This is a genomic window from Spirillospora sp. NPDC048819, assembly GCF_040650055.1.
Taxonomy (GTDB): Bacteria; Actinomycetota; Actinomycetes; order Streptosporangiales; family Streptosporangiaceae; genus Spirillospora.
On record NZ_JBEZGN010000020.1, the window covers coordinates 55642 to 112508 of the forward strand.

The window sequence follows — 56867 nt, forward strand, 5'->3', positions numbered from 1 at the left end:
GAACCACAAGGAGACCGCCGAGATGGCGGCGACCCTGAGCGAGGTGAACTCCGACCTGGGCATCACCATGCTCCTGGTCGAACACGACATGTCGATGGTGATGGGCATCTCGAACCGGGTCTGCGTGCTCGACTTCGGGCGCCGCATCGCCCTCGACGTCCCGGCCAACGTCGTCCGTGACGAGGCCGTCATCGACGCCTACCTGGGAGGAGCACTGTGAGCACGGCCGACATCACCGTCTACGGAATCGTCGGGAGCCTGCGCGAGCGTTCGTGGAACCGGATGCTGCTGGAATCCGCGGCACGTCTGGCGCCGGACGGGGTCACCGTCACCATCAGCGACCTGGTGGGGCAGTTTCCGCTCTTCAACGAGGACCTGCTCGGCCAGGAGCCGTGGGCGGTCACCCGGATGCGCGAGGAGATCGCCGCCGCGGACGCGTTGATGATCGCCACCCCGGAGTACAACGGCGGGGTCCCGGGCGTCCTGAAGAACGCCTTCGACTGGATCTCCCTGCCCCTGGGCGCCTCGGTCCTCCAGGGCAAGCCGGTCGCCCTGATCGGCACCTCTCCCGGACGGCTGGGCACCGCCCGGAGCCAGTTCGAGCTGAGGAACATGTTCGTCTTCTCCCAGTCCCCGGTGATGCCGGGACCGGAGGTGGTCATGCCCTTCGCCCACGATTGCTTCGACCAGGCCGGGCACCTCACCGACCCGGTGGCCACCGAGCGCCTCGGGATCCTTTTCGGGAAGCTCCGCGCTCACGTGGCCGCGAGCCGGATCGAGGTGGCGGCCCAGTGATCACCCGCACCTTCATCTCCCGCCCCTCCACCGACGCCCCGCGGGCGGGCGCCGGCGGGCATCCCTGCCAGGGTCTCTACCACGCCCCGGAGGGCGGCCGCCCGACGGTGGCGCTGATCGCCACCCACTATCAGATCGACTTCGCCGAGCACTATCTCGCCGACCTGATGGCCGAGCGCGGCATCGGCTTCCTGGGATGGAACACCCGGTTCCGCGGCTACGAGTGGAACTTCCGGCTCGACCAGGCACTGGTGGACATCGGGGTCGGCGTGCGCTGGCTGCGCGAGGAGGCCGGGGTCGACTCGGTCATCCTGCTGGGCAACTCGGGGGGCGGCTCCCTGATGGCCGCCTACCAGGCTCAGGCCGTCGACCCGACCCTGCGGCCCCCGATCGGCCACGGCCCCGTCCCGGGCGTGGACGAACTGCCCGCCGCCGACGGCTACGTGTCCCTGGCGGCGCACCTGGGCCGTCCCGACGTCCTCACGGCCTGGATGGACGCCGCGGTCGTCGACGAGTTCGACCCCGTGGCCACCGACCCCTCCCTCGACCTGTTCAACCCGCAAAACGGTCCGCCGTACAGCGCCGAGTTCATCGAGCGCTACCGGCGAGCGCAGGTCGACCGCAACCACCGGATCACCGCGTGGGCCAAGGCGGAGCTGGCCCGGCTCACCGAGGCCGGCTACTACGACCGCCACTTCACCGTGCCCCGGACCTGGGCCGATCCGAGGATGGTCGACCCCTCCCTGGAGCCCACCGACCGGAAACCGAACAGCTGCTACCGTGGTTCTGTCGAGGCCGCTAACCGAGGCGACCGAGGGATCGCCGGGGAGACGACGGTGCGCAACTGGCTCAACATGTGGAGCCTGAGCGAGTCGCCCTGCCGCGGTGAGGCCAACCTGACCAAGGTCACGGTCCCGTCACTGATCATCAATCCGACCGGGGACACCGGCGTCTTCCCCAGCGACGCCGACCGGATCGCCGATGCCCTGGCCGGCGAGGACAAGACCCGCCGCGACCACCGCGGGGACCACTACTTCCTGGAGCCCGAGGGCGCCCGGGACGCGGTCGCCGACACGATCACCGGCTGGCTCGCCCCGCGCTTCGGGAGCGGGAGCACCCCATGACGGCGTCCGCGGCGATCCAGGGCGCTCGGGGCCAGCACTGGATCGCGCACCTGGCCCGGCATGCCCAGGTCCGGCCCGAGACGGCCGCGCTGCGGTGCGGCGAGGTCTCCTACACGTGGCGCCGGCTCGCCGACCGGGTGCTGCGGTTCAGCCGTACGCTCGCGCGACTGGGCATCGGCTCCGGCGACCGGGTCGCCTTCGTGATGGGCAACGGGGTCGAGTACGTGGAGTCGCTCCTGGCGGTCAGCGCCGCCGGGGCGATCGGGGTGCCGGTGAACCCCCGGCTGGCCACCGGCGAGGTGACCTTCATCCTCCGTGACTGCGGCGCCTCCCTGGTGCTCACCGATGCCGCGTACCACCGGCTGGCCACCGGCGCGGCCGAGGACGACGGCATCCGCGTGGTGAACGTCTCCGGACGAGCCGGACAGCCCGACGCGGACCCGCCCGACGGCCCCGCCACGAGCTCGCCCGCCGACGCCCTGGCGGCGATCGGCGTGGACGAGTCCGCGCCGGCGCTGATCATGTACACCTCCGGCACGACCGGACGCCCCAAGGGCGCGGTGCTCACCCACCGGAATCTGCTCGCCCAGAGCCAGACCAACCTGGTCGCCTTCCGCTTCGAGATGCACGACGAGGTGTACCTCTGCGCCTCGCCGCTCTTCCACATCGGCGCCATCGGCGGTCTGGCCCCGGCCCTGCTCGTCGGCGCCTCCGTGGTCGTGATGCCCACCGGCGCATTCGACGCCGGCGAGCACCTCGACGTGATGGCCGAGCACCGGGTCACCTCCGTCTTCCTGGTGCCCGCCCAATGGCAGGCCCTCGTGGCCGAGCAGCGGCAGCGGCCCCGTGACCTGTCCCGGCTGCGCGTCGCCGCGTGGGGGGCCGCCCCGGCCACCGACGCACTCCTGCGGGAGATGGGCGAGGTCTTCGCCGGCGCCGACATGCTCGCCCTCTTCGGCCAGACCGAGATGTCACCGGTCACCTGCGTGCTGGAGGGCAAGGACGCACGCCGGAAGCTGGGCTCGGTGGGACGACCGGCGCCGGGCGTGTGGGCGCGCGTGGTCGACGCCGAGATGAACGACGTCCCCGCCGGCGAGATCGGCGAGATCGTCTACCGGGGGCCGGGCATGACGCCGGGCTATTGGAACCTGCCCGAGGCGACCGCCGAAGCCTTCGCCGGGGGCTGGTTCCACTCCGGCGACCTGGTCCGCGTCGATGACGAAGGGTTCGTCTACGTGGTCGACCGGCTCAAGGACATGGTCATCACCGGCGGCGAGAACGTCTACTGCGCCGAAGTGGAGAACGTGCTCGCCTCACACCCGGACATCGCCGAGGTGGCGGTCGTGGGCCGGCCGCATCCACGGTGGGGCGAGACGCCGATCGCGGTGATCTCGCCGGTCCCCGGGCGGCCGGCGCCGTCGATCGAGGAACTGCGTGATCACGCCCGGCGCGAGCTGGCGGCGTACAAGCTGCCGACCGGCGTCGAGACGGTCGAACGGCTCCCCCGCAATCCCTCGGGGAAGGTGCTCAAGTTCGAACTGCGAGACGGAAGGATCGATGACAGCGTCCACGGATAGAGTCCGCTGGGTGGACAGCTCCTCCCCAGCTCAGCCTCGTAAGCCGCAGTATCCGATCGAGTCGGTCGACAACGCGCTGCGCATCCTGCTGCTGCTGGGCGAGCGGAAGAGCCTGCGCCTCACCGAGGTGAGCGAGTACCTCTCGGTGGCGTCGTCCACCGCGCACCGGGTGCTGGCGATGCTGCAGTACCGGGGGTTCGTCCGCCAGTCGGGCAGCTCGCGGGCCTACGAGCCGGGTCCGGCGCTCACCGAGATCGCCTTCTCGGTGCTGCGGCGGATCGACGTCCGCGAACAGGTCCGCCCGATGCTGGAGGACCTCGCCAAGCACTACGGCGAGACCGTCCACCTCGCCCGCCTCGACGGCGCGCTGGTGTCCTTCGTCGATGCCGTGGAGAGCAGCCGGGCCGTGCGGGTCGGATCGCGCATGGGCAAGACGCTCCCGGCCCATGTCTCGGCCTCCGGCAAGGCACTGCTGTCGCTGCTGCCGGACGAGGCCGTGGTCGCGCTCTATCCGCAGGAGGAACTAGAGCAGCTGACCCCCCAGTCACTGAGCACTCGGACCGCGCTCCTGGAGGATCTGAAGCGCATCCGGAAGCGGGGCTATGCCACCGGGTTGCAGGAGAGCGAGGACGGGGTCATCGCGGTGGCCGCGCCGCTCGGCACCCATGCCGGCGCCCGGTACGCGGTGAGCATCTCGGCGCCCAGTCACCGCAGGCAGGACTTCACCGAGGTGACCGTGGCCGAGGATCTGCTGCGCTTCGCCGAGGGGAGCCGCAGCTTCTTCTCCTGAGCGAGAGCCCTGACGAACGTACTGCGTCGGCCCGACGCCGAACGGCGTCGGCGGCACCCCGGACATGGCGCAGACCCGGTGCCGGTCGTGCGTCGCCCGACCGGCACCGGGTCCGCCTCGGCGCTCAGGCCGCGAGGACGACGGCGAGCTGGCTGCGATCGAAGTACTCCTCGATCCGCCGGATCCTGCCGTCCTCGACGTACACGCGCAGGATCGCCGGGATCGCGGCCGACCGGCCGTTGCGCTCGACCTCGATCACGTGCTGGCGGAGGAAACCGTCCTCGAGTGCGGTGTGTCGAGGCTGGGCGTAGCCGAACTTGTCGTAACGGCTGGAGATGCTTCCCAGCGTCGCGAGGTTCTCTTCCTTGGACTGATCGACGTCGTCATAGTTGTGCCAGACGGTGACGTCGTCGTGGTACAGGGCGGAGACCGCCTCGATGTCACCGGCTTCCACGAGCCGGAAGAACCTCTCGGCGTACTCCACCATCGACTCTCCGCTCATGCGGAGGCGCCCTGGGCGGCCGGGACACCCGCGGCGGTCATCGGCGCGAGGTTGACGTCGTCCTCGTTCAGCTCACGCGTCCAGGCGGCGAACTCCAGCAGCACACCGTCCGGGTCGAAGAAGTACATCGAACGGACGAAGACACCCTCATGGAAGGTCTCCGCCACACCGCGCGGGCTGTCGTCGTGCTCAAGGACGGGACCGGTCTCGACGCCCTTGGCATCGAGCTTGGCCTTGTACTCATCGAACTTGTCGAGCGGGATCTTGAATGCGACGTGGTTCATCGAGGCGTGGGCCGTGGCGATGTCTCCGAGACCCGGCAGCACCGCGGACGAGGCGATGCCGGGGGCCCGCTTGGGCGCATCGGGGAACCAGAAGAAGGCCAGGAACTGGTCGCCGCCCATGTCGAAGAAGAAGTGCTGACCGCCGTTGGGCATCTTGATCGTCTTCTTCAGCTTCATGCCGAGGACGTTGGTGTAGAAGTCGACGGTGCGCTCCATGTCCTCGCAGACCAGCGCGAGGTGGCAGAGCCCCTGGAGCTCGAACTCGGAGTTGGCGCCCATGGTGATCCTCCCGTGAAGTGACCCGCCCACGCTATCGGAAAGTGTTTCTGTCCACCAGACTTTTTCTTGAACGGTCTGGACAATTGGGCCGCGGCGACACACCCGCCCCCAGTCTCCGCAGGCTATGTCAGCCGCGACCGCGCTCCAGGTCAACGGCATACTCGAACCGATCAGCGGGGTGTACCGAGACCGTGATCTCGAAGGGGTCCCCGGCGCGATCCAGGTACCGCCGCATCATCTGCAGCACCGGCGAACCGGCGGTGGTGCGCAGCAGATCGACCATGGCGTCCGGCACCGTCGCCGCCCGCATCCGCTGCTCGATGGTGTGCACGGTGCGGCCGGTCGTCTGCTCGACCATGTCCGAGATCAACCGCTTGGGGTCCAGCACCTGGTCGCCCACGGCCTCGGCGATGTCGGGCTCGAGGTAGACGTCGGTGCAGCACAACGGCCAGCCATCGTCGACCGGGTCGATGCGCAGCATCCGGATCTTGGTCCAGCGCTGCCCTGGCCGGCAGCCCAGGACCAGGGCGTCGACCTCGTCGACCACCACGTCGGCGATCGACAGCACCTGGCGGTCCGTCTCCACGGAGTACTGCATCAGGTCGCCCACCGAATGCACGGAACGGGCGAAGACCGAATGCGGCTTCAGACGCTCGACGCGGGTGCCGCGCCGAGGCCGGCGAGAGACGAGCCCCAACTCCTCCACGATGTCGAGCGCGGCTCGGATCGTGCCCCGGCTGACGTCGAACTCCGCCGCCAGGTCCACTTCAGGCGCGAACTGCCCGCCGATCGGCCAGCGTCCCGACTGGATCTGCCGGACCAGTTCCTCGGCGACTTCCTCGTAACGCCTCATTGCCCTCTCCCGTCCTCGGGTCCACCGTCCGCAGGACCGAAAGACATTGTGACCTGTAACACCCAGGTGGAGCGCCCCGCGAAACCCACCGGCGCCGAGCACCGGCCGGCCACCGGACAGACGGGCCCGGCCAAAAGGGGCGACAGTGATTAGACTAGACAATTCGAACGGTCTAGATCATAGTCTGAGGGCCATGCGCATCACCGACATCCGCGAAGTCGCGGTCCCCCTCCGTGGGGACATCACCAACTCCGTGGTGAACTTTGCCGAGCACACCGTCTCCCTGGTGGCCGTCCAGACCGACGTCCGCCGCGACGGGGGTCCGCTCACCGGCATCGCCTTCAACTCGATCGGGCGCCATGCCCAAGGGGGCATCCTACGGGAGCGGATGATCCCGCGGCTGCTGGCCGCCGACCCCGACGCCCTGCTCGACCCGTCGACCGGGCTGCTCTCGCCCGCCCGCGTGCTCGGGTGCACCATGCGGGACGAGAAGCCCGGCGGCCACGGCGACCGCGCCGCGGCGGCCAGTGCGGTGGAGCTCGCGGTGTGGGACCTGCTGGCCAAGCACAACGACGAGCCGGCCCATGCCACCATCGCCCGGGCCTTCGGTCGCCGGCCCATGACCGGCGGTGTGCCGGTCTACGCCGCGGGGGGCTACTACCACCCCGACGACTCCCTGGACCGGCTCCGCGACGAGCTCACCGGCTACGCGGACCGGGGCTATCGCACGGTCAAGATCAAGATCGGCGGCATGCCGCTCCCCGAGGACGTGGCCCGGGTCGAGGCGGCCATCGAGGTGATCGGCGGCGGGGACGGGGTGGCCGTCGACGCCAACGGGCGCTTCGACCGGGACCAGGCCCTGGCCTACGCCGCGGCTCTGGCCGGCCTCGGCCTGCGTTGGTACGAGGAGCCCGCGGACCCCCTCGACTACGCGCTGCACAAGGAACTGACCGAGGCCTACCCGGGGGCCATCGCCACCGGCGAGAACCTCTTCTCCTTCCAGGACGTGCGCAACCTGCTCGCCTACGGTGGAGTACGGCCCGACCGGGACATCTTCCAGATGGACGCCGGCCTCAGCTACGGGCTGACCGAGTACGCTCGCATGCTCGACGTCATGGAGTCGCGTGACGTCGACCGGTCCCAGGCGTTCCCGCACGGCGGGCACCTGATCAACCTGCACATCGTGGCCGGCCTGGGGCTGGGCGGCTGCGAATCCTATCCGGGAGTCTTCGAGCCCTTCGGCGGTTACAGTCCGGACTGCCGGCTCTCCGACGGCCTGGTCCACCCCGGCCAGGCGCCCGGGTTCGGCCTGGAGGCCAAACCGGGTCTCGGTGACGAGATCGCCAACCTCCTCAAGGAGCTGGGCTGATGAGGATCTGCGTCGTCGGCTGCGGAGCCATGGGCTCGGTGTACGCCGCACGCCTGAGCCGCGCGGGCCACGAGGTGTCGGTGGTCGACGCGTGGCAGGCCCACGTGGAGGTCATCGCCCGCGACGGGCTGCACGTCCACGGACCGGACGGGGAGTTCCGCGCCGCGGTCGCGGCCCACGCCACCGTGCCCGCCGATCCCGTCGACCTCGTGGTGCTCGCCGTCAAGGCCGCCGACGTGCCCGAGGCCGCAGCCGGACTCGCACCGCTGCTGGAAACGGGGACCACCGTGCTGACCATCCAGAACGGCCTCGGTTCCGCCGATGTCGTGGCCGGTGCGGTGGGCGCCGAACGCCTGGCCGTCGGCATCGCCAGCGGCTTCGGCGCCGGCCTGCGCGGGCCGGGCCGGGTGCACCACAACGCGATGCGCGCCCTGAGGTTCGGCGCCCACAGCTCCCTGCCCCCCGAACGGGTCGAGGAGGTTGCCGCGGCCTGGCGAACCGCCGGGTTCGACGCGGAGGCCGTGCACGACATCATCGCGATGCAGTGGGAGAAGCTCATCTGCAACGTGGCCTACAGCGCTCCGTGCGCCCTGACCGGGCTGACCGTGGGCGAGATCCGCGACCACCCCGAGTTGGCGCGGACGAGCCAGGCCGCGGCGATCGAGGCCTGGGAGACCGCCCGGGCGCGCGGGGTGGCCATCGACGTGCCGGACCCCGTGGAACTCGTGCGCGAGTTCGCGGCCCGGATGCCCGGTGCCGAGCCGTCCGCGCTGCTGGACCATAAGGCTCGCCGGACCAGCGAGATCGATGTGATCAACGGTGCGGTCCCACGGGAGGCGGCCAAGGTGGGCCGCACGGCACCGGTCAACCAGGCGCTGACCGCCCTGGCCCGCCATCGCGAGGCCGCCTGGCGACGGTGACCTCGCCTCGGGCGGGGCGGCGTCCTCGTCCAGGGACCGCCTAGAGATCCGGCAGGGGGTCCTTGGGCAGGCTGTCGCGGTCGAAGATCTCGGCGTCGGCGGCGTTGACGACGGCGGCGTACTCGTCGTCCACCTCGAACACCGCGCCGGCGAACTCGAACGACGCGCCGACGCCGGTCTCCACCGGCCCGATCCGGGTGCCGCGGGGGTAGCTGCCCCAGACGGTCTTCGGAGTGGTGCGGCTCATCGCGCCGGTGGAGATCACCGCGATCTGGTCGTCGGTGACGACGAAGATGAAGCCCGCCCCGCCGCCGTAGGCCATCGCGGGGAAGATGTAGCCGATCTCCCCGTCGATCCCGAGGAACTCGCGGCAGCGTTCGCGCAACGGGCGTGGCACCGGCATGACGGTTGGGGCACCTCCCAGGACGTTGTCTGCGGTCACAATCATGCCCCGGTTCGTCAGGGCGTGGCCAGGGTCAGACCGTCGCGAGAGCCGCGGTCGGCGGCAGCCGCGCCGCGCGCATCGCCGGATACAGGCCCGCGACCGTCCCGATCGCCAGGGTCGCGGCGAGCGCGCCGCCGAGCGCCCAGGCGGGCACGACCGGCGGCCAGCCCTTCCACAGCGCGAACCCGGCGGTGACCGCCGCGCCGAGCGCGACGCCGGCGGCGCCGCCGAACGCCGACAGCAGCAGCGACTCGGCCAGGAACTGCACCCGAACCTGCCCGCGCGTCGCGCCGAGCGACCGGCGCAGCCCGATCTCGCGCCGCCGCTCCAGCACCGAGATGACCATGGTGTTGGCGACGCCGACCCCGCCGACCAGCAGCGCGACGGCGCCGAGCCCGAGCAGCAGCCCGGTGAACGCCCCGTCCGCGGCGGCCCTGGCCTCCAGCGCGTCCGAGGGGCGGCTGACCTCGACCTCCTCGGGATGCTCGGGACTGACCGTCCGCGCCAGGACGTTCCGGACGTCGCCGACCGAGGCGTCCGCCGACCGCTCGTAGATCGTCGTCGGATGCCCGTCGAACCCCAGATACCGCTCCGCGGCGTCCCAGCCGACGAGGGCCGACCGGTCGATCTCGGGCGCCAGCTCGGCGGGCCGCAGCACACCGAGGACGGTGAACCACCTCCCGCCGATCCACACCTGCCCGCCCGCGCGGTCCAGGCCGAGCCGCCCGGCCGCCTGGTCGCCGAGCACGACGCCCGGGTAGCGCCCGGTGGCCGCGTTCAGCCACCCGCCACTCGCCGTGTCCACCTCAAGCGTTCCCAGCAGCTCGACGGTGGCCGCCTGCACCGCGATCCCGTGCGTGACCTCCTCGGGAATCTTGTCGGTGCGGCGCACGGTCGCGTCCACCGAACCCGTCGCCCCGACCGCCGTGACGGGCCCGATCCTGCGGACCATCTCCGGCGCCCCCACTGGCAACGCAGCCTTCTCACCGAACAGCGTGTCGCCGGGCTTGACCGTCAGCAGGTTCGTCCCGAGCCGATCGAGGCGCCGCAGCAGATCCTCCTTGCCGGACGACGAGATCCCGATGACCGCGACCATCGCCGCGATCCCGATCGCGATGCCCAGCGCGGACAGGACCACCCTGGCCGGACGCGCCCGCAGCCCGCCGAGCCCGACGCGCAGCACATCGCCCGCGCTGAGCCGCGCGGGCACCAGCGCGGCCCTCACCGGCTCCCCGCCCGCTCGTCGGCCACGACCAGGCCGTCCCGCATCCTCACCCGGCGCGGCGCCCTGCCCGCGACCTCCAGGTCATGCGTGATGATCGCGACGGTGGTGCCGGCGCGGTTCAGCTCGTCCAGCAGGGCCAGCACCTCAGCGCCCGCCTCCGAGTCGAGGTTCCCGGTCGGCTCGTCGGCCAGCAGCAGATCCGGCTCCCCGACCACGGCCCGCGCGACCGCGACCCGCTGCTGCTCACCCCCCGAAAGCTCATGCGGCCGATGCCCGGCCCTCCCCCCGAGCCCGACCCGCTCCAGCGCCGCCCGCGCCCGCTCCCGGCGCTCCTTCAACCCCGTACCGCTGTAGAGGAGCCCGTCGGCGACGTTGTCGAGAGCACTCACCCCCGCGGCCAGATGGAACTGCTGGAACACGAACCCGACATGCCGCGCCCGAAGGGCCGACAACTCCCGGTCACTCAGCCCCGGCACCTCATGCCCGGCGACCTTCACACTCCCCTCCGTCGGACGATCCAGCGTCCCGATCATGTGCAGAAGCGTCGACTTCCCGGACCCGGACGGCCCCACGATCGCGGCCATCTCCCCCGGCGCGATCACCAGATCGACCCCCCGCAGAGCCACCACACCGGGGTACTCCTTCGTCACTCCACCCAGCTCAACGATGTCCGCACCCTGCACGCTCATTCGGCCGGCACCCCGACCTTCACACCTTCCCGCAGCCCGCCTCCGCCGACCTCGACGCGGCCCCCACCGAACGCCCCGACATCCACCGGGACGAGCCGCCGCCGCGTCCCGTCCACGACCTCGACACCGAAGCCGCCCTCACGCAGCGCCAGCAGCGCCTCCACCGGCACCGACAGGACGTCCTTCCTTCGCTCGCTCTCCAGCTCCACACTCACCGGCGCCTCGTCCAGCCGCCCCGTCTCGGCATCGCCGAGCGAGATCTCGACGTCGACCGTGGTCTTCTTCTCCTGCCCCGACCCGCTGGTCTCCGCGACCTTCCCGACCTCGGTGATCTCCCCCTTGACGCTCCTGCCACCGGGCAACTCCACGGCGACCTCGGCCCCCTTCTCGGCGAGATCCTGCTTGTCGGCATCGAGATCCACATGGACGATGCGCCGCGTCCCCGCCACCGTCAGGACCGGCTGCCCTTCAGCGATCCGCTGCCCCTCGGGCGCCTTGACGTCCCGCACGAGCACGGCCCCGCCCAGGAAGACGACCTGATCCGGGCCGACCGCCCCGGTCTCCTCCAGACCCCGATCGTCCTGCCACTCCTTCACAGCTGCCTCGGTCGCCCCCGTGAACTGCTTGTCCACGGTCATGCCGCCATATCCGAGAGCCCGCAGGTTCTGTTCGAGCTGCCGCACGTCCTTACCCGAGTCCCCCTGCCTGAGCGTCCGGTACATGGGGCTACCGCCGTACATAAGCGTGACCGGCCTGCCGGCCACGCTCAGCAGCGTCCCGCCCCGCTTGACCGTCGCCCCCTGCCCCGGCGTCCACGTCACCACCCCCGACGCACCCGTCCACACCTCGCGGACGCCGTCATAGGTGAGCTTCCCGTCCACCGTCTCCGTATCGACGAGATCGCCCCGGCTCACCTCAGCCGTGGCCAGCCGCGCCTTCTGCCCGGCCTCCGCCTCGTCACCGTCCGCCGTCCAGGCCAACGCACCTCCCCCGCCGACCACCACCAGGCCGGCGACGCCGCCCACGACCACGAGCCGCCTCACTTGCCGACGCCCGGCAGGTCGAGCTCGCATTTCTCCCGGGCCTTCTCCAGCGCATTCCGGTCGATGTCCCCCGTCGGAAGCTTGAACTCCCCGTCCGGCCCCGGATCCGGTATGTCGACCCCGTGCTCGCGCATGCACTGCGCGAACTCGACGTACTGATCACGCACCTTCGGGTCCTTCAGATCGGGCATCCTCCCCCCGGCCTGCAGCCACGACTGGCACTTCTCCAGCGCCGCCTCCAGCTTCTTCCGGTCGCCGCCCTCCCCCAGCCGCCTCGCCTCCGCGTCCCCGCTGCCCGGATCGGGAACGTCCACCCCGTTCTCCCGCATGCACTGCGCGAACTTCAACTGCGCGTCCTCCGGCGAGAGCGACGTACCGGGCGACGCCGAAGCCGTGGAGGCCCCCGCCCCACCGGCACTGGCCACCCCACTCCCACCACCGTCGCCCCCGCACCCGCCAAGCCCGACCAGAACCGGCACCGCAACCACCGCGGCCCAAACCCGAAGTCCCATGAAGCCCTCCCCGCCGAGGACACCCGCCCCGACGAAAAGCCACAAAACCCACCCCCGCGTTAAACCCGCATTAGCCACGCCACTGGGCAGGTGGACGCCGGCCGCCGAAAGCGACCTGTCGGCACCTCAGCTGCGGCGCAGCCCGCTCACAGTCGGTCTGTCGGGCGGGGTCAGGCGGAGGCGGGGGTGCGGGACAGGGCGGTGCGCAGTGCGAAGGCGCCGAGCAGGCCGCCTGCCGTGAACCGCTGGGCGGCCATGACGCGGGGGCGGACGGCCAGGAACCCCGATACCCATGCTGCGCCCAGCACGACCAGCACGTTCACGGTGACCCCCACGATGATCTGCACGCCGCCGAGCTGCAGCAGCTGCGCCCAGGCCGGGCCTGCCTGCGGGTCCAGGAAATGCGGCAGCAGCGCGGCGTACAGTAGCGCGATCTTGGGGTTGAGCAGGTTGGTCAGCAGGCCCATCGAGAACAGGCGGGCGTCGGAGACCGGAGGAAGGTCCTGGTCCGGGGTGAAGGGCGAGCGACCGCCGGGCTTGAGCATGCCCCAGGCGAGATAGGCCAGGTAGGCGGCTCCGGCGAACTTGACCACCGTGTACGCGACCGGCACGGCGGCGAACAGCGCGGACAGGCCCGCGGCCGCGGCCAGCAGGTAGCACAGGAACCCGACGGCGGTCCCGCCCAGGCTGACCAGGCCCGCCCTGCGGCCCTGCGTGATCGCGCGGGAGGCGAGGTAGACCATGTTCGGTCCCGGGGTCAGGGCCATGCCCAGCTCGAGCAGGGCCACCCCCGCCACCGCGGTCAGAGTGATCATCGGCCGGCCTCCCGGTCGCTCCTGAGATACCTGATGCCTCAGAGTATTGGGAACCGCTCGGGAACGCGGTCCTCGTTCGGTTGCCGGGGTGGGCGCGCGTCACGCCATGGATCCGCCCGGCGATGCGGCGCGTCCGTCGTCCTTGTGATCCTCGGGACTGCGCACGGAGGGACCGCATTAGTCGGGTCTGGCGTGTGGGCGGAGGTTGGGGGACGTTGGGGGTATGTGGTCTCGACTGTTCATTTCCGCACTGACGGTTGGGCTCCTCGTGCCGCTTGGGGGGTCGGCGCAGGGCGCTGTGCATGATGAGAGGGGGCGGCTGCCGGACCGGGTTGCGCTTCCGGACGGGTTCCAGCCCGAGGGCATCGCCATCGGGCCGGGGCCTGTGGCGTTCTTCGGGTCGCGGGCGACCGGGGCCGTTTACCGCGCTGATCTGCGCACCGGGAAGGGGAAGGTCATCAGCCCGGGGCCGGGTACGCCGTCGCTCGGCATGAAGACGTGGGGGCGGAGGCTGTTCATCGCCGGCGGGACGGGCGGGGACGCGCGGGTCGTGGATACGCGGACGGGGCGTGTCCTGAAGTCATACGCGCTTACTGAGAAGCCGGCGTTCGTGAACGACGTTGTGCTTACTCGGCACGGTGCGTGGTTCACCGATTCGACCAATCCGGTGCTTTACCGGGTTCCGCTGCATGGGCATGGCAGCGTGGAGACCCTCCCGTTGAGCGGGGACATCGAGTTCGGGGACGGCATCAACGCGAACGGCATCGTGGCCTTGCGAGGAGGTCGGTCGCTTCTGGTCGTCCAGTCCAACACGGGGCGGCTGTTCAAGGTCGATGCCCGGAGCGGGGTCGCCGAGGAGGTCGACCTGCATGGTGAGTCGCTCGTGAATGGGGACGGGCTGCTCTTGGAGGGTCGAACCCTGTACGTGGTGCAGAACCGTCTCAACGCCGTCGCCGTGGTCAGGTTGGACGGGCGCGGTACCGAGGGGCGGGTCGTCAGGCGGCTGACCGATCCGCGGTTCGACATCCCGACCACCGTGGCGCGGTTCGGGCCGAAGTTGTACTTGCCGAATGCCCGGTTCAGCACGCCGCCGACTCCGGAGACGCCCTATGCCGCCATTGCGATCCGGCCCTGAGTTCGTCGTGCGCTGATAAAGACGGCGGGCGAACTGTGTGGTTCGGCGGAATCACTCAATGTGCGCGTTCGGCGATAATCCGTCCGTGCCCATCCGTACCGGTCCCCCGCTGAACGAGGACTTCCGGCTGGCCGTGGCGCTCGAGGCGCGGCGGCCGGACGCGGTCGGCCAGGTCTACAACGTGTACGGGCCCGAGCTGGTCGAGTACGCCGCGGGGCTGCTCGGCGACCATGACGCGGCGGTGGAGGCGGTCCGGGCCGCGTTGTCGGGGCTGCCGGACGAGGGCGCGGACGCGGGGACGTTCCGGGACCGGCTGTACGAGCTGGTGCGCGACGAGTGCCGGGAGCCGCCGGTGCGGCTGCACCGGTGGCTGGTGGTCATCGGGGTCGCGGCGGGGGTCGTGCTGACCGCCGGGATGCTCGTGCTGTTCGAGTCGACGGACGGGGACGAGGCGTCGCCGCCCGCGGCGCCGCCGGTGACGATGGCCACGCCTGAGGCGCCGAGTCCTTCGCCGACGCCGTCCCGGGAGGAGCAGAAGGCGAAGGTTCCCGCCAAGGACGACAAGCCCGCGAAGGCGCCCGCCGGGCCCGGGCGGCTGTCGGTCGATGACGGTGACTGCCGTGGAGTGCGGGCCGTGGGGCTGCCGACGCGGTGCCGGATCCGGCTGACGGCGCGGGGCGGGGCGGTGAAGTGGTCGGTGTCCTCGGTCCGGTCGGGGGACGCGCGCATCAGCGCGGACGGGAGCGGCAGGCTGGCGGCGGGGCGTTCGGCGTCGGTGGCGGTGACGGTGCGTCCGAAGGTGCTGTGCTTCCTGGACGGAAGCGGCAGCGGGACGGTGTCGTTCGCGCCGGGCGGCACCGCGACCGTCACCTACACCTGCTGGCGGCGCTGAATACTTACCGCCGTTTAACCTCCGGCCGGTCATGCTCGGCGGCATGCGCGTACTGATCGTCGAGGACGAGCGGGTGCTGGCGGACACGATCGCCGAGGGGCTCCGGGAGGAGGCCATCGCCGTCGACGTGGCGTACGACGGCGATGCGGCGCTGGAGCTGGCCTCGTACAACGAGTACGACGTGGTCGTCCTCGACCGGGACCTGCCGACGGTGCACGGGGACGAGGTCTGCCGGGAGCTGGTGGGGCGGCGCAGTCCCGGGCGGATCCTGATGCTGACCGCGGCGGGCGACGTCGACGACCGGGTGGACGGGCTGTCGCTCGGCGCCGACGACTACCTGCCGAAGCCGTTCGTGTTCAGCGAGCTGGTGGCGCGGGTGCGGGCGCTGGCGCGCAGGTCGGGGCCGCCGGTTCCGCCGGTGCTGGAGCGCAGGGGCGTCCGGCTGGACCCGCATCGGCGGAAGGCGGCGCGGGACGGGCGGGAGCTGCGGCTGACGAAGAAGGAGTTCGCCGTGCTGGAGGAGCTGCTGCGGGCGGAGGGCGGTGTGGTGAGCGCCGAGCGGCTGCTGGAGCGGGCGTGGGACGAGAACATCGACCCGTTCAGCAACATCGTCCGGGTGACGATGGCGACGCTGCGCCGCAAGCTCGGGCAGCCGCCGGTGATCGAGACGGTGACGGGTTCGGGGTACCGGCTGGAGGCGCGATGAGGGCGATGCCGAGGCTGAGCGTGCGGGCGCGGCTGACGCTGGTGTACGGGTCGCTGTACCTGGTGACTTCGGCGGTCCTGGTCGCGGTGACCTACGCGCTGACCGTCCGGACGATGGACAACCGCTTCACGCGGGCCGACGACCTGAGTCCCGAGATGATGACGCGGCTGCGGGACCTGGCTTTGCGGGGGAACCTGTCGTCGGAGGACGGTTTCGCGCAGCTGATGGCGCTGAGGGAGGAGGCCGACCGGCAGCTCGTCCGGCAGAAGCACGACGTGCTGGAGCAGCTGCTGCAGAGTTCGCTGCTGCTGATGCTGGTCGTCGGCGCCCTCGCCGTGGTGATCGGGTACGTGGTCGCGGGACGGATGCTGCGCCCGCTGCACAGGGTGACCGCGACGGCCCGGCGGCTGTCGGAGAGCAATCTGCACGAGCGGATCGCGCTGGAGGGCCCGCAGGACGAGATCAAGGATCTGGCCGACACGTTCGACCGGATGCTGGACCGGCTGAACCGGGCGTTCGACACTCAGCGCCGGTTCGTCGCGAACGCCTCGCACGAGCTGCGCACGCCGCTGACGATCAACCGGACGGTCCTGGAGGTGGCGCTGGCCAGCCGGAAGAACCCGCCGGAGACCAAGGCGCTCGCGGACGTGCTGCTCGGCAACACCGCCCGGCACGAGCGGCTGATCGACGGACTGCTGACGCTCGCCAGATCGGAGCGCGATCTCGGGACGCGGGTCGAGACGCCGCTGCCGGACGTGATCCGCAGCGCACTCGACCAGCTCGGTGATCAGGCCGCGGACGTCGACGTCGAGGCCCGGCTCGCGCCCGCCGTCGTCACCGGTGATCCCGTCCTGCTGGAGCGCTGCGCGGTGAACCTGCTGGAGAACGCCGTGAAGTACAACGTGCGGGAGGGGCGGGTGTGGGTGCGCACCGGTGTCCGGGGCGGCGAGGCGTTCCTGCGGGTCGTCAACACGGGGCGGCCCGTACCGTCCTACGAGACCGGGACGCTCTTCGAGCCGTTCCGGCGGCTGCGCGCCGACCGGACGGGCTCGAAGGACGGTGCGGGTCTCGGGCTGTCGATCGTCCGGGCGGTGGTGTGCGCGCACGGCGGCACGGTCGAGGCGGTCCCGCGGCCGGGCGGCGGCCTGTCCGTCACGGTCGTTCTGCCGCTCTCCGCGGAGCCCGCGCTGGAGGCCGCCGCGACCTAGCCCGCGTGGCCGGCCTGCTCGGCGCCCAGGGGCGGCCAGTCGACGCGTCCCTCGGGCCGCGGCCGGCCGGGGCGGGCGGTGAGCCAGCGGTGCACGACCTTGCCGGTGGCGTTGCGCGGCAGCTCGGCGATGAAGTGCACGTCGCGGGGCACCGCGTACCGGGCGACCTGCTCGTGCACGTAGTCGCGGACGGCGTCCGCGTCCAGCCGGGCCCCGGGCCGCAGGACGACGTAGGCGGCGAGCCGCTGCCCCCATTCGTCGTCGGGGACGCCGACGACGGCGACCTCGCCGATCTCCGGGAGCCGCAGCAGCGCGTCCTCCACGTCGCGCGGGACGACGTTCTCGCCGCCCGACACGACCAGGCCGTCGCCGCGGCCGTCGACGAACAGCAGCCCGCGGTGGTCGACGTGGCCGAAGTCGCCGGTGGCGAGCATCCCGTCGCGGACCTCCATCGGCTCGCCGGCGGTGTAGCCCTCGAACAGCAGCTCGTTCGCGGCGTAGATCTGCCCGATGGTGGAGCGGCCGAGCCTGGCGCCCTCGGTGTCGAGGATGGCGAGCGAGGTGTTGCGCGGCGGGCGTCCGGCGGTGCGGGGGTCGATCCGCAGGTCGCGCGGGGTGGCGATGGACACCCAGGACACCTCGGTGGAGCCGTAGACGTTGTAGAGCCGGTCGCCGAACACGTCCATGAACCGGGTGGCGAGGTCGCCGGGCAGCGCGGCGCCGCTGATCGCCACGATCCGCAGCGAGGACGTGTCGTAGACGGCGCGGGCCCCGGCGGGCAGTTCGAGGATCCGCTGGAGCATCACCGGGACGGCGAACACGGTGGTGTCGCGGTGGGAGGCGACGGCGCGCAGGGTCTGCTCGGGGTCGAACCGGCGGTGCAGGACGACCGGGGCCCGCAGCGCCCACGCCATCTGCAGGGCGGCGTACCCCCAGGTGTGGAACAGCGGCGCCTCGATGATCATCGTCTGCCGGGCGCGCAGCGGGATCCGGGACGTCATCGACGCCAGCGGCCACAGTCCGGGGCGGGGTGGGCGGCGGGCGCCCTTCGGGCGTCCGGTGGTGCCGGAGCTCAGCATGATCGTGCGGCTCTGGATCTGCGGCGGCCGGGCCGCCGCGGCGTCGGACGCGGGCACCGAGGCGATGATCTCCCCGATGCTCGGGCCCTTCTCCGCCGGGGCGGGCGGAGCGGGCGGGGCGGGCGGGGCGGGCTCGGGGCGCGGCGGGGGCGCCAGCGTCGCGGCGGGGACGGGCGCGGACAGCGGCATCCCGCGCGCCGGGCCGGGGCGCCGGTCGGCCCACAGGACGGTGCGGCGCAGCGCGATGGGAACGGTCCGCAGCAGCGGCGCGAACTCGGCGTCGGCGACGATCAGGGCGGGGCGCAGCTCGCCGAGCACGGCGCGGAGCTGGCCCGTTCCGAAACCGGTGTTGAGCAGGACGACCTCGGCGCCGCGCCGGCTGCACGCGACGAGCGTCAGGGCCATGCCGCGGTGGTTGCGGCACAGCACCCCGACTCGGGGGCGGGGGCCGTGCAGCGGCAGCCCGGCGGCGAGCCGCGCGCCGCGCTCGTCGAGTTCGGCGAACGTGAGGACGCCCTCGTCGTCGATCAGCGCGGGCCGGGACGGGGAGCGGGCGGCGGACGCGGCGACGAGCCCGGCGAGCGTGGTGCCCCAGCGGCGCAGCGTGCCGACCTGCCGGATCATGCGGCGGGGGCCGCCGGCGAACAGCAGGCCGGTGCGGAGCAGGAGCGCGGTGAGGTCGCGGATATGCCCGATCCGCCGGCGTAACCCGGGCCGGTATACGGGCCTCGCGTGCGTCACCGTGCCCTCCTCCGGTGATTTCGAGCCACGTTACCCACCTGCCACCGGCCGGACAAGGGCGCCGGACCTCCCGCCTCCGTCAGTGGTTACTGACGAGTAGCATTTGTGATTACCGGCGAGTAGCATCGCCGTCGCGGGCACTCGTGCCGCCGGGAACAGGCAGGGGCGGCACGAGGCCCGACACCTTCACCCGAGCCCCCACCGCAGGGAGGACGACCCCGTGCCTCGCACCGCACGCGACGTCGTGTTCGTCGACGGCGTACGCACGCCGTTCGGCAAGGCCGGCCCCAAGGGCCTGTACGCGGACACCCGCGCCGACGACCTCGTCGTCCGCGCCATCCGCGAGCTGATGCGCCGCAACCCGTCCCTCCCGCCCGAGCGGGTGGACGAGGTCGCCATCGCCGCCACCACCCAGACCGGTGACCAGGGCCTGACCATCGGGCGGTCCGCCGCCGTGCTGGCCGGGCTGCCGAAGAGCGTCCCCGGGTACGCCGTCGACCGCATGTGCGCGGGCGCGATGACCGCCGTGACCACGTCCGGCGCCGGCATCTCGTTCGGCTCCTACGACGTCGTCATCGCGGGCGGCGTCGAGCACATGGGGCGCCACCCGATGGGCGAGGGCGTCGACCCGAACCCGCGGTTCCTCGCCGACCGGCTCGTCGACCCGTCCGCGCTGGTCATGGGCTCCACCGCCGAGAACCTGCACGACAGGTTCCCCGGCATCACCAAGGACCGCGCGGACGCCTACGCCGTCCGCAGCCAGCAGAAGGTCGCCGCCGCCTACGCGGCCGGCAAGATCCAGCCGGACCTGGCGCCGACCGCGATCCGCTCTGCCGAGAAGGGCTGGGGGCTCGCCACCGAGGACGAGCCGCCGCGTCCCGGCACGACGCTGGACGACCTGGCCAGGCTGAAGACCCCGTTCCGCGTGCACGGCAACGTCACGCCGGGCAACGCCGCCGGACTCAACGACGGCGCCACCGCGTGCCTGCTGGCCGCCGAGGACGTGGCCCGCGAACTCGGGCTCACCCCGAGGATGCGGCTCGCCGACTTCTCCTTCGCCGGCGTGGAACCGGAGGTCATGGGCGTCGGGCCCGTCCCGGCCACCGAGCGGCTCCTCGCCCGCAACGCGCTGACCATGGACGACATCGGCCTCATCGAGATCAACGAGGCGTTCGCGGTGCAGGTGCTGGCGTTCCTGGAGCACTTCAAGATCGCCGACGACGACGCGCGGGTGAACCCGTGGGGCGGCGCGATCGCCCTCGGGCACCCGCTCGCCTCGTCCGGCGTGCGGCTGATGAACCAGCTGTCCCGCCTGTTCGAGGAGCGCCCCGGCGTCCGGTACGGACTGACCACGATGTGCGTGGGCATGGGCATGGGCGGAACCGTGCTCTGGGAGAACGCTAACTGGGAGGAGACGAAGTGAGCAGTCTCGCGGGACTCTTCGCGGACGAGGTCGTCACGCACGCGTACGTCAGGGACGTCACTCTCCCCCACGGCGCGGGCACCCTCGCCCTCATCACACTCGACAACGGACACGACCACACCAAGCCCAGCACCTTCGGCCCGAACGGCCTCGCCGAGCTGAACACCGCCATCGACACCGTCGCCGCGCGCGACGACATCGTCGCCGTCGGCGTCACCGGCAAGCCGTTCGTCTTCGCGGTCGGCGCCGACCTCAACGGCGTCCCGCTGATCGGGACCCGCGCGGACGCGCACGCCATCGCCAAACTGGGCCACGACGTGTTCCGGCGGCTCGGCGAACTGGGCGTGCCGTCGTTCGCCTACTACAACGGCGCGGCGATGGGCGGCGGCGTCGAGATCGGCCTGCACTGCACGTACCGGACGATCTCATCGGGCGTCCCGGCGTTCGCGCTGCCCGAGACGTTCCTCGGGCTCGTGCCAGGCTGGGGCGGGACGTATCTGCTGCCGAGGCTGATCGGCGCGGAGAAGGCGCTCAAGGTCGTCATCGACAACCCCCTCGCCCAGAACCGCACGCTGAAGGGCGGGCAGGCGTACGAGCTGGGCATCGCCGACGCGATCTTCGACTCGGCCGACTTCCTCGAGGAGTCGCTCTCCTGGACGGCCCGCGTCCTGAACGGCGAGATCACCGTCCGGCGGCCCGAGGTCGACACGGGCAAGGCGTGGGACGACGCGGTCGCGATGGCCCGCTGGAACCTGGACGGCAAGCTGCACGGCGCCGCCCCGTCCTACACCCGTGCCCTGGATCTGATCGCCGCGGCCAAGGACCGCACCCGCGACGAGGGCTTCGAGGCAGAAGATGAAGCACTGGGCTCCCTCATCATGAGCGACGAGCTGCGCGCCGGCCTGTACGCGTTCGACCTCACCCAGAAGCGCGCGAGGAAGCCCGCCGGGGCGCCCGACGCGTCCCTGGCCCGCAAGGTGACCAAGGTCGGCGTCGTCGGCGCGGGACTGATGGCCTCGCAGCTCGCGCTGCTGTTCGCGCGCCGCCTGGAGGTGCCGGTCGTGCTGACCGACCTCGACCGGGAGCGCCTCGACAAGGGCGTCGGCTACGCGCACGGCGAGATCGACAAGCTGCTCGGCAAGGGACGGGTGTCCCCCGACAAGGCCAACCGGCTCAAGTCGCTGATCAGCGGCTCGCTCGGCAAGGAGGCGTTCGCCGACGCCGACTTCGTCATCGAGGCCGTGTTCGAGGAGATGTCGGTCAAGAAGAAGGTGTTCGCCGAGGTGGAGGAGCACGTCTCGGCCGAGTGCGTCCTCGCGACCAACACCTCGTCGCTGTCGGTCGGCGAGATGGCGTCCGGGCTGCGGCACCCCGAGCGGGTCGTCGGCTTCCACTTCTTCAACCCCGTCGCGGTATTGCCGCTGCTGGAGATCGTCCGGGGCGAGCGCACCGGCGACGCGGCGCTGGCCACCGCGTTCGCGACCGGCAAGGCGCTGAAGAAGTCGTGCGTGCTGGTCGAGGACGCCCCGGCGTTCGTCGTCAACCGCGTCCTGCTGCGGCTGCTCGCCGAGATCGTCCAGACGGTGGACGAGGGCACGCCGATCGAGGTGGCCGAGCGCTCCGCGGCCCCGCTGGGCCTGCCGATGCCGCCGTTCGTGCTGATGGGCCTCGTCGGGCCCGCGATCGCGCTGCACGTGAACGAGACGCTGCACGAGGCGTTCCCGGACCGGTTCCCGCTGTCGGACAACCTGGCGAAGCTGGTCGCGTCCGGCAAGTCCGGCGTGTACCTGCCGGACTTCTCCGTCGACCCGGAGGTCGTGGAGATCTTCGCCGGGGGCACGAACCCGTCGACCGAGGAGCAGGTCCTCGACCGGGCGCTCACCGCGCTCGCCGACGAGATCCGCATCATGCTGGACGAGGGCGTCGTCGCGGCCCCGCAGGACATCGACCTGTGCATGATCCTCGGCGCCGGCTGGCCGTTCCACCTCGGCGGCATCACCCCGTATCTCGACCGGTCGGGCGTCGCCGGGAAGGTGACGGGTCGCCGCTTCCTGGATCCCGGCATGGCGTCCCTCCCCGCCTAGTCCCGCCGCCCGGTCCGGCCACCCCGTCCGGCCGCCCGGTCCCGTCCGGCCGCCCGGTCCCCCGCCGCTCCCGAACCGGAGCGAGGGCGTCTCGAACGCGAATCGAGACGCCCCCGCTCCGGCGTTCCCGCACTTCACGGGCGCATCCAGGTTTCACCCGCCATAAGTCGCGCACATACGGGCATACGACCGACGGCCGTGTCGATCACCCGGGAGGCGGAGGGGCAACGATGAACCTGCTGCGCACGAAGTCGGTCGAACAGTCGATCCGCGACACCGAGGAACCCGCGCACCGGCTCCGGCGCGCGCTGTCGGCGCTGGACCTGACCGTGTTCGGGATCGGCGTGATCATCGGGACCGGCATCTTCGTGCTGACCGGCCAGGTCGCCCGCGACAACGCGGGGCCCGCGGTCGCGCTGTCGTTCATCCTCGCCGCCGTGGTGTGCGGGCTGGCGGCGCTGTGCTACGCCGAGTTCGCCTCCACCGTCCCCGTCGCAGGGTCCGCCTACACCTTCTCCTACGCGACGCTCGGCGAGTTCCCCGCGTGGGTCATCGGCTGGGACCTCATCCTGGAGATGGCGCTCGGAGCGGCGGTCGTCGCGGTCGGCTGGTCCGGCTACTTCGCCTCACTGCTGGACGACATCGGCGTCACGCTGCCGACAACCATCGCCGATCCGCCGGGCGAGGGCGGGACGGTCAACGTCCCGGCGATCGTGCTCGTGCTGCTGGTGACCGCGCTGCTCGTGCTCGGCATCAAGATCTCCTCGCGGGTCAACGCCGTGGTCGTGGCGATCAAGGTGTCGGTGGTGCTGCTGGTGATCTTCGCGGGGCTGTTCTTCGTCAAGGGCCGCAACTACGACCCGTTCATCCCGCCCTCGGCGTCGACCCCGGAGGTCGCCGGGCTCGACGCGCCGCTGATGCAGGTGCTGTTCGGCGTCACGCCCGTCGCCTTCGGCTGGCTCGGCATCTTCTCCGCCCTCGCGATCGTGTTCTTCGCCTACATCGGGTTCGACATCGTCGCTACCGCCGCCGAGGAGGCCCGCCGCCCGCAGCGGGACCTGCCGATCGGCCTCATCGGCTCCCTCGTCGTCACGGCGATCCTGTACGCGGCGGTGTCGACCGTCGTCGTCGGCATGCAGAACTACAGGGAACTGAGCACCGACGCACCGCTCGCGGACGCGTTCAAGGCCGTCGGGCATCCCGTTTTCGCCACCATCATCGACGTCGGCGCCGTCATCGGCCTCACCACCGTCGTGCTGATCCTGCTGCTCGGGATGAGCCGGATCTTCTTCGCGATGGGCCGGGACGGCCTCATGCCCCGCTGGCTGTCGGTCGTCCACCCGCGCTTCGGCACCCCCTACCGGTCGACCGTCATCATGGGCCTGATCGTCGCGGCGCTCGCGGGGTTCATCCCGCTGGCCGAACTCGCCACCCTGGTCAACATCGGCACGCTGTTCGCGTTCGTCGTCGTCTCCCTCGCCGTGGTGATCCTGCGCCGCACCCGCCCCGACCTGCCGCGCGCGTTCCGCACGCCGCTGGTGCCGCTCGTCCCCATCCTGTCCGTGCTGGCCTGCCTGTTCGTGATGATCAACCTGCCGGTGGAGACCTGGCTGCGGTTCGTGGTGTGGATGGGCATCGGCATCGTCATCTACGCCGCCTACGGCTACCGGAACAGCCGCCTGCAGCGCGCCCACGCCGAGGCGCCCTCCGGAAAGTAGGCCGCCTTTCCGGAAGCGGCGATGAGCGGGACCCGTCCGTCATACGATCTTGGACGACCGGGACCGGCGACCAGCATGGACGGTGACAAGGCGCATGACCGACGACACCACCACCCCCTCCTCCGCCGCGGGCGGGCCCCCGCCCTCCGACCGGATCGACTCCACCCGGCCGCACTCGGCCCGCGTCTGGGACTACTGGCTCGGCGGCAAGGACAACTACGAGGTCGACCGGGAACTCGGCGAGCAGATCGCCCAGGCGAACCCGCACGTCGTCGCCATGGTCCGCGCCGACCGGACGTTCATGCGCCGCTCGGTGGCCTTCCTCGCCGAGCAGGGCGTACGCCAGTTCCTCGACATCGGCACCGGGCTGCCGACCGAGCCGAACGTGCACCAGGTCGCCCAGGCCATCGCCCCCGACACCCGCGTCGTGTACGTCGACCACGACCCCGTCGTCCTCGCGCACGCCCGCGCGCTGCTGAACTCCTCCCCGGCCGGCGCCACCACCTATCTGGACGCCGACCTGCGCGAGCCGGGCCGGATCCTCGCCGAGGCGTCCGCCACCCTGGACCTGGACCGGCCGGTCGGCATCACGCTGATGAGCCTGATGCACTTCGTGACCGACTTCGGCGACGCGCGCGCCATCCTGTGGCGGCTGCTGGACGCCGTCCCGTCCGGGAGCTGGCTGGCCTTCACCCACGCCACCGCCGAACTCGGCGGGCCGCAGGTCCGGGAGGCGTTCCGGACGTGGAACGAGAACGCCGTCCAGAAAGCGCAGCCCCGCGACCGCGACGAGGTCGCGGCCCTCATCGACGGGCTGGAGCCGGTGGACCCCGGGCTCGTCTCCCCGCCCCAGTGGCGGCCGGACGGGAACGACGGCGCGGAACCGCGAGAGGTGCCGATGTGGGCGGCGGTCGCCCGCAAACCCTGACGCAGGGGCCGACCAGGCACGGAAGGGGTGCGTGAGGGGGGTCACTGTGTCATTTTGTCCGTAGGGTGGGCACAATGGCCCGCATGGCTTCTCCACCACTCGTCGCGGTGATCGGCTCCGGACCGGCGGGAATCTACGCCGCCGAGGCCCTCGTCAAGCAGACCGACGGCAACGTCCGCGTGGACGTGTTCGACCGGCTGCCGACGCCGTACGGGCTGGTGCGCTACGGCGTCGCACCCGACCACAAGTCGATCAAGTCGATCGCCAAGTACCTGCAGAAGGTCCTGGAGAACCCCGCCGTCCGGTTCTTCGGCTGCGTGGAGCTGGGCAGCGACGTCACCCGCTCCGACCTGCTCGACTGCTACGACGCCGTCGTCTACTCCACCGGTGCGATGGTCGACCGGCACATGCGCGTCCCGGGCGAGGATCTGCCCGGCAGCATCGCCGCGACCGACTTCGTCAACTGGTACTGCGGGCACCCCGACGCCGCCGACCACACCTTCGACCTGTCGGTCGAGGAGGTCGCCGTCATCGGCGTCGGGAACGTGGCCGTCGACGTCGTCCGGATCCTCGCCAAGACGGCGGACGAGCTGCGTGAGACCGACGTCCCCGAGCAGGTCATCGAGGCGCTGTCGCACAGCCGCGTCAAGCGCGTCCACATGATCGGGCGGCGCGGCCCGGCGCAGGCGAAGTTCACCACCAAGGAGGCCCGCGAGCTGGGCGAGCTTCCGAACGCGAGCATCCACGTCAGCCCCGAGGACATGGACCTCGACCCCGCGAGCGCCGAGCTGGCCGAGAGCGACCGGAAGGTCCGCGGCAACATCAAGGCGCTGGAGGCGTGGACGGGCGAACCGGCCGCCGGGCGCGCCCGCCACATCGACGTCCGGTTCTGGCGCGCCCCCGCCGAGATCATCGGCACCGACCGCGTCGAGGGCCTCCGGCTGGAGAAGACCCGCCTGGACGAGACGGGCCGCGTCACCGGCACCGGCGAGTTCGAGACGCTCCCCGTCGGCCTGGTGCTGCGCTCGGTCGGCTACCAGAGCGTCCCCCTCGACGGCGTCCCGTTCGACGAGCGCTCCTACACCGTGCCGAACGAGGGCGGCCGCATCACCGGCCCGGACGGCGCCCCCGTGCCCCGCGAGTACGTCGCCGGCTGGATCAAGCGCGGCCCGTCCGGCGTCGTCGGCACCAACAAGTCCGACGCCGCGGAGACCGTCCGCAACCTCCTGGAGGACCTCGCCGGGTCGGACACGACGCCCAAGCGCACCATCGAGGAACTGCTGGAGTCGCGCGGCCTGCCCGTCGTCACCTACGACGACTGGCTCAAGCTCGACGCCGCCGAGATCGCCCTCGCCGAGGCCCTCGAACGCGGCGAACGCGTCAAGCTCGCCCGCTGGGAAGCGATGACGTCCGCCTGCCGCGGCCGGGAGTAACTCACCTCCGCGAGAAGATCCCGCGCGGAAGGTAGTGACGGACCTATGGCCTGAGCGCTACGGTGCGGCCTGTGACCGGCGGTCCAGAACTGTACGGGTTCCCCCCACCCGAGACCGTCCCCGACCTCAGGTGGCTGGGCCCCGACTACGTGTCCGTGCTCGTGTACGACCTGACGCAGGGACTACTGCGCCAGGATCCGCGCACGTCCGTGATGGGCGTGCGGTGCGAGGGCGAGCCCCGGCTCGACCCCTCGGTCGACCCGGCGGGCGTCATCCGCGCGCATGACGCCTGCTTCCCGCTGCAGGTCTTCGTACAGGACGGCGCCGGGCGCCCCTGGCGCCTGCGTGGGCGATGGACGTACTCGGGCCGCGAACTCGGCACGGCCGCCGCGTCCATCACCCACTTCTGGCACCTGCTGTCGGCGGAAGGGGTCTAGCCGAGGCCGGGACCCGGCCCCGGCTCCGGCGTCTAGTCCCAGTCGGAGGTCTCCCGGTCCGACGCCGAGGGCTCGTGCGCCTCCGGCGAGGTGATCCGGGCGATGTGCTCGGTGATGTCGCGGGCCAGGGCCTGCGGCGTGAGGCCGATGTCGGTGAGGATCTCCCCGCGCGCGGCGTGGTCGAGGAACTCCTGCGGTATGCCGAACGTGCGGATCGGGGCGTCGACCCCCGTGTCGCGCAGGAGGCGGGCGACCGCGTCGCCGACGGCGCCGGTCCGGCCGTTGTCCTCGGCGACGGCGACGAGGGCGTGCTCGCGGGCGAGGTCCGGCAGCGCCGGGTCGAGCGGCTTCACCCACCGCGGGTCGACGACGGTGACGCCGATGCCCTGCGCGGCGACCAGCTCGGCCGCCTCGACCGCGGGCGCCGCCATCGACCCGGCCGCGACCAGCAGGACGCGGGTGCCGTTGGAGCCGTCGTGGCGGGCCAGGACGTCCATCTCCCCGGCCTTGCCGATCGCCTCGATGTCCTCGGCGGCGGGGCCCTTGGGGTAGCGGATCGCGGTCGGGCCGTCCGAGACGGCCACGCACTCGCGCAGCAGCTCCCGCAGCCGGGCGCCGTCGCGCGGCACGGCGACGCGCATCCCCGGCACGAGCTGGAGGATCGACATGTCCCACATGCCGTTGTGGCTGGCGCCGTCGTCGCCGGTCACCCCGGAGCGGTCCAAGGCGAACGTGACGGGCTGCCTGTGCAGCGCCGCGTCCATCAGGACCTGGTCGAACGCGCGGTTCAGGAACGTCGCGTACACCGCCACGACCGGGTGCAGGCCGCCCATCGCGAGCCCGGTGGCGGACGTGACGGCGTGCTGCTCGGCTATGCCGACGTCGAAGATGCGATCGGGGAACGCCTCGGCGAACGGGGCCAGCCCGACCGGGTAGAGCATCGCGGCGGTGATGCCGACCACGTCGCGGCGCTCACGCCCGATCGCGACCATCTCCTCGCCGAAGATCTTCGTCCAGGCGGGGCCGCCCTTCTTGCGCACGAACGCCCCGGTGGCGGGGTCGAACGCGCCGCCGCCGTGCATGCAGTCCTCGGTGTCGTTCTCCGCGGGCGCGTAGCCGCGTCCCTTGGTGGTGATGCAGTGCACGATGACCGGGCGGCCGAACCCGCGGGCGCGGCGCAGCGCGCGCTCGACGGCGTCCTCGTCGTGCCCGTCGATGGGGCCGACGTACTTCATGCCGAGGTCCTCGAACATCGCCTGCGGCTGCAGGACGTCCTTGAGGCCCTTCTTGATGCCGTGCAGGGTCTCGTAGGTGATGTTCCCGACCACCGGCGCCCGCGGCACGGTCTTCTTGATGAGGTCGAGGGCGTGCTCGTAGCCCTGGGTGACGCGCAGGTCGGCGAGGTGCCGCGCGAGGCCGCCGATCGTCGGCGAGTAGGAGCGGCCGTTGTCGTTGACGACGATGATGACGGGACGGTCGACGCCACCCGCGATATTGTTGAGCGCCTCCCAGCACATGCCGCCGGTCAGCGCGCCGTCGCCGACGACCGCGACCACGGCGCGGTCGGTCTCGCCGCGGATCTGGAACGCCTTGGCGAACCCGTCGGCGTACGACAGCGCGGTGGAGGCGTGGGAGTTCTCGATGATGTCGTGCTCGGACTCGGCGCGGCTCGGGTAGCCGGACAGGCCGCCGCGCTTGCGCAGCAGCTCGAAGTCGTGCCGGCCGGTGAGCATCTTGTGGACGTAGGCCTGGTGCCCCGTGTCGAACAGGATCTTGTCGTGCGGCGAGTCGAAGACCCGGTGCAGCGCGATCGTCAGCTCGACCGCGCCGAGGTTGGGCCCCAGATGCCCGCCGGTCTTGGAGACCGCCTGGACGAGGAACTCGCGGATCTCCTCCGCGAGCCGAGACAGTTGAGCGGCGTCCAGTCGTTTGAGGTCGTCGGGACCTGTGATCGACTCCAGCAGGCTCACTCGTTTCAACTCCTCCGTCGGGGATCGGGTCTCCCCTGGCTCTGGCGCCGTTCCGAGTTTAATCCCGGTTCGCCCGCGACATGCCGAAGGCCACCTGCCCGGCGGGTGCGAAACGGCTGACCCAGGGTGAAACGACTGACCGTACCGGTGGGGATGGGGTAGGAACAGAGCATGGGCGTCGAAGAGATTGTGCTGCTCAACGCGGAAGACGAGGCCGTCGGGACCGCACCGAAGAGCGCGAGCCATCATGAGGACACGCCGTACCACCTGGCTTTTTCATGCTATGTGGTGGATACGGAGGGTCGCGTCCTGATCACTCAGCGCGCCCTGGGCAAGCGGACGTTCCCCGGCGTCTGGACGGGAAGCTGCTGCGGCCATCCCGGCCCGGGCGAGGGGCTGCGCGACGCGGTGCTCCGGCGACTGCGGGACGAGCTGGGCATTCCGGACGCGTCGTTCACGTCCGTCCTGCCCGGGTTCCAGTACCGGGCCGTCGCCGAGGACGGGACCGTCGAGCACGAGCGCTGCCCCGTCGTGCGCGCCACCGTGCCGGCGGACGGCGCGGCCGTCCACCCGAACCCGGAGGAGGTGGAGCGGGCCGAGTGGTGGACGTGGGAGCGCTGCCTGGACCTCGCCGGGCGTCCCGAGTCCTCACCGTGGTACCGGCTCCAGCTCGCCGAACTCGCGCCCCTCGGCGCGCCGCTGGACTGGCCGGACGCCGGCCGCCGGGACCTGCCGCCGGCGCTCGGCTGGTAGCCGCGCGGGCGATCCGGCGACCGGGCGGGAACGACCCGCGGAGAACACGGCCGGGGCGAGCCGTTCGCCCCGGCCTGTGACTCGCATCACCGCTTGATCACTTTTCCGTCCCCGGTGTTGACCGGTGCGCCGTCCGAACGGACGCTGGCCCGAACGGACGCTTGTTCTCCGGGGTAGGCGAAGGGACGGACGATGCGAGTACGTGCTCCCAGGCGGCGCTGGACGGTGTTCGCGGCCGTCGCGATGACCGGTGTCCTCGCGATGTCGGGCTGCGGCGCGAACGAGGACGAGGGCTCGAACGACGACAAGTCCGAGGTCGAGGTCTTCTCGTGGTGGACCGGTCCGGGCGAGGCCGACGGCCTGAAGGCGATGCAGGCCGACTTCGAGAAGAAGAATCCCGGCACCAAGTTCGTCAACGCGGCCATCGCGGGCGGTTCGGGGACGCAGGCCAAGGCCGTCCTCGCGAGCCGGCTGCAGAACAACAAGCCGCCGGACTCCTTCCAGGGCCACGCGGGCGCCGAGCTGCTCGACTACATCAAGGCCGGTCAGATCGAGCCGCTGGACGACTTCTACGCGCAGAACGGCCTGAAGTCGGTCTACCCGAAGCAGCTTCTCGACCAGATCACCTACAAGGGCCACATCTACTCGGTTCCGGTGAACATCCACCGGTCGAACGTGCTCTGGTACAACCCGGACATCCTTGAGGAGGCCGGGGTCGCCGGGCCGCCCAAGTCGATCGCCGAGTTCATCACGGCGCTGAAGGCCGTCGACGACAAGACCGACAAGGTCCCGCTGTCGCTCGGCGCGCAGTGGACCGCCGACCACCTGCTGGAGAACGTCCTGCTCGGCAGCCTCGGCACCGACGCCTACAACGCGCTGTGGGAGCCGGGCGCCGACTGGGGCGGCGCGGCCGTCACCAAGGCGCTGAACGAGTTCGCCGAGATCATGAAGCACACGACGCTGGAGGCCGCGTCCACCGACTGGCAGGGCGCCGCGAAGGCCGTCGTGGACGACAAGGCCGCGTTCAACATCATGGGCGACTGGGCGTACGGCTACTTCACCGGCGCCGCGCCCAACGGCCTCGGCAAGAAGCTCGACACCGACTTCAAGTACGCGCCGGCGCCCGGCACCGAGGGCACCTACATGTGGCTGTCGGACAGCTTCACCCTGCCCAAGGGCGCGCCGCACCGCGGCGGGGCGATCGCGTGGCTGAAGGAGGTGTCCAGCAAGGAGGGACAGGACCTCTTCAACCCGAAGAAGGGCTCCATCCCCGCCCGCACGGACGGCGACAAGAGCCTCTACACCGGCTACCTGCAGTACGCGCTGGAGCGGTGGACCAGCCCCGACATCAAGCTCGCGGGCTCGTTCTGGCACGGCGTGACCGCGAACAACAAGTGGCACACCGACATCGACACCGCGGTGGGCCTCTTCCTCCAGGACAAGGACGTGGCCAAACTCCAGGAGGGCCTGGTGAACGCGGCCAAGAACAGCGGCCAGTGAGGCTTCGCCGTAGCCGGAAGTGGCTGCCGGGGCTGCTGCTGGTCTCGCCGTCCATCGTCGCGATCGGCCTGTTCGTCTACGGCCTCATCTTCTGGAACACGCGGGTCGCGCTGAGCGGCAAGCACGACGAGGTCTCCGAGTACGGGTTCGACAAGGGCAAGAACTTCGTCGACCTGTGGGACCAGCCGAGCTGGCCGGGCGCCGTGCGCAACGCACTGGTGTTCACGGCCGTGTTCGTCGTCGGCGCCTTGCTGCTCGGCGCGTTCCTCGCGTTCCTGATGGACAAGGGCATCCGCGGCGAGGCGTCGTTCCGCATCATCTACCTGTTCCCCATGGCGGTGTCGTTCATCGCCACGGGCGTGGTGTGGCGCTGGCTGATGAACCCGGCGCCGCCGCAGCGCGCGGTCGGCCTCAACCAGCTGTTCGACAAGCTCCATCTGGGGGCGCTGGCGAACAACTGGTGGCAGAACCCGGACTGGGGCATGGCGGCGATGGCGCTCCCGGCGATCTGGCAGATGTCCGGATATGTCATGGCGTTGTATCTGGCCGGTTTCCGCAGCGTCCCCGAGGATCTGCGCGAGGCGGCGCGGGTGGACGGCGCGTCCGAGTGGAAGGTGTACCGGTACGTGGTGTTCCCGCAGCTCCGCCCGGTGACGCTGTCCGCGCTGATCATCCTCGGGCACATCTCGCTCAAGGTGTTCGACCTGATCATGGCGATCGCCGGCAAGCAGATCATCACCTATGTCCCCGCCATCGCCACCTACGTCGAGATCTTCGACCGGCACGACCCCGCCAACGGCGCCACCATCGCCACGTACATGCTCGTCGCGGTGGCCGTCCTGGTCATCCCGTACCTGGTCTGGTCGGTGCGCGGGGAGCGGCAGCGATGACGGCCGTCAAGGCGCCCGCGGCGCGCGGGACGTCCGGCGTCGGGCAGATCGCGAAGCTGGCCGTCCTGCTGGCGTTCGTCCTGCTGTTCCTCATCCCCGTGTACGTGCTGGTCGTCACGAGCTTCAAGCCGCTGGAGGAGGCCGACCCGAGCAGCGCGTGGAGCCTGCCGGACCAGTGGAGCACCTACGGCTGGAGCGCCGCCTGGAACGAGCTGAAGGGCGGCCTGGCGAACAGCGTCAAGATCGCCGTCTCCGGGTCGATCATCTCGGCGGTGCTCGGCTCGCTGAACGGCTACGTCCTGTCCAAGTGGCGGTTCCCCGGCGCGGACGTCGTGTTCACCCTGTTCCTGTTCGGCATGTTCATCCCGTACCAGGCCGTGATGATCCCGCTGGCCGGGCTGCTGACGGAGGTGGAGCTGTCCGGGACGATCCGCGGCCTGGTCCTCGCGCACGTCGTGTACGGCATCCCGATCTGCACGCTGATCTTCCGGAACTACTACGTGACGATCCCGGACGAGCTGATCGAGGCGTCCCGCGTCGACGGCGCCGGGATGCTCCGCACGTACTGGTCGGTCGTCCTGCCCGTCTCGGGCCCGGCGTTCGCGGTGACGCTGATCTGGCAGTTCACCTCGATGTGGAACGACTTCCTGTTCGCGGTGTTCCTCGGCGCCCCCGACAGCTGGCCGGTCACGGTCATGCTGAACAACACTGCGGGCTCGGGCGCGGTCGCCGTCCAGTACAACCAGCAGATGGCGTCGGCGCTCCTGGCGTCCCTGCCGACCCTCCTCGTCTACCTGTTGCTCGGACGATTCTTCATGCGCGGGCTGATGGCGGGGGCATTGAAGGGCTGATCCCACGAACACGTCAACCCGACCGCCTTCTCAGGCGTCACATGGATGATCGAAGGAGATCCGCATGGGAATCGAACGGTTTGCCGATGGTCCCGTGACGGACGACTACCCGTTCGCCTCCCCCGTTGGCATATCCGCTGGGATGCGCCTAGCCTCTCGGGCATCGTCGCTCGGCGCACCGGCGTCCCGCCGCGGCCCCGGCGATCCCGAGGCGACGGAGACCGGGCGAGCACTGGAGGTGACCGCGTGCAGGCGATGAGTGTTCAGCAGCCCTGGGCGTTCGCGATAGCGCGTGGCGGCAAGACCGTCTCGAACCAGGGCCTGCCGACCGCCTACCGCGGCCCGGTGCTCATCCACGCCTCCATGCGCGTCGACCTGAAGGCGTGCGACTCCCCGCTCATCCAGGCCGCCGGCTGGGACCCGCGCGACCCCCTCGCCACCATCGGCGCCGTCATCGCCGTCGCCGACCTCGACCACGTCTGCTCCGCGACCGTCCTGCCCGTCGAGCGGGGCTCCTGCGACTGCGGCCCCTGGTCGGACCGAGGCGCCCACCACTGGCACCTCACCGGCGTCCGCGCCCTCCCCCGCCCCATCGTCTCCCTCGGCCACCCCGGCCTCTGGCAACCAAAGCCCTCCCTCGTCACCGAGGTCACCACGATGTTCGCCACGACCGCCGCCCTCAACAACGCCACCTGAGGGTGAACGGCTCACTACGCTGAGCCTCTGTTCCATCAGGTGAACGGGGGGTTCGAAACCATGCGCGTCGTCCATGATCACGGCGGCTTCGGTCGGTACACGCTGGAGGATCTGCACACCCTGGAGGCAGACGGCGGGGGGCTTCGAACTCGAAGACGGCTGGCTGATCGAGTTGGCTCCGAGCCCACGGCACAATATTGCGGCGCGACGGATCCGGGACATCGTCACGGCGGCCGGGGCCGACTCCGAGATTTTCGTCGACGGCGGCGGCTCGTGGGAGATCAGCACACCGGCGGGCATTCGCAAACCGGACGTGTTCGTCATACCCCACGAGGTTTTGGACGCCGCGATCGTCGATCAGTTCCCAGTTGGCATTTCCGGACGGGACGTTCTCCTGATGGCCGAGGTCATCTCGCCCGGCACCAGCAGCGAACGAACCGACCGGGTCAGAAAGCCCAAGGAGTACGCGGCTCTGGGCATCCCGCAGTTCTGGATCGTCGAGTTCACTCCTCGCCCGAAGGTGCAGGTCCATGTCCTGGACGACGAGGCGCATGCTTATCGCCTGGCTCGTACGGTCCACGGCGGGGAGACGCTGGAGGTCAGCGTCTCGGCGGACAGGCCGTTCACCGTGCGGTTCGACCCGAAGACCCTGGGGGAACTTCCCCGGGACCTTACGGATCTCTGAGTGCGTCGGTGGCTTGGCGGAGGCGGGTGAACTCGGCGGTGATGCGGTCGAGCGGCCAGGACGCGTTGAGGCCGCTCGGGTTTGGCAGGACCCACACGCGTGCCGAGCCGAACGTCTCGTCCTGGGGGCCGATCTGGGTGCGGGGACGGCCGAAAGCGGTGCGGTAGGCGGTCACCCCGGCCACGGCCAGGTAGGCGGGGCGATGCCGTTCGACGAGTGCTTCGAGGCGGCGTCCGCCCTCGCGGAGTTCTTCGTCGGTCAGCTCGTCGGCGCGGGCGGTGGTGCGGCGGGCCAAGTTGGTGATGCCGAGGCCGTAGGAGGGCAGGAGGTCCTGCTCGGACGGGTCCAGCAGGCGGTCGGTGAAGCCGGAGCGGTGCAAGGCGGGCCAGAAGCGGTTGCCGGGACGCGCGAAGTGGTAACCGGTGGCCCCGGAGTAGAGGCCGGGATTGATGCCGCTGAACAGAACGCGTAGCGTCCCGCCGCCCTCGGGTAGGACGTCGGGGATGACGCGGTCGCGGGCGGCCTCCAGATCGGCCTTCGTGGGGCGCATCAGACCAGATTACGGACGATCAGCATCACCGCGGACGTGCCGACGACGATGAGGAGCGCCAGGCGGAGGCGTCCGGCGTCCAGGTAGCGGCGCAGCGGGCCGGCGGCGAGGAACCCGGCGAGGACGAACGGGAGGAGCTCCAGGCCCGCGATGACCTGCCGGGCGGGGAGCTGCCCGGCGAGGGCGAGGGTCGTGAGGGACAGCAGCGCGCCGCCGATGAAGAACAACGCCAGGGTCGCGCGGACGCGGGGGCCGCTCTCACGCTGGTACAGCAACGCGATCGGCGGGCCGCCGATGCCGGACGCGGTGCCGGTGGTTCCGGAGATGAGCCCGGCCGCGGCGAGCGTCCGCCGGTTGCGGGGAACCTCCCGAGACCAGGCCGTCGCGGCGAGGGCGGCGAGGACGACGACGCCGATCACGATGCTGAGCGTGCGGTCCGGGACGGCCGCGACCAGCCAGGCGCCGAGCGGCGTCCCGGCGAGGCGGCCGCCGAACGCCCAGCCGAGTCCCCGCAGCTCGACGTGCCTGAACTCCTGGGCGAGGGTCGCGACGGGAAGGACGAGTGCCATGACGAGGATCGACCCCGGCATCAGGGACGGGTACAGCATCGTCACGATCGGGGTCGCGACGAGCCCGACGCCGAGGCCGACGCTGCCCTGCACGATCGCGCCGGCCAGCGCGGCCAGCCCGCCGAACAGGAGAAACTCGAGATGCGGCACACCGAGGAGGCTATATCCCCATCTTTCCGGTCTGCGATCGCTCTATCACGCCGACGCCTCGGTCAGGCGCTTGAGCTGATCGTCGGTCAGGGTCGTGCGGGCGGCCTCGATGAGCGGCGGAAGCTGGTCGAGCGTCCGGGCGCTGGCGATGGGCGCGGCGACGGTCGGCTGCGCGGCGAGCCAGGCCAGGGCCACCGTCGCGACGGCGGCGCCCTGCTCCTCGGCGACGATGTCGAGCGCGGCGAGGACGTTGCGTCCGCGGTCGGTGTCCAGGTGCCGCGCCGCCTTCCCGGCGCGCACGCTGTCCACGTTGGCTGCGGGACGGTACTTGCCCGTCAGGAACCCGGACGCGAGACCGTAGTAGGGCAGTGCAGCGAGACCGTGCCGTTCGGCGATGTCGCGGCGCGGGCCCTCGTAGGTGTCGCGGGATACAAGGTTGTAGTGCGGCTGGATCGCCACATAGCGGGCCGTCCCCTCGCGCTCGCTGAACTCCAGTGATGCTTCGAGCCGGTCGAGTTCGATGTTGGACACCGCGATCTGCCGGACCTTGCCCGCGGTGACCAGCTCGTCCAGCGCCGTCATGATCTCCTCGACGGGGACGGACGGGTCGTCGAAGTGCGTGAAGTACAGGTCGATGCGATCGGTGCGGAGCCGCCTGAGAGAGTCGTCCGCGGCGGCCTTGATGTTCGCCGGGGCCAGCCCAATGCGCTCGGGATGCCTGCCGACCTTGGTCGCTATGACCATGTCGTCCCGGTTGCCGCGCGCCTGCGTCCACTCCCCGATGATCGTCTCGGACTCCCCGCCGCTGTTGCCGGGCGCGGACGCCATGTACGAGTCGGACGTGTCGATGAAGTTGCCGCCCGCCGCCGCGTAGGCGTCCAGGATCTCGAACGAAGTCTCCTTGTCCGCCGTCCACCCGAAGACGTTGCCGCCCAGGCAGAGCGGGAAAACGTCCAGGTCACCGATCCTGCTCATGTCAGCCACCCCTTGATCCAATCAGACGGTCCAGCACGGCCATTCCCATCGGCCGCCGGAACACTCCTGGCACAATGTCCGCATGGTCACGGCCTGTCTCGCCTTCGCCGCCATGGCCGCGCTGCTGACGATCACGCCGGGCGTGGACACCATGCTCGTCCTCCGCAGCACCGTGACCGGCGGGCGGCGCACTGGTCTGCTCTCCTCTGCGGGCGTGGTCACCGGCCTGATGTGCTGGGCGATGACGAGCGCGCTCGGGCTGACCGCGCTACTGGCCGCGTCCCGCGTCGCGTTCGACGTATTGCGCATCGCGGGAGCCTGCTACCTGCTGTGGCTCGGCGGCCGGGCCCTGTGGAACGCCCGGCGCGGGCGGGCGACGCGTGACGCCTCGGATTCCCGGGAGACGCGGACGTCCGGCCTCACCGCCTTCCGCACTGGCCTCACCACGAACCTGCTCAACCCCAAGGTCGGCGTCTTTTACATGAGCCTGCTGCCGCAGTTCATCCCGGAAGGCGCCTCGGTGTTCTGGACCAGCACGCTGTTCGCCGTCGTCCACGCCGCCGAGGGCCTGCTGTGGCTCGGCCTCATCGTCGTCGCGGCCGGTGCCGCACGACGCGCACTCGCCCGCCCCACCGTGAAGCGCCGCATCCAGCAGGTCACCGGCGTGGCGTTCATCGGTTTCGGCATCCGCCTGGCCGTCGACCACTGACCGCGAACGTCAACGTCTCCATGCCGCTGGACGCTCCGCAAGGAGGTGGACGGCCTGCCGTGCGGCGACGGGATCGGCGACGGCGAGCATTTCGAGCAGTCCGTCGATGTCACCGGACGAGATCAGGGTGCGGCCGGCGGCCCTCCAGATCCCCGCACGATCCCGCGTGATCACCCACTCGGGGAAGAGGTGCCGGAGCAGCAGCAGCGCGACGGGCTCGTCCATCACCGCTGTGGCGGCCCGTCCAGAAGGAAGCGGTCGACGACATGCGCGGCGTGCTTGATGTCGCCTCCGCAGAAGCACAGGAACCCGCCGCGTCCGCGCGGAGCCTCGTAGAACGCCCAGCCGCCGGGCACCGCCAGCACGCACAGGGTCACAGCGACACCGGCGCCGGAAACCAGCAGCAGCGGCGTCCTCACCGGCACGGCCTGGGGACGGTAGTTCTTCACGCACCGCCACCCGCGCCGCTCCAGCACGACCGCGATCAGGTCCAGGTAGCGAACGGCGGTGTCACGGTTTCGTTCGGTGCGCCATTTCAGGCACCGGAAGCGGATCATCCGGCGCACCTGGTAGCCCGTCAGCGAAGCGCGGCCCACGTGACCTTGCCCCCTTCGTTGAGCGGGCGGACGCCCCAGTCGTGAACCAGTTCGGCCACGAGCAGCAACCCGCGCCCGGAGATGGCGGCGTGGTCCTCCGCCTGGATGACCGGACGCCCCTCGCCCGCGTCCCACACCTCCACCACGGGCCGGCCGTCGCGCTCGTCGCGGAACACACGCACCACGATCGGCCCCTCCCCGTGCCGCCAGGCGTTGGTGACGAGCTCGCAAACGACGAGCCGCCCGACGTAGTCGTCGGTGATTCCCCACTCGGCGAACCGCTCGGCGAGAAACCGCCGCGCGAGCCGGGGAGCCTCCTCGGTCGGGTCGAGGACGAGCGGAGGCGGAACCTCTGGTGCAAGAGCTGTTGATTGCATCGGTATGACCTTCGGAACGCGTCGGATGTGCGTAACTCGCTGCACAGCGTCCACTCCGAGGCGTAGCGTTACCAGCGAAGCACCAGATCACACACGCACACCTAACGCTCGTTGGCGAGCGGCTACCGCTACTCACGCGCCGGAGGCCCAGGCATGGCGGCACGCAAACCGACACCGAAGCTCAGCGCCTTCGGGGCAGAGCTGAGACGTCTGCGGGAGGAGGCGGGAATCACGCGGACGGAACTCGCCGCACGGGTGGCGGTCACGCGGAGCTACATCTCCCAGGTCGAGTCAGGGCGCACCAAGTGCCGCAGGGATTTCGCGGAGCGGTTGGACAAGGCGCTGGACACGGGTACCGCCCTGGCCGACACGTGGGACGACCTCGTTCGCTCCAGCACCTATCCGAAGTTCTTCGCGGACTTTCCTAGAGCCGAGTCATCCGCCGTCATGCTGCGCGCCTTCGAGACCAGGCTCGTTTATGGGCTCTTCCAGACGGAGGCGTACGCGCACGTGATCTTGGAGAACGAGGAGTCCGTCCAGGAGCGGATGCGGCGGCAGAACGTCCTCACCAAGCCGAACGCTCCCGCCGTGTTCGTGGTCCTGGACGAGTCCGTTCTCTACCGCGTGGTCGGATCTCGGGAGATCATGCGGGAGCAGTTGGAGCACCTGATCGATCTGTCGGAACGGGCGAACATCACGCTCCAGATCGCCCCTATGCGTTACCACAGAGGAGCCCGGGCACCGTTCGCCATCGCCACGCAGCCCGACCGTAGCGAGGTGGTGTTCCTCGAAAACGTAGTTGGGGGCGAGACGAGTGGAGAGCCCGGAGATCTGACGGATGTGATCGATACCTTCAGTAGGCTGCAAGCGAATGCGCTTTCGCCGAGCGCATCGGTAGAGCTGATCCGGAAGGTAGTGAGTGAGCGATGGACGTGACCTGGCGCAAGTCGTCGCGCAGCGGTGAGCTCGGAGACAACTGCGTCGAACTGGCTGGACTCCCCGAAGGTGTCGGTGTCCGCGACAGCAAGGACCCGGACGGCCCCAAGCTGCTGCTGGGACGTGACGAGTTCGCAGCCCTCCTGGCCGCTGTGAAGCGCTAACACTCCACGTCGACCAGTCGGTCGACTCAACACGCCAGGACGGTGGACCACCAATGGACTGGAACGGTCTTCGCTGGCGTAAGGCCACCCGCTCGACCTCGACCGGGGGTGAATGTGTAGAACTGGCGGTTGTCCCGGAAGGAGTGGGCGTCCGCGACTCCAAGAACCCGGACGGCCCGAAGCTACTGCTGGGACACGACGAGTTCGCGGCTCCGGTAGCTGCCCTGAAGCACTAGGCCCTCCCGAGCGACAGCAGAGTCCCGCCCTGCTCAGGGGCGGGGCCTTGTCGGCATCCTGCCGTCTTCTTCGGCGCGTGGTGCTCGATGAAGTGTCCTCCCGCTGATGGGAACGACTGCGATCCCAAGGATTCGGACGACATCTGATGGACGACTGGCAGCGGCACGCGTGGGCGTTGGCCGAAACCGTGACCCATCCCGTGTCGCAGTGGCGGCCTATCGTCGCCGAAATTCCCCGGCACGTCTTCATCCCGCGCTGGTTCGCGGCCGGCGACGGCTGGGTGGCCGCCGATGGCTTGGCCGATCCACAAGCGTGGGCGCGGGTCGCCTACCGCGACCGTACGGTCGTCACCAGGATCGGAGCCGACCACGCTGATGAGGCCGAGCCCGGAATCGCCGTGCGCGGACGTCCGATGTCCTCGGCAACCACCAGGTCTCCGAACCGTGCAGCCAGCAGGGCAGCGCCGTATCCGAAGCCGTTACCTGCGTCGAGGATGTCGAGACCGTCGCCGAGCATCGCGTGCCGATACAACTGGAGCAGTAGACCGGGCAAAGTCCCCGACGAGTTCGACAGGATCGTCGGCACATTCTCCGTGCCGCACGTTCCGGCGTCCTCCGGTACGCCTCCCACACCAGACGCTTGAAAATGTCGAACGGTTTGGACCGTGACTCACTCACCGATTCCTCCCACCACGTGGTTGATCTGTGCGTAAGCCGGGATGACCCGTCCCCTTTGCTCCACTCCCATTACAGGAGCTTCATCACTACTACGAGACGGTCCGCCCCTGTGCCCTGGGCCGGTACTCGACTCCTTGCGGTTTCTGCCGCTTGGAGATCTCCCTCCACCCCACCCACAACAAGGCAGGGATTCCAGGACGACAGGTTCTCCTGTTCCATGCAAGAGCCTGAATCGCGCTCGCGCCCTCTTCACACCGGATGCCACCGGGGCAGTAAACAGGTATCCCCCGGCTCCTCCCAGGACCGCATACCTTCTCCTGGTTTCGACATCACCTTAAGCATTTCGACGCTTCAACAAGGGTTCGGTTTCACTCGCCTTCGCGATCCACACCTGACGCACTCTCGGCGCGCCTTTTCCGCAACGCTCACCACCCTGGCTCTTTACCGGCGCAGCTTGCGGTGGTTTGCAGTCTCCGCCTGCACAGCGACTGCGGAGGGCCACCCCCATCTCTCATACAGCACCGCCGACCACAGAACCCGGACCTACCCGGACCCCGCGATCAACGTTCAGGACACACGTACGCCGCCGCTTTTTCAGGAAAGCGATCTCCATCTGGAGTTCGCGGATCTCGCGTTCCTGTTCTTTGAGCCGGGCACGCTCGTCCACCGTCAGCTCGGGCTCCTCACCGGCATGCGCGCGCCGGTACGCGTTCACCCAGTTCGCCAAAGTGCCCGCGTTGATCCCGAGTTCCTTCGCCACCTGCGCGACCGGACGCGAAGTCTCGATCACCAGCTTCACTTCCTCTTCCCGGTATTCCGGGGAGAAACTCCTCTTCGGACGAGCCAAATCACTACCTTTCCGGACCACCCCATTGTAGTGGGGTCACTGTCCGGAATCCTCGGGGCGCTTCACATGGTACGTGTGGTGGTTGGCGATGGTGAGGTTGTGGACGCGCTGGTGGGGAGCGGTGCGCTGGTCGGTTGCGATGATCTGGATGTAGGTGCCGGCGCTGGTGCGGAGCCACATGCCGGACTTGAGGTCTGCGGCTTGGACCCAGGCGTTGATGTCGCCGGCGACCCAGAAGGGGTGGGTGTCAGTGGCGATGAGCACGCCGCTGTTGGCGAGTTTCGCACCAGGCAAATTAATTGGCAAATCTATGCACGCAAAATGAGCCTAGCCCCAATAGCATCCTTATTCAAGTGATCACTATCCACGCCTTTTGGATGCAACCAGATGCTAAATCGAATGCATGCCACAAAACTGCTTCCAGATTCGCCGTCGAGGGTCAGGCATTGAACGCGCCTCGCTTGGTCATCTGACACCCCAGAAAACGCTCGAATTTCTTCCGAACGTGTCACACTCGCCCTATCCAGGACAATCGATTCGTAGACCGCCTTGAGTTTCATTCCCAGGACACCGCGAAAGATCAGTTCGACGGACTCATCGCCAGGTTCTCGACTGATACTTCGGAGAGCAAGTTTAGAATGACTAACACTGTACCTCCACGGACGAAATTTCAAATCGAGGTACATGGGAAGTCCACGCACTTCCCAATTCCCAGCCTCAGGACTTGAAGGGATTCGCAACCGGATCTCCATTCCGGTAGAAGGTGACACGAGACCACGCATCTTTGTTTTTTCGAATGATATTCAACTCCCAGGCAGTGGAGTTTCCATCAAAGATGGGATCATCGATCGTCGCCCCTCTTTTTGCGAGAGCAACAGGATCGTCGATGCCATCTAGATTGAAGTGGATGCGAGTTCGTCCGTCTCCCACGTAGCCCTTGAACTCATTTACCCAATCATCTCCCATGGAAGGCCAGTCGTGATAAGATTTTGCCCCGACCGACTCGGAGAATTCGAGCAACCGCAGTGGATCACCGTCCACCTCATTGAACCCGAGAGCGATCTCATCACAGTTGCCACGGTTGTGGACAAGGAGTGGGCTGGCGCCCGCCAGTACATAGTACGTGTGGGTGTTGGCGATGGTGAGGTTGTGGACGCGTTGGTGGTGGGCGGTGCGGTAGTCGGTGGCGGTGACTTGGGTGTAGGTGCCGGCGCTGGTGCGGAGCCACATGCCGGGTTTGAGGTCTGCGGCTTGAACCCAGGCGTTGATGTCGCCGGCGACCCAGAAGGGGTGGGTGTCGGTGGCGATGAGGACGCCGCTGTTGGCGAGCTTGGTGGTGTGGGCCTTGGTGGTGTGTTTTGGTTCGTTGCTGCTTGCGCGGAAGCGGCGGGGGGCGTCGGTGTTGATGGTGATCTGGACGAGGTTTTTGTCGCCCTTGCTGGTAATGGTGGCGATGACGGGTTCGGCGTTGGTTTCGCCGGTTTCGGGGTCGGTTGCGAGGACCTTGTCCCCTACTTCAATTTCTTCGATTGGTTTTTTGGTGCCGTCCGCCATCTTTACGGAAGTTCCGGGCACGAAGCTGCTTGGGCATTTTTTGAAGAATCTGGACAGCCATCTGCCGAACTTGGGCAGTTTGGTGGCGGCCTTGGGTGCCGCCGCACCAGGAATTGGGGGACCAGCGACCTTTCCGATGGTGTGACCGAAGTTGTAGGAAGGCGACTCCCGATTGACAGGGATAGCCGGTATTTTGACCTCTGGCGGCTTCACCTTTTTCGGGATCGGCTCGTGGGGGGTGTATGTGCCTGGTATTCCATTTCCGGTTGCGAGAGAATTGTAGCCTTGTCTGTAGTCGCGGACGACCCGACTTGCCCTGTTGTAGGCGGCGTAGAACGCGTCCACGATGGCCTGGATCATCCCCTCGAATGCTCCGATGAACGCGTCGAGCAGGCTGGTGGCTCTTTCCTTCCATGAAGGAGCCTGGTAACCGCAGAAGATAGAGCGGGCGCATGGGTGGGGGGCCAGCCCGGTGGGGTCGCTGAAGATGATGGGGCTGTTGTTGGCGTAGGTGTAGCCGTTCATATGCTGGCTGTCGGCAATCCGCATGAGCGGGTCGACAGAGATGAAGCGGCCGGTGTCGGGGTCGTATTCGCGGGCGCCGAGGTGGGTGAGGCCGGTGGGGTCTTGGGTGCCGCCGACGAATCCCTTGTCACCCGGCCAGGTGGTGTTGTTGTCCATGCCGCGGATAGCACCGAAGGGGGTGAAGCGGCGGACGGTGCTGGCTTGGGTGGCGGCGTTGATGGCGATCTGGTCGGTGCCCTGGTGGTCGCCGGTGAGGTAGGTGATGGTGCCGTCGGAGGTGCGCATGGCGAGGGTCTGGCCGGCGAAGGTGTAGTAGCGGGTGCCGGTGGCGGTGGTCGCGCCATTAAGGGCGCGTAGTTCGGTGCCGCCGGGGAGGTAGAGGGTGGTGCCGGTGGGGTCTTTGCGGATGAGGCGGTTGCCGCCGGCGTCGTTGATGTAGGTGACGTCGTTGCCGTTGTGGGTGACCTTGGCCAGTTCGCCTTCGGTGTCCCAGGCGAAGGTTTGTGTGGTGGGGGCGGGGTTGCCGTCGCTTGTTTGGATGGCGGTGGTGTTGCCGGTGGCGTCGTAGGTGTAGGTGTCGGTGCGCTGGCCGACGGGTCCGGTCTGGGTGAGCTGGATGAGGCGGTTGCCCTGTCCGGCGGGGGCGTAGGTGTAGGTGCGGGTGGTGTCGGCGGCGCCGCCGATGCCGTGGCGGGTTTCGGCGGTGCGGTTGCCGGCCTTGTCGTAGGTGAAGGTGTGCCAGTAGGGGGCGGGTCCGCCGATCACTGTGCTGGTGGGTTGGGTGGCGCAGGTCTCGGTGTTCTGGGTCCAGGCTTGGGTGAGGCGTTGGAGGTGGTCGTAGGCGAAGCATTGGTTGTCGACGCCGTCGCGGGAGGTGTCGGTGATGGAGGTGATGGTTCCTGCGTCGGTGTAGTGGTAGGTGGCGTGGCGGTCGGCGCCGCTGATGCCGGCGCGGTAGGTGCGGGCGCTTTCCAGCCGCTGGGTGCCCTTCTCGTAGGTGAATTTCTGCCAGGCCCTTTTGCTTGGGTCTGCCCCGTATTCGAGGAGGGTGAGTTTGCCGGTGGGGGTGTATTGGGCGGTGTTGATGTAGGTGGTGGTGTTGCCTTTCAGTCCGGTGGGGCGCTGCCAGGTGTCGTAGGAATAGACGACGCCCTCGGCGGGCAGCCCTCCGGCCGCGGGACTGTTCTGTGCCTCAAGGGTGCCGTCGTCGTTGTAGCTGGTGGAGAAGGCGTAGGTTCCGGCGAGCGGGCCCTGGGAGGCGGGGATGGTGAGGGTACTGGTTTGGGGGCGGCCCAGGGTGTCGTAGCGGTAGACGCCGTTGGTGTAGTCGCCGTCGGCGGTGTGGCGGGTGGCTGAGGCGAGTTTGCCTTTGCCGAGGATGCTGGTGTCGTAGGTCCAGGAGACCAGCACCGGGCCGTCGGCGGCGCCGTCGCGGGTGGCGGTTGTGCGGCCTTGCCCGTCGTAGTCGGTGAAGATCTTTTTGCCGCGGGCGTCGGTGGTGGAGGTGACCTGGTCCAGGTCGTTGTAGGTGAAGGTGGTGGTGCCCTTGTCGGGGTCGGTGGTGCGGGTTTTGCGGCCGCGCAGGTCGTAGGTGGTGGTGAAGGTGTTGCCGGACGGGTCGGTGACCGAGGCGATCTCCCCGGCGGCGGTGTAGGTGTAGGCGGTGGCCTCGTAGGCGCCGGTCGGAGTGCCGGCTTGATATTGACGGCGCTCGACGACCTGGCCGCGGGCGTCGGTGATCTCGGTGATAGGGGTGCCGCCGTCGGGTGGGGTGACCGAGACGCGGTTGCCGCCGCCGTAGGTGTAGGTAGTGCGCCACAGCTCACTTTCGGGCTGTTCGCCGTTTTCGGTGGTCAGGCGTTCGACGGTTGTGCGGCCCAGCCCGTCGTATTCGGTGTGGGTCTGGGTTTCGATCTGGCCGGGGTCGTAGACGCCGAACAGGGTGGCTTGGGGGGCTCCGGTGGCGGTGTAAGGGGCGTAGGTGGTGGTGACCTGGCCGCGGTCGTCGTAGAAGACGTCGGAGATCAGCCTGCCGTCTGGGCCGGGAACCTGGATCTGCCGGGTCCGCAGCAGCCCGTCGAGCATTTCGATCTTTGCGAGTTTCTGTCTGCCGTCCGCGTCGAGGGCCTCGGTCGTGACCGCGACGATCTGGTTGCCGGTGACTTGGTAGGAGTATTCGTAGTTGGGGTCGTCGGTGGCTTTGCTCTGGTCAGGCAGCCACACCTTGTGCAGGCGCCCGAGGGGGTCGTAGGTCAGGTCGGTGCGCAGGTTGCGGTTGGAGACGTCCAGTTCGGTGACCGGCAGCCCCCGGGCGGGGTCGATGTGCGTGGTGCTGGTCAGCGAGGTGGAGGTGTCTCCGGGGGTGGCGGGCGGCCCGGTGGTGGTGACCTGGGTGGTGAGGCCGTGGGTGTCGGTGTAGGTGGTCGTGGTGGTGTGGCCGGCGGCGTCGGTGGCCTGTGTAGGCCGCCCGTAGGTGTCGTAGCTGGTTTCCGCCTGAGTCACATATGTCGCGCTGGTCCCGTCGTGCGAGGCGATCTTGTCGGTCTTCGTGACATTGCCGACTGTCGGGCCGTCGCCGAAGCCGCCGTTGTCGTAGTAAAGGCGGGCATCGGACACCACGTGGGTGGAGCGATCGGGTGTGGTGGCGCAGTTGACGGCGACGGTTTCGACACGGGAGGGGTAGTGGACCATCCACTTGGCGGTGTTGTCGGCGTAGCTGGTGCGGGCGCATTTGTCGTCGGCGGTGGTGGTGAGGTCGCCGAGGTCGTCGACCTTAGTGACCCGGCCGATGCCGGGGCCTGAGGCCTGGTGGGTGTTGTCGGTTTTGGTTTCGGTCCAGCCGCCGCCGTCTTTGGCGGTCCAGGTCTGGGTGGTGTCGATGGCGGTGACGTTGGCGGTGGTGGTGCCCCACGAACGTGTCCGCGACGCGGTCTGCGCCTTCCACGGGGTGTTGACGGCCTTGGCGTGGACGGCGCCGCCGGGCTGGTCGTAGGCGACGGATTTGAGGGTGAACCCGGCGAACGCTGCGTGGTCGGTGTGGATGCCGCCTTCGCCGTCGGAGACGGTGACCGGCTTGGTGCCGCCGCCGGTGTTGAGGCGGTCGCCGTCCATTCCGCGCAGGTAGAAGGTGTCGGTTTGGGTGGTGGGGGCGTTGTAGGGGCCGGTGAAGGTGCGGACCTGGCCGTAGCCGCGCCATTGCGACCAGGTCTTGTTCTTCTGCTTGGTCAGGCCGTCATCGTCGTCGTAGTGCCAGGCGGCGCCCCCCAGGTATTGGTATTTGGTGACCATTTCCGGTGAGCCGCCGGTGCGGTCGGATTGCATCACGGTGGTGACCACGTATTTGTGGAACCAGTCGGTGATCGGGTCCTCATGGCCGGGCGGTGTCCAGATCACGGGCATGCAGCGGGTGGTGTTGGTCTCCGGTGTGGGCAGGTCCGACGGTGAGCAGCTCGAGTCGGGGTCGGAGTAGCTGATGTCGATCTGCCCGCCGAATTCGTCCACGATGGTGCCGAGCCGGTAGCGGACGTAGCGCTGGATGTCGTCGCCGGTCCGGTCCAGCCGGTTCGGGAGTTGCCCGTGGCTGAAGGTCACCTTCGGCAGCGTGACGAACGTCCCGTCGGCGGCGTGGCCGGTGTGCTGGATCTCGTAGAGCAGCAGGTCGCGTTCGATATCGGCCAGGCCCCACTCGTGGGTGAGCGCCCAGGAGTCCACTGGCCGGTACCCCGATGCGTCGGGCTTGAGGATCTGGGTGGTGACCTGGGTGAGGCGTTTGCGGGACCAGAACGTCGGCGCGACCGCGCCGTGGGTGTCCTCACACCTTTGGCCGGAGTTGCAGTTCAGGTCCCAGGGGACGTCCCACCACATGTCCGGGTTGGCGCCGATCTTGGCCGGGTCGCAGTCGAAAGTGGCATTGGGGATGCAGCGTTCGGAGGTGGTGAAGCTGACCTGCGCGGGCGCCTTGGCGAACAGGCTGTCCTTGCGCATCCCGTAGGAGATCGTCTTCAGGTACCCGCCGCGCACATACGGGGTTTCGTCTTCGGGTTTGAGGTTGCGGCCGTAGTGGTTGGTCTCTTTGGCGTAGCTGTAGACGATGGCGTTGCCGGCGGGGTCGACGACGTAGTCCAGGTTCCACCGGTAGGCCTGCTGGCACCACGACCCGGCGAACGACGAGGCGTGGCACGGCTCGCCGGCGTCGTCGCCAAAGACCGGGCTGGTCCAGGTGGAGCCGGTTTCGGGCTTACCCGGCACCCAGCCGGGGACGCGGTTGAGGCCGAAGAAGTACTGAACGCCGTCGGTCGTGGTGACCTTCCAGTACTCCCCGTCGTTGTCGCCGTTGCCGGTCGCCGAGCTGGTGAGCTTCTCGAACTTGGCGCCGTCGTCGCCCTTCATCCGCCAGGTGCCGTCGGAGGCCTTGATCAGTTCGCCGCCCTTGCCGTTCCAGGTGACGGTCGCGTTGTCATACCCCCAGCACTGGTCACCCGGCGAGTTCCCCCACTCGTCCTTGGGGGCACCGTCGTCCTTACAGGACGTGTAGCGCCGCTCGATGTAGCCGGGCCACAGGTCGAAGCCCTCACCGACCCAGGACGGCTGGCCGTTGGTGTTGGCGGTCCTGCCGTCCACGCTCCCCGAGGAATAGCTGACCGCGACTTTCGGGGTGAGGCCGCCGGGCACCGGCGGTACGCGCATCGGGTAGGACCAGGTGAAGTCACCGCCGTTCCCGCCGGCCTGCCAGGTCGCCGACGCCTCCAGCGAGGTCGCCTTATAGTCACCCTGCGGCCCCGACGCCCCGGCCGCCGCAACCAGCAGCGTTCCCACCGACTGCGAAGCCGCAGCCGGGATACCAGCCGGGGACACCGTGGTGGTCTGGGTGGGGGCGGCGGTCACTTGGGCGGTGAGGGTCTGCTCGCCGCTGTTGTTGACCGCCTTCAACGGCGCGGCCAGACGACACTCGGGCTTGCCGGGAGTGCTGAGCGCGCAGGCGGGCACCTGGTATAGCCGCAGCCGGGTCCCGTAGGCGCCGCCAAAAGCCTGCGCGAACTGCGAGTAGTCCAGTTCCAACCCGACTCGCCCGGCCTGGGGTTTGTCGGTGCGGGCCACGGTGAACGCCAGCCCGTCCAAGCCGGCTTTGGCAGCGGCTGCGCGGTCCAGAACCGATACCCGCACCTTCCCCGCGGCCCCCACCCCGCTACGCGCGGCAGGTTTATCGGCGGGTAGCATCCGCACCGGCAGCGCACCGGCACGCACCCCAGCCCGGGATGCCGCAGGCAGCGACACCTCGCTGGTGCCGGGCTCGGGCCAGGCGGCCTTGGCCGGCGGTCCCGGCTTCAAAGTCGGCTTCTTGCGGGGCCGGACCTTCAGGTCATGGCCCTTGACCGGGTCCTCGTGATCTTGGACGGTGGGACGCTGAGAGCCGGGTGGATCCGCGAGCGCAGGCGTGGCTGACAGCAGCCCGGCGGCAAGGGCCACGGCCATGACCGCGGCGACGGCGCGTGCCGTCCGGGGACGAGACAGCACCAGGGTCTTGCGGCCTGTTGTCACAGCATCCTCCTGCGCCCACACGCGCCTGCTCCAAGCCCCGGAGTCCTCGTCCGGGGCACAAATTCGTCGATGTGCTGGAATCGGCGGCAGGCAACTGTGCAGTAGGCCGAATCGGCTGCCGCGCATGGATGCTGTGTTCAGGGTCCGTCGTCGGTGTCGAGCTCGATTTGTTGCTTGAGCAGGTCGATTTGGCTGCGGCTCAGGACGCCCCGGTACAGCCAGAAGTCGTCCAGGGCCCCGGACCAGAAGCCGGTTCCCGCGCCGTTGCCTCCGAAGGCGTTGCGTCCGATCTGCAAGCCGCCTGCGGCCTGGAAGGGGCGGACGTCTCGTTCTTCTGAGTCGCCGTCGGCACCGTCGGCAGTGGAGCCGTTGACGTACAGGCTCATCGTCCGGTTCGTGGCGTCGTAGACGACCGCGATGTGGTCCCAGTCGTACTCGGTGTAGCTGGAGTTACTGGTCAACCGCTGCGCCTGGGCGGCATTGCCCGCCGGGACGTCGACGTTGTTCATCTCCAGCTGCCACACGCCCTGATATTCCGGGTCGGCCGCGGCCGGGACATACCGAAGTGCGAACGCGTTGGTTTGAGTTCCCGGGAGGGAGAACACCGTGCGTGTGGTTGTCGGGCGCTGCATGTTCTGCACCCACCCGGTCAGGGTGAAACTTTGGTCGGTGGACAGCAGCGCCTGGCCGCTGGCGGGGTCGACTGGGGCCGCGTCTGCGTAGGCGCTCGTTCCGTCCAGCTGCAGTCCCGCCGGTGACACGAACGGGCCCTTGAACCCGGCGCCGGCCACGATGGCCGCGCCGTTGCGCAGCTCCAGCGGCGGTGCCGTCCCGCCGTCGTGGATCTCTCCCGGGCTGGAGCCGCCGGTGGCGGTGTTGAGTTTCCAGCGGGCCTTCAGAACCGGGGCCTGCTGATACAGATCGGAAATCTCCTCGGCGGAGATGATGCGGTCATAGACCCGCACGTCATCGACCATCCCGGCCCATGGGTCGGTGGGGTTGCCGAGCCATTTGCTGCGCCCGATCTGGAAACCGCCGGTGGCGTTCCACGCCGACTGCACCACCGGGCTGGCGATACCAGGGTCGCCGTTGACGTAGATCTGCAACCTGCCCGACTGGTCGAACACCCCCACCAGATGCGTCCAGGTGTTCAACTCCGCCGGGTGCGTCGATACCGCCTGGTAGACACCGGACTCAGACGAGTCGGACTTCACCATCGCCAAAGCCCACTTGTTCGACGGCCAGTCGTACTTGAGGTAGAAGCCGCTCTTGGACGTCCCGTCCTGGCTCAGCACGGCCCGGGTCTCGCCCGCCTGGGTCAGCCGCACCCACGCCGACACCGCGAAGTGCTTGCTGGTGTCCACGATGGGCCCGCTGGTCCCGGCGTGGCCGGTGCCGTCCAAACTCAGCGCCGTTTCGATCTGGCCCGGCTGCCCGAAACTGGCGCCGCCCTGCAGCGCCGCGGTGATCGCCGGTTCCCCGTCGCGGGTCTGCGCCGTCGCGGTCGCCGAGCCGGCACCCTCATCCAGCGCGAAGCGCGCCTTGGCTGGGGCGCCCTGGTTGGCCAGGAAGTTGATGCTCGCGGCCGCCGAATTCTGCCCCGACGGCGCGAACGCCACCACCGACACCGAGTTGGGGCCGTACTGGTCGGGAGCCAGCGTGATCGTCCGCGTCGCACCGTTGGTGGTGGGCACAGACATGACCGGCACGTTGTTGAGCCTGACGTCATACCGGTTGGCGATCAGTTCGGGATCGGTGATGGTGAACGAACCCGGCTGCCCCACCCCGCCGTGCCACTGGCCGTCATCGGGGTAGTCGGTGGAGGTGATGGTCGGGGCCGGTTTGGTCGGGTCGTACTAAATAGCAGGCCGGCGACGCCCCCGTCGATGACCAGGGGCTGTACTGCTCCCCATCCCACGCCCGCGCATGCCAGCCGATGAGAATCTTCTGCGGGATCGTGTCCGGCATCTTGAGGCTCCGCTCGATTCCCGACTTGGCCGGAGCGAGCAGCCCCGGCACCCACCGCGGGATCCACCCCTGCCCGTCACCGTTGTCCCAATAGGCGGCGAACTGCGGCTGCACCTTGAAGGCGTCCTCATCATCGGGATCCCAGAACCACCCCGACAGCTCCGGCACCCTGTTGATGATGACCGGGTCGTCATACGGACCGCACAACCCGCCCGGCGTGGTCGCCATCGACTTGTAATTGGGCTTGTAAGGCGGATTGTTGTACTGGATCGTCAGGTAGGCGTCGTCAGCGAACCGCTTCCACCAGTCCATCGTCGACTCGCTGTAGGCCCTCAACCCGAACGTGATCGACGAGAGCCCCTGGTTCACCGCGCCCTGCACATCCGACCGCAGCGCCGCCCCGCCGAACTCCACCGGCGCCTTCGAGCAATACGCCACATCCCGCCACGCCAACATGTCGTGCCACGAACCACTGCTGTTGTTCCAGGTCGCATACGACTGCAGCGCCGAGGTGCGCCACAACTGCACCGCCGTCGGGTTACTGCAGTTGTAGGCGCTGGTCTCAAAAGCGGTGAACTGCACGCTCTGGATGTAGCGGCCCTTGAGCGACGGCAGCGGCAGCCGGTAGAACAGCCGCTTGGTCTGGTTCTTCACACAGTTGGGATCCTTGGCCACCTCACAGCGGCCCACACCCTCAGTCGACTTCCCGGCGAACTTGTAATACGACTGGGCCGGATACCCCGAGGACACCATCCCCCAACTGGACGCCTTACTCGTCGTCCACACCGGATCGATGTACACCGGGAACGTGGTGTCCGGTGCGGTCAGCAAACCCTGGTCCGGCGTCAACGTGAGGCTGCCGTCGCCAACAGCCACCTCGACCGGGGCGGTCTTGGCGCCGGCCGCGGGCTCCTCATCCAGCTCCGCCGTCTGACCACTGGACCGCGAACCCGCTGGAGCCGCCTGCGAGGAGTCCCACATCAACGGCGCCGGCGCCTCGAACACCACCGCACCCGACCCGGGATCAGCGGCCTTCAGCACCCCGCTGTCCTGCTCCTCGGTCACCGCCAGGCGCCCCGCCGACATCGCCAGCGACAACGTCGCCACCCGCGGATCCTGCGCCGCCTCAGCGGTCTTGATCACCAGGACGTGCGCGAACCCGTCCGCCAGCGCGCGCACCCGCAAATCCACATCAGGACCGGCCACCCCCGCATACACCGCGGTGTCGCCGTCCAGAACCGGTTCGGGCAACGGCTGCGGCCAGGTCAGAGCGAGCTTGCGGCCGGCCCGGGTCATCTCGGCCATCGGACCGTTCCCGCCACCGGAGAACTTCAACCCGACCGTGGTCGCCGCCGCAACGACCACGTCACCTTCGCGGCGCAACCCGGTGTCGATATCGGCCCACCCCCCGCCCTGGCGGGCGCGGATCGGCCGGAGGCGCTGCTCGATCTCCATCCGCCCGTTCGGCAGCGCCCGCACCGTGCGGCTCTCACCCCGCTCGGCCAGCACCTCCACCGGCTCCCCCGACTGACGTGCCGCCTTCACCGCCTGCTCCTCGGTCACCGCAGCCTCAGGTGCCCGCTCATCAGCCTGCGCGAACGGGGCCGCCGCCAGGCCCGGAACCTGCAACAAGGAAGCGACCATCAAAACCGCGAAAACGCCCGCCAACCAGGCCGAACGCCGCAATAGCAGCGACCCGAAAACCAGATTTACGGCGACGCACAGCAATGACGGCACGACGGCCCATAAAGACCTCAGAGGCATAAAGGGCGGATAAATCTCCCTTAAGGTAAGCGGCTACTTAGCCTTCGTAAAGACTCCGAATGATCTTCATTTTGTGATCTAGATCACCAACACTCTCTGTAGCCCAACGCCATCCTTCGAGCGTCCACCTCCAATCCGAGACCAGACATTCGCGACAATCGGCAATGAGTCGCTTGCACAACGCGACCGAACGCGCAACGAGAACGACAAACCACTACGCACAGTAGTCAGCTCATTTGTAATCCAAGATCGATCGACCTTTGCTCACTGCCGCCGACCCGCCAAGTACCACGCCCCGAATGCAGCCAAGTCCAGAAACGACAGCGGCTTCTCATGGCAGCCCGCCATGACGACGGACGCATCAGGGTGGCGAGGGCCGTGAGCGCGCGCTCACTGGCATGGGTGACGTCCATAGGGCGCAGTTCCCAGTGGTGGACGTGACGCAGGGCTGGCCGCTGTGGTCCGCCTTCAATCTGGAGAACTCTGGCGTCCAGCATCTTCACCGACGACGGAGACGGGACACGGCGGACGCTGATGTGGGCGGACGATGGCTCATGGGCTCGGGCCGAATCCCGCGAAGGCCGGCTCCCGACGGTTACTCAGGGCGGTCCCCGGCGCCTGTGGAACGCCCTCGACTCCATCCGTGAACGCTGCCTCCACGAGGGCGACCTGCCGTGCTACGGAGCACGGGCGAAGGTCGAACCCGACGGCACCACCACCCTGTGGCGAGGTCGAGGATCCTGGGCGTGGAAGGTCACCCGCAAACCATGACCAACCTCCAGCCGACCCCTCCACCACGACAGGCGCAATTTGAGACTCCCACGAGTCAGGGGCGGTGCTCGACCAGCGGTTTGGTCCACTCTCGTTGTTCTGTGGTGTCGGGGACGGGGAGTCCTCTGGCTTGTTGGAGATGGTTCCAGGCCGAGTCTGGGTCGTTGCCGTTGAGGATCAGGAGGGATGCGGCGAGCAGGGAGGAGCGTCCGATGCCGAAGCGGCAGTGTGTGACGATGTGCGCGCCGCCACGCAACTGCTCAGCGAGCTGATGCAGGGTGGGCAGAACGGCCGCGAGGTCGGGGACACCGCGGTCGGGGATGGGGATCGCGGCGAAGCGCAGGCCTGCTTCCTGGGCGGTAAGAGCCTCGGCGGTGAGGCCGGTCTCGTCAAGTTCCGTCGGCGTGAGAGCGCAGACCAGAACATCGACGCCTCCCCTTTTCAGGGCGATCATCTCGTCGTGCAGCCAGTCTCCCCCACGGGGTTTGGCCATGGTGCTCAGCCGTCCGGGCCCGGGATGGTCGATGGTGTAGAGGATGGGGCGCATGTCAGCGGTACTTTCGATCGGGTCGGCCGGTGGACTGTCCGGCGATCAGTGGCATTGATCTGCGGGCCCGGCAGATGCTCGCAGAGAGTTGGGCCGACGGGGGTGGCGACGTCTGCGAGGCGTCGAAGGAACTGGTCGAGGGCCGCCTGGCCGTCGTCCACGGCAACACGCTTCTCGTCGGTGAGCGGGACGCTCACCAGCATTCGCTGCAGGTTGTTCTTGGCCCTAAGCAACTGAACCTTCGGTCGAGTCTTTGGAGTATAAACGTCGCACTCGGGGCAGGGCAGCCGGTGCTGACACTGCTCAAAGGTAGGGGCCACAGGCCGTACCCGAGGTCGTAGTACTGCCACGGTCGTCCGGCCGCCACCGCTGTGATCAGGTGGGTGTGTCTGAACCAGTCTGCCGTCTAGCCGCAAAACGGCTCCTTCAGGTGACACCCACAGATCTTTGCGCTTCGATGCGAAGTAAATCGGAAGCCTAAATCGGCTGGCCCGCCACTCCGCTAAATCCGACGAGGCCGTTCCTCTTCGCCATGTCAAGAATGTCAGGGAGATAATCCAGTTGGCGAACCGAAAGGGTCAGGAGGACATACTTTCCCGCGTCATCCGGTTCCTCTTCCAGGTCGAAACGAGACGGCTCCAGAAAGTCGCTCACATCTGGCCACCTAGTCAGCAACTCCTCCCGGAGCCGCAATACGTCAGGGCTCACGACAAGGTCACTGGTGTCACCCTCAGCAAGTTTGTCGAAGATTTCCTCAGGGTTCCCAACACTGCGCACACCCCTGGTAGGTAGCCCAGAAGTTGCGTCGGCGGCCGACTCAACTGGACCGGCCGCCGATTTTACACCCAGCGCCCATGCGACAAGTAGATCAGCAGCAGCGGGATCATTCTTTCAATAGTCCCCCAATGCCGATTATTTCGATTCCGAGTAGTTGATTGTCCACAGTGAGGTCGAGGATCAACTCAGATTCGCGATTTCTCAGCGTGAACGATTCGTTCTTCACCGACTCGCCATCACGGATATCATGCGCGAGTTGGATGTAGAGTGCATCAACCTCCGTCGAGATCCTTATCTTGGCGTTCCGTTCAATGTATTCGCTCAACTTCGCCCCGCAGACACCACGTGGCCGTCATGGTTCACAACGACCCACAACTTCCTAGATTTGTATTTGCCATCCCGGGCGCATTCCCCCTGCTGGACGATCTCAATCGAGGCCACATTTGAAATTGCAGTGCGGAGAAAGATCGACTCGCCGCCACTCAGTGGATAGGTAGTTCCTATCGGTTCGAAGCACACCTCGACACTATCTCACTCCTCCGGAGTATTACGCTTACGCTCCTCTTCGATGAGCCACTCCGATTTCAATTCGTCCGGATAACCACTGAGATGCCGCTTGATGCCGACGGCGACTGCGATCACCGATAGGATTAAAAGAATGGCTATAACATAATCAGTGAGGTCGTTCTCGGGGAGGTGACTCATCACCACAATCCCTCCCCAAAGGGCGAACATGCCTGACACTGGAAGCATGTTCAGCGGCGCATACCTAATCATCGGTGGCACGTATTCATTGAAGTAGTTGTGCCGCAACCACGAGCTACTAAGGCGACCCTTCCGGCGGTAAGCGAAATGACCATAAAATGCGATGGCACACATGGTGAAGCAGATAACTGCGACCCACCATGACAGGGGTTCGACTGTCGTCTCCGCACCGTTCATTTCCCTCCATCAGAGTAGACCGACGCTATGGCGACGCACCCATCTCACAGTCTAATCACCGTGGCCGGCAGCCGGGGTGGCCTTTCTCCTGGCAGCCCACCGAGCGGTCGGTGGAGCTCTTCTAGTTCGGCGTGGGTGAGCTCGCACGCCGCCGGGGTCAGGTCGCTGTGAATATTACCGCGCGCCCGGCTTTGGCCGCTCGCTCATAGAACTTCCGTATATCCAGGAAGTTTTCCCAGGTGTACTCGAAGTCCCGGTCGTCTTGTGAGCCGCGATAGTCGGCGTCGTCTATGTCGTCGAACCGGTGTCGCAGCCAGGTCTTTTCGACCAGGTGCAGCGCCTCGGCCACGTCCCGCACTTCGGCGGCGGTGACGTGAACGACGTAGTACTGGTCATGTAGATGGCGGCCGCCGAGGACAGCGTGAGATAGCGGGTACTCGCCGCCGTCAGGATCGAGGGATCCGTCGCCGAGACAGCGATGGATCGCGTCCCACGCCTTGTCACTGGACACCGACAGGCCGTCTTCGTTCCAGGTTTCTTCAATGTCTTCGAGGATTTCCCCGACCTCAGCCTCGCCCCGGTCGTCGGCTGAGAGCAGGAGCCGCTCCTGGTCGGCGGTGATCGCGAAGTGCACTCCAAGCATGCCCAGAGATGCTATCCGCGACATCGCACCCTCGTCCGCAGATCTGCGCGGCTTGGTCTAGTGCGGCGGGGAGTGGTTCCGCTGTAGGCGTCGGCGGGCGGAAAGGCTGCGCCCTGAAGAAGCTGGTCGATCAGCCAAGCGCCGCAGGGACTCGCGTTCGTGTCGCGGTGGTCAGGTGGCTTTGCCGCGGGCGATGTAGACGTTCATTTCTGTGAAGTCGAGAGTGATGTTGTAGGGCTTGTAGAAGGGGTGGAAGAAGGCGCCCAGCGTGTCGAACCCGGAAGGAGAAGGTCTACTGGTCGGGTTCGCCGCGCAGTAGACCTCCTTGGCGGTGGCGTCGCCGAGGCGGATCTCCTTTGGGTAGCAGGGGTATACGACGACCGGGTGGCTGTGACCGAAGGTTTCGAGCGGGCGGTCGTAGTCGATGCGCACCCGCAACCGCTTGGCCGTTTCCTCGGACATGACCGCGGCGCTCTCGGTGGCTCCCCCGATGGACAGGCCCACCAACCTCGTGCCGGAGCCGGCGATGCTGCCACTGCTGTGCAGACCGTGCTCACGGGCAAGCCACAGCGGCAGGGGCTTCGCGCCGGCCCTGGCGGCGTCGGCGCGTACCTTCCTGGCCGATTCAGGGGTCCGGCGGCGCAGGATCAGCGACCGGCCCGCGTAGTCGAAGGTGGTCAACAAGTGGTAGAAGACCCAC

At 68.9% G+C, this 56867-nt stretch carries 56 protein-coding genes (2 of these 56 only partly in view); 28 read left to right on the forward strand and 28 right to left on the reverse strand.

Annotated elements, in window-relative coordinates; genetic code table 11:
- The 5 genes in view from AB0C35_RS25105 to AB0C35_RS25125 are tightly spaced (at most 10 nt apart) and all read left to right on the forward strand, a layout consistent with a single transcriptional unit that may run on beyond the window.
- On the forward strand, positions 1–220 hold the 3' end of the coding sequence (locus AB0C35_RS25105) for an ABC transporter ATP-binding protein (RefSeq protein WP_358460157.1). 551 nt of this gene lie to the left of the window's left edge; the window shows 220 of its 771 coding nt (coding positions 552–771); its start codon lies off the left edge, out of view; it ends in the stop codon at positions 218–220.
- Positions 217–795 (forward strand): NAD(P)H-dependent oxidoreductase, encoded by a 579-nt coding sequence (locus tag AB0C35_RS25110; RefSeq protein WP_358460160.1) that lies wholly within the window; start codon positions 217–219, stop codon positions 793–795. Before AB0C35_RS25105 ends, AB0C35_RS25110 begins: the two co-directional genes overlap by 4 nt.
- Positions 792–1919, forward strand: a complete 1128-nt coding sequence (locus tag AB0C35_RS25115) for an alpha/beta hydrolase (RefSeq protein WP_358460163.1) — start codon at positions 792–794, stop codon at positions 1917–1919. The genes AB0C35_RS25110 and AB0C35_RS25115 overlap by 4 nt, the downstream gene beginning before the upstream one ends.
- Positions 1916–3496: an AMP-binding protein gene (locus tag AB0C35_RS25120; protein ID WP_358460166.1), complete on the forward strand. Its 1581-nt coding sequence runs from the start codon at positions 1916–1918 to the stop codon at positions 3494–3496. The genes AB0C35_RS25115 and AB0C35_RS25120 overlap by 4 nt, the downstream gene beginning before the upstream one ends.
- 10 nt (positions 3497–3506) lie before the next feature.
- Positions 3507–4286 carry an IclR family transcriptional regulator gene (locus AB0C35_RS25125; protein WP_358460169.1) on the forward strand — a complete coding sequence of 260 codons (780 nt, stop codon included), beginning with the start codon at positions 3507–3509 and terminating at the stop codon, positions 4284–4286.
- 124 nt (positions 4287–4410) lie between these two features.
- On the opposite strand, the gene AB0C35_RS25130 is transcribed toward AB0C35_RS25125, so the two are convergent.
- The 3 genes from AB0C35_RS25130 to AB0C35_RS25140 form a co-directional block, all read right to left on the reverse strand.
- Positions 4411–4788, reverse strand: coding sequence for a nuclear transport factor 2 family protein (locus tag AB0C35_RS25130; protein ID WP_358460172.1), 378 nt, complete (start codon positions 4786–4788; stop codon positions 4411–4413).
- A complete protein-coding gene (locus AB0C35_RS25135) occupies positions 4785–5351 on the reverse strand; it encodes a VOC family protein (RefSeq protein ID WP_358460175.1) in 567 nt (188 codons plus the stop codon). Before AB0C35_RS25135 ends, AB0C35_RS25130 begins: the two co-directional genes overlap by 4 nt.
- Positions 5352–5478: 127 nt before the next feature.
- On the reverse strand, positions 5479–6204 hold the full coding sequence (locus AB0C35_RS25140; protein ID WP_358460178.1) for a GntR family transcriptional regulator: 726 nt from the start codon (positions 6202–6204) through the stop codon (positions 5479–5481).
- Between the two features lie 193 nt (positions 6205–6397).
- Here AB0C35_RS25140 and AB0C35_RS25145 point away from each other — a divergent pair, with 193 nt between their 5' ends.
- Positions 6398–7573, forward strand: coding sequence for an enolase C-terminal domain-like protein (locus AB0C35_RS25145; protein WP_358460180.1), 1176 nt, complete (start codon positions 6398–6400; stop codon positions 7571–7573).
- Positions 7573–8493, forward strand: a complete 921-nt coding sequence (locus AB0C35_RS25150) for a 2-dehydropantoate 2-reductase (protein ID WP_358460182.1) — start codon at positions 7573–7575, stop codon at positions 8491–8493. Before AB0C35_RS25145 ends, AB0C35_RS25150 begins: the two co-directional genes overlap by 1 nt.
- A gap of 40 nt (positions 8494–8533) precedes the next feature.
- On the opposite strand, the gene AB0C35_RS25155 is transcribed toward AB0C35_RS25150, so the two are convergent.
- The 6 genes from AB0C35_RS25155 to AB0C35_RS25180 all read right to left on the reverse strand — a co-directional run bounded on the left by AB0C35_RS25155 (position 8534) and on the right by AB0C35_RS25180 (position 13222).
- On the reverse strand, positions 8534–8896 hold the full coding sequence (locus tag AB0C35_RS25155; RefSeq protein ID WP_358460184.1) for a hypothetical protein: 363 nt from the start codon (positions 8894–8896) through the stop codon (positions 8534–8536).
- Positions 8897–8969: 73 nt separating this feature from the next.
- Positions 8970–10163, reverse strand: a complete 1194-nt coding sequence (locus AB0C35_RS25160) for an ABC transporter permease (RefSeq protein WP_358460187.1) — start codon at positions 10161–10163, stop codon at positions 8970–8972.
- Entirely contained in the window at positions 10160–10852 is a 693-nt protein-coding gene (locus tag AB0C35_RS25165; protein ID WP_358460190.1) for an ABC transporter ATP-binding protein, read from the reverse strand. The genes AB0C35_RS25160 and AB0C35_RS25165 overlap by 4 nt, the downstream gene beginning before the upstream one ends.
- Positions 10849–11895 (reverse strand): peptidoglycan-binding protein, encoded by a 1047-nt coding sequence (locus AB0C35_RS25170; protein ID WP_358460193.1) that lies wholly within the window; start codon positions 11893–11895, stop codon positions 10849–10851. The genes AB0C35_RS25165 and AB0C35_RS25170 overlap by 4 nt, the downstream gene beginning before the upstream one ends.
- Complete coding sequence (locus AB0C35_RS25175) at positions 11892–12242, reverse strand: hypothetical protein (protein ID WP_358460197.1); 351 nt, start codon at positions 12240–12242, stop codon at positions 11892–11894. The genes AB0C35_RS25170 and AB0C35_RS25175 overlap by 4 nt, the downstream gene beginning before the upstream one ends.
- Positions 12243–12577: 335 nt before the next feature.
- Positions 12578–13222, reverse strand: coding sequence for a LysE family translocator (locus tag AB0C35_RS25180; protein ID WP_358460199.1), 645 nt, complete (start codon positions 13220–13222; stop codon positions 12578–12580).
- Positions 13223–13445: 223 nt separating this feature from the next.
- Here AB0C35_RS25180 and AB0C35_RS25185 point away from each other — a divergent pair, with 223 nt between their 5' ends.
- The 4 genes from AB0C35_RS25185 (at position 13446) to AB0C35_RS25200 (ending at position 17163) form a co-directional block, all read left to right on the forward strand.
- On the forward strand, positions 13446–14357 hold the full coding sequence (locus AB0C35_RS25185) for a superoxide dismutase (protein WP_358460202.1): 912 nt from the start codon (positions 13446–13448) through the stop codon (positions 14355–14357).
- Between the two features lie 85 nt (positions 14358–14442).
- Entirely contained in the window at positions 14443–15249 is an 807-nt protein-coding gene (locus AB0C35_RS25190) for a hypothetical protein (RefSeq protein ID WP_358460205.1), read from the forward strand.
- Positions 15250–15292: 43 nt separating this feature from the next.
- Entirely contained in the window at positions 15293–15955 is a 663-nt protein-coding gene (locus tag AB0C35_RS25195; RefSeq protein WP_358460208.1) for a response regulator transcription factor, read from the forward strand.
- The gene (locus tag AB0C35_RS25200; RefSeq protein ID WP_358460211.1) at positions 15952–17163 is read left to right on the forward strand and encodes a HAMP domain-containing sensor histidine kinase; all 1212 of its coding nucleotides are present in this window, start codon (positions 15952–15954) and stop codon (positions 17161–17163) included. Before AB0C35_RS25195 ends, AB0C35_RS25200 begins: the two co-directional genes overlap by 4 nt.
- Here the strand turns inward: AB0C35_RS25200 and AB0C35_RS25205 are convergent.
- Positions 17160–18983 carry an AMP-binding protein gene (locus tag AB0C35_RS25205; RefSeq protein ID WP_358460214.1) on the reverse strand — a complete coding sequence of 608 codons (1824 nt, stop codon included), beginning with the start codon at positions 18981–18983 and terminating at the stop codon, positions 17160–17162. The two genes, AB0C35_RS25200 and AB0C35_RS25205, sit on opposite strands and share 4 nt — an antisense overlap.
- Before the next feature lie 220 nt (positions 18984–19203).
- Here AB0C35_RS25205 and AB0C35_RS25210 point away from each other — a divergent pair, with 220 nt between their 5' ends.
- From AB0C35_RS25210 to AB0C35_RS25235, 6 genes are all read left to right on the forward strand, one after another.
- Positions 19204–20406, forward strand: a complete 1203-nt coding sequence (locus AB0C35_RS25210; RefSeq protein ID WP_358460217.1) for a thiolase family protein — start codon at positions 19204–19206, stop codon at positions 20404–20406.
- Positions 20403–22490 carry a 3-hydroxyacyl-CoA dehydrogenase NAD-binding domain-containing protein gene (locus AB0C35_RS25215; RefSeq protein ID WP_358460220.1) on the forward strand — a complete coding sequence of 696 codons (2088 nt, stop codon included), beginning with the start codon at positions 20403–20405 and terminating at the stop codon, positions 22488–22490. Before AB0C35_RS25210 ends, AB0C35_RS25215 begins: the two co-directional genes overlap by 4 nt.
- Positions 22491–22720: 230 nt before the next feature.
- Entirely contained in the window at positions 22721–24208 is a 1488-nt protein-coding gene (locus tag AB0C35_RS25220; protein ID WP_358460223.1) for an amino acid permease, read from the forward strand.
- A 94-nt stretch (positions 24209–24302) separates the two neighbouring features.
- Positions 24303–25136 carry an SAM-dependent methyltransferase gene (locus tag AB0C35_RS25225; RefSeq protein ID WP_358460226.1) on the forward strand — a complete coding sequence of 278 codons (834 nt, stop codon included), beginning with the start codon at positions 24303–24305 and terminating at the stop codon, positions 25134–25136.
- Between the two features lie 83 nt (positions 25137–25219).
- Positions 25220–26569, forward strand: a complete 1350-nt coding sequence (locus AB0C35_RS25230) for an FAD-dependent oxidoreductase (RefSeq protein WP_358460229.1) — start codon at positions 25220–25222, stop codon at positions 26567–26569.
- Positions 26570–26640: 71 nt separating this feature from the next.
- Positions 26641–27006, forward strand: a complete 366-nt coding sequence (locus AB0C35_RS25235) for a hypothetical protein (RefSeq protein ID WP_358460232.1) — start codon at positions 26641–26643, stop codon at positions 27004–27006.
- A 32-nt stretch (positions 27007–27038) separates the two neighbouring features.
- On the opposite strand, the gene dxs is transcribed toward AB0C35_RS25235, so the two are convergent.
- On the reverse strand, positions 27039–28976 hold the full coding sequence (dxs, locus tag AB0C35_RS25240; RefSeq protein WP_358460235.1) for a 1-deoxy-D-xylulose-5-phosphate synthase: 1938 nt from the start codon (positions 28974–28976) through the stop codon (positions 27039–27041).
- 171 nt (positions 28977–29147) lie between these two features.
- On the opposite strand from dxs, the gene idi reads away from it, so the two are divergent.
- The 6 genes from idi (at position 29148) to AB0C35_RS25270 (ending at position 34351) form a co-directional block, all read left to right on the forward strand.
- Positions 29148–29729: an isopentenyl-diphosphate Delta-isomerase gene (idi, locus tag AB0C35_RS25245; RefSeq protein WP_358460238.1), complete on the forward strand. Its 582-nt coding sequence runs from the start codon at positions 29148–29150 to the stop codon at positions 29727–29729.
- A 261-nt stretch (positions 29730–29990) separates the two neighbouring features.
- Positions 29991–31229: an extracellular solute-binding protein gene (locus AB0C35_RS25250; protein WP_358460450.1), complete on the forward strand. Its 1239-nt coding sequence runs from the start codon at positions 29991–29993 to the stop codon at positions 31227–31229.
- Positions 31226–32119 (forward strand): sugar ABC transporter permease, encoded by an 894-nt coding sequence (locus tag AB0C35_RS25255; protein ID WP_358460241.1) that lies wholly within the window; start codon positions 31226–31228, stop codon positions 32117–32119. Before AB0C35_RS25250 ends, AB0C35_RS25255 begins: the two co-directional genes overlap by 4 nt.
- Positions 32116–32970: a carbohydrate ABC transporter permease gene (locus tag AB0C35_RS25260; RefSeq protein WP_358460244.1), complete on the forward strand. Its 855-nt coding sequence runs from the start codon at positions 32116–32118 to the stop codon at positions 32968–32970. The genes AB0C35_RS25255 and AB0C35_RS25260 overlap by 4 nt, the downstream gene beginning before the upstream one ends.
- A gap of 255 nt (positions 32971–33225) precedes the next feature.
- A complete protein-coding gene (locus AB0C35_RS25265) occupies positions 33226–33666 on the forward strand; it encodes a hypothetical protein (RefSeq protein ID WP_358460247.1) in 441 nt (146 codons plus the stop codon).
- A 73-nt stretch (positions 33667–33739) separates the two neighbouring features.
- On the forward strand, positions 33740–34351 hold the full coding sequence (locus AB0C35_RS25270; protein WP_358460250.1) for a Uma2 family endonuclease: 612 nt from the start codon (positions 33740–33742) through the stop codon (positions 34349–34351).
- Here the strand turns inward: AB0C35_RS25270 and mug are convergent.
- Genes mug through AB0C35_RS25285 form a run of 3 tightly spaced genes read right to left on the reverse strand, consistent with a single transcriptional unit; the run spans position 34338 to position 36595 of the window.
- Positions 34338–34901, reverse strand: coding sequence for a G/U mismatch-specific DNA glycosylase (gene mug, locus AB0C35_RS25275; protein WP_358460253.1), 564 nt, complete (start codon positions 34899–34901; stop codon positions 34338–34340). The two genes, AB0C35_RS25270 and mug, sit on opposite strands and share 14 nt — an antisense overlap.
- Positions 34901–35620 (reverse strand): sulfite exporter TauE/SafE family protein, encoded by a 720-nt coding sequence (locus tag AB0C35_RS25280; protein WP_358460255.1) that lies wholly within the window; start codon positions 35618–35620, stop codon positions 34901–34903. Before AB0C35_RS25280 ends, mug begins: the two co-directional genes overlap by 1 nt.
- A gap of 45 nt (positions 35621–35665) precedes the next feature.
- Positions 35666–36595 carry an aldo/keto reductase gene (locus AB0C35_RS25285; RefSeq protein WP_358460258.1) on the reverse strand — a complete coding sequence of 310 codons (930 nt, stop codon included), beginning with the start codon at positions 36593–36595 and terminating at the stop codon, positions 35666–35668.
- 82 nt (positions 36596–36677) lie between these two features.
- Here AB0C35_RS25285 and AB0C35_RS25290 point away from each other — a divergent pair, with 82 nt between their 5' ends.
- Positions 36678–37304 carry a LysE family translocator gene (locus AB0C35_RS25290; RefSeq protein WP_358460261.1) on the forward strand — a complete coding sequence of 209 codons (627 nt, stop codon included), beginning with the start codon at positions 36678–36680 and terminating at the stop codon, positions 37302–37304.
- Positions 37305–37313: 9 nt separating this feature from the next.
- Here the strand turns inward: AB0C35_RS25290 and AB0C35_RS25295 are convergent, their stop codons facing one another.
- Genes AB0C35_RS25295 through AB0C35_RS25305 form a run of 3 tightly spaced genes read right to left on the reverse strand, consistent with a single transcriptional unit; the run spans position 37314 to position 38277 of the window.
- On the reverse strand, positions 37314–37529 hold the full coding sequence (locus AB0C35_RS25295; RefSeq protein WP_358460264.1) for a hypothetical protein: 216 nt from the start codon (positions 37527–37529) through the stop codon (positions 37314–37316).
- A complete protein-coding gene (locus AB0C35_RS25300; RefSeq protein ID WP_358460267.1) occupies positions 37529–37900 on the reverse strand; it encodes a hypothetical protein in 372 nt (123 codons plus the stop codon). Before AB0C35_RS25300 ends, AB0C35_RS25295 begins: the two co-directional genes overlap by 1 nt.
- On the reverse strand, positions 37882–38277 hold the full coding sequence (locus tag AB0C35_RS25305) for an ATP-binding protein (RefSeq protein WP_358460270.1): 396 nt from the start codon (positions 38275–38277) through the stop codon (positions 37882–37884). The genes AB0C35_RS25300 and AB0C35_RS25305 overlap by 19 nt, the downstream gene beginning before the upstream one ends.
- 153 nt (positions 38278–38430) lie before the next feature.
- Between AB0C35_RS25305 and AB0C35_RS25310 the strand changes: the two genes are divergently transcribed.
- From AB0C35_RS25310 to AB0C35_RS25325, 4 genes are all read left to right on the forward strand, one after another.
- Positions 38431–39213, forward strand: coding sequence for a helix-turn-helix transcriptional regulator (locus AB0C35_RS25310; RefSeq protein WP_358460273.1), 783 nt, complete (start codon positions 38431–38433; stop codon positions 39211–39213).
- A complete protein-coding gene (locus tag AB0C35_RS25315; protein ID WP_358460276.1) occupies positions 39204–39377 on the forward strand; it encodes a DUF397 domain-containing protein in 174 nt (57 codons plus the stop codon). The genes AB0C35_RS25310 and AB0C35_RS25315 overlap by 10 nt, the downstream gene beginning before the upstream one ends.
- A 53-nt stretch (positions 39378–39430) precedes the next feature.
- Complete coding sequence (locus AB0C35_RS25320; protein ID WP_358460279.1) at positions 39431–39613, forward strand: DUF397 domain-containing protein; 183 nt, start codon at positions 39431–39433, stop codon at positions 39611–39613.
- Between the two features lie 146 nt (positions 39614–39759).
- Entirely contained in the window at positions 39760–40257 is a 498-nt protein-coding gene (locus AB0C35_RS25325) for a hypothetical protein (RefSeq protein ID WP_358460282.1), read from the forward strand.
- Positions 40258–40802: 545 nt separating this feature from the next.
- Here AB0C35_RS25325 and AB0C35_RS25330 read toward each other — a convergent pair.
- From AB0C35_RS25330 to AB0C35_RS25380, 11 genes are all read right to left on the reverse strand, one after another.
- Complete coding sequence (locus AB0C35_RS25330; RefSeq protein ID WP_358460285.1) at positions 40803–41159, reverse strand: transposase; 357 nt, start codon at positions 41157–41159, stop codon at positions 40803–40805.
- A gap of 15 nt (positions 41160–41174) precedes the next feature.
- Complete coding sequence (locus AB0C35_RS25335) at positions 41175–41432, reverse strand: polymorphic toxin-type HINT domain-containing protein (RefSeq protein ID WP_358460288.1); 258 nt, start codon at positions 41430–41432, stop codon at positions 41175–41177.
- A gap of 423 nt (positions 41433–41855) precedes the next feature.
- Entirely contained in the window at positions 41856–48755 is a 6900-nt protein-coding gene (locus AB0C35_RS25340) for an RHS repeat-associated core domain-containing protein (protein ID WP_358460291.1), read from the reverse strand.
- A 137-nt stretch (positions 48756–48892) separates the two neighbouring features.
- Entirely contained in the window at positions 48893–50455 is a 1563-nt protein-coding gene (locus AB0C35_RS25345) for a LamG domain-containing protein (RefSeq protein ID WP_358460294.1), read from the reverse strand.
- A 103-nt stretch (positions 50456–50558) separates the two neighbouring features.
- The gene (locus tag AB0C35_RS25350) at positions 50559–52460 is read right to left on the reverse strand and encodes a hypothetical protein (RefSeq protein ID WP_358460297.1); all 1902 of its coding nucleotides are present in this window, start codon (positions 52458–52460) and stop codon (positions 50559–50561) included.
- Positions 52461–53313: 853 nt separating this feature from the next.
- Entirely contained in the window at positions 53314–53805 is a 492-nt protein-coding gene (locus tag AB0C35_RS25355; RefSeq protein ID WP_358460300.1) for a hypothetical protein, read from the reverse strand.
- Between the two features lie 477 nt (positions 53806–54282).
- The gene (locus tag AB0C35_RS25360) at positions 54283–54459 is read right to left on the reverse strand and encodes a hypothetical protein (protein ID WP_358460303.1); all 177 of its coding nucleotides are present in this window, start codon (positions 54457–54459) and stop codon (positions 54283–54285) included.
- Between the two features lie 229 nt (positions 54460–54688).
- The gene (locus tag AB0C35_RS25365; RefSeq protein WP_358460306.1) at positions 54689–54907 is read right to left on the reverse strand and encodes a DUF2283 domain-containing protein; all 219 of its coding nucleotides are present in this window, start codon (positions 54905–54907) and stop codon (positions 54689–54691) included.
- A gap of 206 nt (positions 54908–55113) precedes the next feature.
- Positions 55114–55524, reverse strand: a complete 411-nt coding sequence (locus tag AB0C35_RS25370; RefSeq protein ID WP_358460309.1) for a hypothetical protein — start codon at positions 55522–55524, stop codon at positions 55114–55116.
- 157 nt (positions 55525–55681) lie between these two features.
- The gene (locus AB0C35_RS25375) at positions 55682–56167 is read right to left on the reverse strand and encodes a YfbM family protein (RefSeq protein WP_358460312.1); all 486 of its coding nucleotides are present in this window, start codon (positions 56165–56167) and stop codon (positions 55682–55684) included.
- A gap of 171 nt (positions 56168–56338) precedes the next feature.
- Positions 56339–56867, reverse strand: partial view of an aspartyl protease family protein gene (locus AB0C35_RS25380; protein WP_358460315.1) — the 3' end only. 767 nt of this gene lie beyond the right edge of the window; only the last 529 of its 1296 coding nucleotides appear in the window; the start codon falls outside the window, past its right edge; its stop codon occupies positions 56339–56341.

What these genes read in the sequence shown, in the direction of transcription:
- AB0C35_RS25120 (WP_358460166.1), top strand. Translation starts at nt 1,916, where the DNA reads ATGACGGCGTCCGCGGCGATCCAGGGCGCTCGGGGCCAGCACTGGATC.
- AB0C35_RS25130 (WP_358460172.1), bottom strand. Translation starts at nt 4,788, where the DNA reads ATGAGCGGAGAGTCGATGGTGGAGTACGCCGAGAGGTTCTTCCGGCTC.
- AB0C35_RS25135 (WP_358460175.1), bottom strand. Translation starts at nt 5,351, where the DNA reads ATGGGCGCCAACTCCGAGTTCGAGCTCCAGGGGCTCTGCCACCTCGCG.
- AB0C35_RS25140 (WP_358460178.1), bottom strand. Translation starts at nt 6,204, where the DNA reads ATGAGGCGTTACGAGGAAGTCGCCGAGGAACTGGTCCGGCAGATCCAG.
- AB0C35_RS25145 (WP_358460180.1), top strand. Translation starts at nt 6,398, where the DNA reads ATGCGCATCACCGACATCCGCGAAGTCGCGGTCCCCCTCCGTGGGGAC.
- AB0C35_RS25150 (WP_358460182.1), top strand. Translation starts at nt 7,573, where the DNA reads ATGAGGATCTGCGTCGTCGGCTGCGGAGCCATGGGCTCGGTGTACGCC.
- AB0C35_RS25155 (WP_358460184.1), bottom strand. Translation starts at nt 8,896, where the DNA reads ATGCCGGTGCCACGCCCGTTGCGCGAACGCTGCCGCGAGTTCCTCGGG.
- AB0C35_RS25165 (WP_358460190.1), bottom strand. Translation starts at nt 10,852, where the DNA reads ATGAGCGTGCAGGGTGCGGACATCGTTGAGCTGGGTGGAGTGACGAAG.
- AB0C35_RS25180 (WP_358460199.1), bottom strand. Translation starts at nt 13,222, where the DNA reads ATGATCACTCTGACCGCGGTGGCGGGGGTGGCCCTGCTCGAGCTGGGC.
- AB0C35_RS25185 (WP_358460202.1), top strand. Translation starts at nt 13,446, where the DNA reads ATGTGGTCTCGACTGTTCATTTCCGCACTGACGGTTGGGCTCCTCGTG.
- AB0C35_RS25195 (WP_358460208.1), top strand. Translation starts at nt 15,293, where the DNA reads ATGCGCGTACTGATCGTCGAGGACGAGCGGGTGCTGGCGGACACGATC.
- AB0C35_RS25200 (WP_358460211.1), top strand. Translation starts at nt 15,952, where the DNA reads ATGAGGGCGATGCCGAGGCTGAGCGTGCGGGCGCGGCTGACGCTGGTG.
- AB0C35_RS25220 (WP_358460223.1), top strand. Translation starts at nt 22,721, where the DNA reads ATGAACCTGCTGCGCACGAAGTCGGTCGAACAGTCGATCCGCGACACC.
- AB0C35_RS25225 (WP_358460226.1), top strand. Translation starts at nt 24,303, where the DNA reads ATGACCGACGACACCACCACCCCCTCCTCCGCCGCGGGCGGGCCCCCG.
- AB0C35_RS25230 (WP_358460229.1), top strand. Translation starts at nt 25,220, where the DNA reads ATGGCTTCTCCACCACTCGTCGCGGTGATCGGCTCCGGACCGGCGGGA.
- idi (WP_358460238.1), top strand. Translation starts at nt 29,148, where the DNA reads ATGGGCGTCGAAGAGATTGTGCTGCTCAACGCGGAAGACGAGGCCGTC.
- AB0C35_RS25250 (WP_358460450.1), top strand. Translation starts at nt 29,991, where the DNA reads ATGTCGGGCTGCGGCGCGAACGAGGACGAGGGCTCGAACGACGACAAG.
- AB0C35_RS25260 (WP_358460244.1), top strand. Translation starts at nt 32,116, where the DNA reads ATGACGGCCGTCAAGGCGCCCGCGGCGCGCGGGACGTCCGGCGTCGGG.
- AB0C35_RS25265 (WP_358460247.1), top strand. Translation starts at nt 33,226, where the DNA reads ATGAGTGTTCAGCAGCCCTGGGCGTTCGCGATAGCGCGTGGCGGCAAG.
- AB0C35_RS25270 (WP_358460250.1), top strand. Translation starts at nt 33,740, where the DNA reads ATGATCACGGCGGCTTCGGTCGGTACACGCTGGAGGATCTGCACACCC.
- mug (WP_358460253.1), bottom strand. Translation starts at nt 34,901, where the DNA reads ATGCGCCCCACGAAGGCCGATCTGGAGGCCGCCCGCGACCGCGTCATC.
- AB0C35_RS25285 (WP_358460258.1), bottom strand. Translation starts at nt 36,595, where the DNA reads ATGAGCAGGATCGGTGACCTGGACGTTTTCCCGCTCTGCCTGGGCGGC.
- AB0C35_RS25290 (WP_358460261.1), top strand. Translation starts at nt 36,678, where the DNA reads ATGGTCACGGCCTGTCTCGCCTTCGCCGCCATGGCCGCGCTGCTGACG.
- AB0C35_RS25295 (WP_358460264.1), bottom strand. Translation starts at nt 37,529, where the DNA reads ATGGACGAGCCCGTCGCGCTGCTGCTGCTCCGGCACCTCTTCCCCGAG.
- AB0C35_RS25305 (WP_358460270.1), bottom strand. Translation starts at nt 38,277, where the DNA reads ATGCAATCAACAGCTCTTGCACCAGAGGTTCCGCCTCCGCTCGTCCTC.
- AB0C35_RS25310 (WP_358460273.1), top strand. Translation starts at nt 38,431, where the DNA reads ATGGCGGCACGCAAACCGACACCGAAGCTCAGCGCCTTCGGGGCAGAG.
- AB0C35_RS25315 (WP_358460276.1), top strand. Translation starts at nt 39,204, where the DNA reads ATGGACGTGACCTGGCGCAAGTCGTCGCGCAGCGGTGAGCTCGGAGAC.
- AB0C35_RS25320 (WP_358460279.1), top strand. Translation starts at nt 39,431, where the DNA reads ATGGACTGGAACGGTCTTCGCTGGCGTAAGGCCACCCGCTCGACCTCG.
- AB0C35_RS25325 (WP_358460282.1), top strand. Translation starts at nt 39,760, where the DNA reads ATGGACGACTGGCAGCGGCACGCGTGGGCGTTGGCCGAAACCGTGACC.
- AB0C35_RS25345 (WP_358460294.1), bottom strand. Translation starts at nt 50,455, where the DNA reads ATGTCTGTGCCCACCACCAACGGTGCGACGCGGACGATCACGCTGGCT.
- AB0C35_RS25355 (WP_358460300.1), bottom strand. Translation starts at nt 53,805, where the DNA reads ATGCGCCCCATCCTCTACACCATCGACCATCCCGGGCCCGGACGGCTG.
- AB0C35_RS25370 (WP_358460309.1), bottom strand. Translation starts at nt 55,524, where the DNA reads ATGAACGGTGCGGAGACGACAGTCGAACCCCTGTCATGGTGGGTCGCA.
- AB0C35_RS25375 (WP_358460312.1), bottom strand. Translation starts at nt 56,167, where the DNA reads ATGCTTGGAGTGCACTTCGCGATCACCGCCGACCAGGAGCGGCTCCTG.